Annotated in this window: 58 protein-coding genes and 2 tRNA genes (1 of these 60 running past the window's edge); 22 read left to right on the top strand and 38 right to left on the bottom strand. The window is 58.5% G+C overall.

Features of this window, described 5'->3' with window-relative positions:
- The 3 genes from HFD97_RS00295 to HFD97_RS00290 form a co-directional block, all read left to right on the top strand.
- Nucleotides 1-881, top strand: partial view of a chemotaxis protein gene (locus tag HFD97_RS00295; RefSeq protein ID WP_111208035.1) — the 3' portion only. It extends 82 nt beyond the left edge of the window; 881 of the gene's 963 nt are visible here — the last part of the coding sequence; its start codon lies beyond the left edge, outside the window; it ends in the stop codon at nt 879-881.
- 54 nt (nt 882-935) lie between these two features.
- Nucleotides 936-1,070, top strand: coding sequence for a hypothetical protein (locus HFD97_RS22220; RefSeq protein ID WP_255348909.1), 135 nt, complete (start codon nt 936-938; stop codon nt 1,068-1,070).
- A 299-nt stretch (nt 1,071-1,369) separates the two neighbouring features.
- Nucleotides 1,370-2,947, top strand: a complete 1,578-nt coding sequence (locus HFD97_RS00290; RefSeq protein ID WP_111208034.1) for a methyl-accepting chemotaxis protein — start codon at nt 1,370-1,372, stop codon at nt 2,945-2,947.
- A gap of 124 nt (nt 2,948-3,071) precedes the next feature.
- Here HFD97_RS00290 and HFD97_RS22215 read toward each other — a convergent pair whose 3' ends face one another.
- The 11 genes from HFD97_RS22215 to proB all read right to left on the bottom strand — a co-directional run bounded on the left by HFD97_RS22215 (nt 3,072) and on the right by proB (nt 11,779).
- The gene (locus tag HFD97_RS22215) at nt 3,072-3,242 is read right to left on the bottom strand and encodes a cold-shock protein (protein WP_140028666.1); all 171 of its coding nucleotides are present in this window, start codon (nt 3,240-3,242) and stop codon (nt 3,072-3,074) included.
- A gap of 3 nt (nt 3,243-3,245) precedes the next feature.
- Nucleotides 3,246-3,458 (bottom strand): RNA chaperone/antiterminator CspA, encoded by a 213-nt coding sequence (cspA, locus tag HFD97_RS00280; protein ID WP_009091867.1) that lies wholly within the window; start codon nt 3,456-3,458, stop codon nt 3,246-3,248.
- 316 nt (nt 3,459-3,774) lie between these two features.
- Nucleotides 3,775-4,197, bottom strand: a complete 423-nt coding sequence (locus HFD97_RS00275) for an Ivy family c-type lysozyme inhibitor (protein ID WP_167431193.1) — start codon at nt 4,195-4,197, stop codon at nt 3,775-3,777.
- Between the two features lie 154 nt (nt 4,198-4,351).
- On the bottom strand, nt 4,352-6,106 hold the full coding sequence (locus HFD97_RS00270; protein ID WP_046101314.1) for a glycosyl hydrolase family 28-related protein: 1,755 nt from the start codon (nt 6,104-6,106) through the stop codon (nt 4,352-4,354).
- Between the two features lie 204 nt (nt 6,107-6,310).
- Nucleotides 6,311-6,604, bottom strand: coding sequence for a hypothetical protein (locus HFD97_RS00265; RefSeq protein ID WP_009091873.1), 294 nt, complete (start codon nt 6,602-6,604; stop codon nt 6,311-6,313).
- On the bottom strand, nt 6,601-6,948 hold the full coding sequence (locus HFD97_RS00260; RefSeq protein ID WP_046101313.1) for a hypothetical protein: 348 nt from the start codon (nt 6,946-6,948) through the stop codon (nt 6,601-6,603). Before HFD97_RS00260 ends, HFD97_RS00265 begins: the two co-directional genes overlap by 4 nt.
- Nucleotides 6,945-7,412: a glycoside hydrolase family protein gene (locus HFD97_RS00255; protein WP_009091877.1), complete on the bottom strand. Its 468-nt coding sequence runs from the start codon at nt 7,410-7,412 to the stop codon at nt 6,945-6,947. Before HFD97_RS00255 ends, HFD97_RS00260 begins: the two co-directional genes overlap by 4 nt.
- Nucleotides 7,413-7,615: 203 nt before the next feature.
- On the bottom strand, nt 7,616-7,894 hold the full coding sequence (locus HFD97_RS00250) for a hypothetical protein (RefSeq protein ID WP_058956390.1): 279 nt from the start codon (nt 7,892-7,894) through the stop codon (nt 7,616-7,618).
- Nucleotides 7,895-8,317: 423 nt separating this feature from the next.
- Nucleotides 8,318-9,049: a S24 family peptidase gene (locus HFD97_RS00245; protein WP_009091882.1), complete on the bottom strand. Its 732-nt coding sequence runs from the start codon at nt 9,047-9,049 to the stop codon at nt 8,318-8,320.
- Nucleotides 9,050-9,411: 362 nt separating this feature from the next.
- Nucleotides 9,412-10,665, bottom strand: a complete 1,254-nt coding sequence (gene proA / locus HFD97_RS00240; RefSeq protein WP_058956391.1) for a glutamate-5-semialdehyde dehydrogenase — start codon at nt 10,663-10,665, stop codon at nt 9,412-9,414.
- Nucleotides 10,666-10,675: 10 nt separating this feature from the next.
- On the bottom strand, nt 10,676-11,779 hold the full coding sequence (gene proB, locus HFD97_RS00235) for a glutamate 5-kinase (protein WP_167431194.1): 1,104 nt from the start codon (nt 11,777-11,779) through the stop codon (nt 10,676-10,678).
- A gap of 249 nt (nt 11,780-12,028) precedes the next feature.
- Here proB and ompC point away from each other — a divergent pair, with 249 nt between their 5' ends.
- Nucleotides 12,029-13,141, top strand: coding sequence for a porin OmpC (gene ompC / locus HFD97_RS00230; protein ID WP_009091888.1), 1,113 nt, complete (start codon nt 12,029-12,031; stop codon nt 13,139-13,141).
- Nucleotides 13,142-13,439: 298 nt separating this feature from the next.
- Here ompC and crl read toward each other — a convergent pair whose 3' ends face one another.
- From crl to gpt, 3 genes are all read right to left on the bottom strand, one after another.
- Nucleotides 13,440-13,841 carry a sigma factor-binding protein Crl gene (gene crl / locus HFD97_RS00225; protein ID WP_009091890.1) on the bottom strand — a complete coding sequence of 134 codons (402 nt, stop codon included), beginning with the start codon at nt 13,839-13,841 and terminating at the stop codon, nt 13,440-13,442.
- A 100-nt stretch (nt 13,842-13,941) separates the two neighbouring features.
- Nucleotides 13,942-15,189, bottom strand: a complete 1,248-nt coding sequence (gene frsA / locus HFD97_RS00220; protein ID WP_009091892.1) for an esterase FrsA — start codon at nt 15,187-15,189, stop codon at nt 13,942-13,944.
- Between the two features lie 120 nt (nt 15,190-15,309).
- Nucleotides 15,310-15,768, bottom strand: coding sequence for a xanthine phosphoribosyltransferase (gene gpt / locus HFD97_RS00215; protein WP_009091894.1), 459 nt, complete (start codon nt 15,766-15,768; stop codon nt 15,310-15,312).
- 254 nt (nt 15,769-16,022) lie between these two features.
- Between gpt and pepD the strand changes: the two genes are divergently transcribed.
- The 4 genes from pepD (at nt 16,023) to HFD97_RS00195 (ending at nt 21,337) form a co-directional block, all read left to right on the top strand.
- Nucleotides 16,023-17,480 carry a beta-Ala-His dipeptidase gene (pepD, locus tag HFD97_RS00210; protein ID WP_167431195.1) on the top strand — a complete coding sequence of 486 codons (1,458 nt, stop codon included), beginning with the start codon at nt 16,023-16,025 and terminating at the stop codon, nt 17,478-17,480.
- Nucleotides 17,481-17,740: 260 nt separating this feature from the next.
- Entirely contained in the window at nt 17,741-19,246 is a 1,506-nt protein-coding gene (locus HFD97_RS00205; protein WP_167431196.1) for a sugar ABC transporter ATP-binding protein, read from the top strand.
- A complete protein-coding gene (locus tag HFD97_RS00200) occupies nt 19,243-20,244 on the top strand; it encodes an ABC transporter permease (protein ID WP_009091899.1) in 1,002 nt (333 codons plus the stop codon). Before HFD97_RS00205 ends, HFD97_RS00200 begins: the two co-directional genes overlap by 4 nt.
- Before the next feature lie 25 nt (nt 20,245-20,269).
- Nucleotides 20,270-21,337 (top strand): sugar ABC transporter substrate-binding protein, encoded by a 1,068-nt coding sequence (locus tag HFD97_RS00195; RefSeq protein ID WP_167431197.1) that lies wholly within the window; start codon nt 20,270-20,272, stop codon nt 21,335-21,337.
- A gap of 34 nt (nt 21,338-21,371) precedes the next feature.
- Here the strand turns inward: HFD97_RS00195 and dinB are convergent, their stop codons facing one another.
- Entirely contained in the window at nt 21,372-22,427 is a 1,056-nt protein-coding gene (dinB, locus tag HFD97_RS00190) for a DNA polymerase IV (protein WP_140923341.1), read from the bottom strand.
- A gap of 245 nt (nt 22,428-22,672) precedes the next feature.
- Here dinB and dpaA point away from each other — a divergent pair, with 245 nt between their 5' ends.
- Entirely contained in the window at nt 22,673-23,419 is a 747-nt protein-coding gene (gene dpaA, locus HFD97_RS00185) for a peptidoglycan meso-diaminopimelic acid protein amidase (RefSeq protein ID WP_046101303.1), read from the top strand.
- Here the strand turns inward: dpaA and HFD97_RS00180 are convergent.
- A complete protein-coding gene (locus HFD97_RS00180; RefSeq protein WP_167431198.1) occupies nt 23,390-24,157 on the bottom strand; it encodes a class II glutamine amidotransferase in 768 nt (255 codons plus the stop codon). The genes dpaA and HFD97_RS00180 overlap by 30 nt on opposite strands.
- A gap of 51 nt (nt 24,158-24,208) precedes the next feature.
- Entirely contained in the window at nt 24,209-24,787 is a 579-nt protein-coding gene (gene lpcA / locus HFD97_RS00175; protein ID WP_009091904.1) for a D-sedoheptulose 7-phosphate isomerase, read from the bottom strand.
- 255 nt (nt 24,788-25,042) lie between these two features.
- On the opposite strand from lpcA, the gene fadE reads away from it, so the two are divergent.
- The gene (gene fadE / locus HFD97_RS00170; RefSeq protein WP_167431199.1) at nt 25,043-27,493 is read left to right on the top strand and encodes an acyl-CoA dehydrogenase FadE; all 2,451 of its coding nucleotides are present in this window, start codon (nt 25,043-25,045) and stop codon (nt 27,491-27,493) included.
- Nucleotides 27,494-27,584: 91 nt separating this feature from the next.
- On the opposite strand, the gene mtnK is transcribed toward fadE, so the two are convergent.
- The gene (gene mtnK / locus HFD97_RS00165) at nt 27,585-28,784 is read right to left on the bottom strand and encodes an S-methyl-5-thioribose kinase (RefSeq protein WP_167431200.1); all 1,200 of its coding nucleotides are present in this window, start codon (nt 28,782-28,784) and stop codon (nt 27,585-27,587) included.
- Between the two features lie 122 nt (nt 28,785-28,906).
- On the opposite strand from mtnK, the gene mtnA reads away from it, so the two are divergent.
- Nucleotides 28,907-29,926, top strand: a complete 1,020-nt coding sequence (mtnA, locus tag HFD97_RS00160; protein ID WP_167431201.1) for an S-methyl-5-thioribose-1-phosphate isomerase — start codon at nt 28,907-28,909, stop codon at nt 29,924-29,926.
- A gap of 67 nt (nt 29,927-29,993) precedes the next feature.
- Here mtnA and HFD97_RS00155 read toward each other — a convergent pair whose 3' ends face one another.
- Genes HFD97_RS00155 through HFD97_RS00145 form a run of 3 tightly spaced genes read right to left on the bottom strand, consistent with a single transcriptional unit; the run spans nt 29,994 to nt 31,832 of the window.
- The gene (locus tag HFD97_RS00155; protein WP_167431202.1) at nt 29,994-30,536 is read right to left on the bottom strand and encodes an acireductone dioxygenase; all 543 of its coding nucleotides are present in this window, start codon (nt 30,534-30,536) and stop codon (nt 29,994-29,996) included.
- Nucleotide 30,537: 1 nt separating this feature from the next.
- On the bottom strand, nt 30,538-31,221 hold the full coding sequence (gene mtnC, locus HFD97_RS00150) for an acireductone synthase (protein ID WP_167431203.1): 684 nt from the start codon (nt 31,219-31,221) through the stop codon (nt 30,538-30,540).
- The gene (locus tag HFD97_RS00145; RefSeq protein WP_150029321.1) at nt 31,218-31,832 is read right to left on the bottom strand and encodes a methylthioribulose 1-phosphate dehydratase; all 615 of its coding nucleotides are present in this window, start codon (nt 31,830-31,832) and stop codon (nt 31,218-31,220) included. The genes mtnC and HFD97_RS00145 overlap by 4 nt, the downstream gene beginning before the upstream one ends.
- Nucleotides 31,833-32,095: 263 nt before the next feature.
- Between HFD97_RS00145 and HFD97_RS00140 the strand changes: the two genes are divergently transcribed.
- Together HFD97_RS00140 and HFD97_RS00135 are read left to right on the top strand one after the other, a co-directional pair.
- On the top strand, nt 32,096-33,241 hold the full coding sequence (locus tag HFD97_RS00140) for a pyridoxal phosphate-dependent aminotransferase (RefSeq protein ID WP_185155338.1): 1,146 nt from the start codon (nt 32,096-32,098) through the stop codon (nt 33,239-33,241).
- Nucleotides 33,229-33,996, top strand: a complete 768-nt coding sequence (locus tag HFD97_RS00135; RefSeq protein ID WP_167431205.1) for an amidohydrolase — start codon at nt 33,229-33,231, stop codon at nt 33,994-33,996. The genes HFD97_RS00140 and HFD97_RS00135 overlap by 13 nt, the downstream gene beginning before the upstream one ends.
- A 9-nt stretch (nt 33,997-34,005) precedes the next feature.
- On the opposite strand, the gene uraH is transcribed toward HFD97_RS00135, so the two are convergent.
- The 9 genes from uraH to hpxU form a co-directional block, all read right to left on the bottom strand.
- On the bottom strand, nt 34,006-34,341 hold the full coding sequence (uraH, locus tag HFD97_RS00130) for a hydroxyisourate hydrolase (RefSeq protein WP_167431206.1): 336 nt from the start codon (nt 34,339-34,341) through the stop codon (nt 34,006-34,008).
- Nucleotides 34,338-34,832, bottom strand: coding sequence for a 2-oxo-4-hydroxy-4-carboxy-5-ureidoimidazoline decarboxylase (gene uraD / locus HFD97_RS00125; RefSeq protein WP_167431207.1), 495 nt, complete (start codon nt 34,830-34,832; stop codon nt 34,338-34,340). Before uraD ends, uraH begins: the two co-directional genes overlap by 4 nt.
- Nucleotides 34,833-34,834: 2 nt before the next feature.
- Complete coding sequence (gene hpxK / locus HFD97_RS00120) at nt 34,835-36,088, bottom strand: allantoate amidohydrolase (RefSeq protein WP_167431208.1); 1,254 nt, start codon at nt 36,086-36,088, stop codon at nt 34,835-34,837.
- Entirely contained in the window at nt 36,085-37,320 is a 1,236-nt protein-coding gene (locus HFD97_RS00115) for an alanine--glyoxylate aminotransferase family protein (protein WP_009091916.1), read from the bottom strand. The genes hpxK and HFD97_RS00115 overlap by 4 nt, the downstream gene beginning before the upstream one ends.
- A 21-nt stretch (nt 37,321-37,341) precedes the next feature.
- Nucleotides 37,342-38,073 (bottom strand): amino acid ABC transporter ATP-binding protein, encoded by a 732-nt coding sequence (locus tag HFD97_RS00110; RefSeq protein WP_009091918.1) that lies wholly within the window; start codon nt 38,071-38,073, stop codon nt 37,342-37,344.
- Nucleotides 38,054-38,710, bottom strand: coding sequence for an amino acid ABC transporter permease (locus HFD97_RS00105; protein WP_009091919.1), 657 nt, complete (start codon nt 38,708-38,710; stop codon nt 38,054-38,056). The genes HFD97_RS00110 and HFD97_RS00105 overlap by 20 nt, the downstream gene beginning before the upstream one ends.
- Entirely contained in the window at nt 38,710-39,378 is a 669-nt protein-coding gene (locus HFD97_RS00100; RefSeq protein ID WP_167431209.1) for an amino acid ABC transporter permease, read from the bottom strand. Before HFD97_RS00100 ends, HFD97_RS00105 begins: the two co-directional genes overlap by 1 nt.
- A gap of 10 nt (nt 39,379-39,388) precedes the next feature.
- Nucleotides 39,389-40,174: a transporter substrate-binding domain-containing protein gene (locus HFD97_RS00095; protein WP_009091921.1), complete on the bottom strand. Its 786-nt coding sequence runs from the start codon at nt 40,172-40,174 to the stop codon at nt 39,389-39,391.
- A 192-nt stretch (nt 40,175-40,366) separates the two neighbouring features.
- Complete coding sequence (gene hpxU, locus HFD97_RS00090; RefSeq protein WP_009091922.1) at nt 40,367-41,206, bottom strand: MurR/RpiR family transcriptional regulator HpxU; 840 nt, start codon at nt 41,204-41,206, stop codon at nt 40,367-40,369.
- Between the two features lie 138 nt (nt 41,207-41,344).
- Between hpxU and HFD97_RS00085 the strand changes: the two genes are divergently transcribed.
- The 4 genes from HFD97_RS00085 to hpxZ are packed head-to-tail and all read left to right on the top strand — an operon-like array spanning nt 41,345 to nt 44,901.
- Entirely contained in the window at nt 41,345-42,931 is a 1,587-nt protein-coding gene (locus tag HFD97_RS00085; protein WP_167431210.1) for a gamma-glutamyltransferase family protein, read from the top strand.
- Between the two features lie 13 nt (nt 42,932-42,944).
- A complete protein-coding gene (hpxX, locus tag HFD97_RS00080; protein WP_009091925.1) occupies nt 42,945-43,127 on the top strand; it encodes an oxalurate catabolism protein HpxX in 183 nt (60 codons plus the stop codon).
- Complete coding sequence (locus tag HFD97_RS00075) at nt 43,124-44,521, top strand: AtzE family amidohydrolase (protein WP_167431211.1); 1,398 nt, start codon at nt 43,124-43,126, stop codon at nt 44,519-44,521. Before hpxX ends, HFD97_RS00075 begins: the two co-directional genes overlap by 4 nt.
- Nucleotides 44,521-44,901, top strand: coding sequence for an oxalurate catabolism protein HpxZ (gene hpxZ / locus HFD97_RS00070; RefSeq protein ID WP_167431212.1), 381 nt, complete (start codon nt 44,521-44,523; stop codon nt 44,899-44,901). Before HFD97_RS00075 ends, hpxZ begins: the two co-directional genes overlap by 1 nt.
- Before the next feature lie 51 nt (nt 44,902-44,952).
- On the opposite strand, the gene puuE is transcribed toward hpxZ, so the two are convergent.
- The 3 genes from puuE to HFD97_RS00055 are packed head-to-tail and all read right to left on the bottom strand — an operon-like array spanning nt 44,953 to nt 47,391.
- Entirely contained in the window at nt 44,953-45,906 is a 954-nt protein-coding gene (gene puuE / locus HFD97_RS00065; RefSeq protein WP_009091930.1) for an allantoinase PuuE, read from the bottom strand.
- Between the two features lie 34 nt (nt 45,907-45,940).
- Nucleotides 45,941-46,672 carry an allantoin racemase gene (hpxA, locus tag HFD97_RS00060; protein ID WP_009091932.1) on the bottom strand — a complete coding sequence of 244 codons (732 nt, stop codon included), beginning with the start codon at nt 46,670-46,672 and terminating at the stop codon, nt 45,941-45,943.
- A complete protein-coding gene (locus HFD97_RS00055; RefSeq protein ID WP_167431213.1) occupies nt 46,669-47,391 on the bottom strand; it encodes a GntR family transcriptional regulator in 723 nt (240 codons plus the stop codon). The genes hpxA and HFD97_RS00055 overlap by 4 nt, the downstream gene beginning before the upstream one ends.
- 144 nt (nt 47,392-47,535) lie before the next feature.
- Between HFD97_RS00055 and HFD97_RS00050 the strand changes: the two genes are divergently transcribed.
- Nucleotides 47,536-49,029 carry an NCS1 family nucleobase:cation symporter-1 gene (locus HFD97_RS00050; protein WP_167431214.1) on the top strand — a complete coding sequence of 498 codons (1,494 nt, stop codon included), beginning with the start codon at nt 47,536-47,538 and terminating at the stop codon, nt 49,027-49,029.
- Between the two features lie 64 nt (nt 49,030-49,093).
- On the opposite strand, the gene HFD97_RS00045 is transcribed toward HFD97_RS00050, so the two are convergent.
- Both HFD97_RS00045 and dnaQ read right to left on the bottom strand, forming a co-directional pair.
- Nucleotides 49,094-49,170: transfer RNA gene (locus tag HFD97_RS00045), tRNA-Asp, on the bottom strand.
- 134 nt (nt 49,171-49,304) lie between these two features.
- Complete coding sequence (gene dnaQ, locus HFD97_RS00040) at nt 49,305-50,036, bottom strand: DNA polymerase III subunit epsilon (protein WP_167431215.1); 732 nt, start codon at nt 50,034-50,036, stop codon at nt 49,305-49,307.
- Nucleotides 50,037-50,087: 51 nt separating this feature from the next.
- Between dnaQ and rnhA the strand changes: the two genes are divergently transcribed.
- Nucleotides 50,088-50,555, top strand: coding sequence for a ribonuclease HI (rnhA, locus tag HFD97_RS00035; protein WP_009091940.1), 468 nt, complete (start codon nt 50,088-50,090; stop codon nt 50,553-50,555).
- On the opposite strand, the gene HFD97_RS00030 is transcribed toward rnhA, so the two are convergent.
- Entirely contained in the window at nt 50,537-51,274 is a 738-nt protein-coding gene (locus HFD97_RS00030) for a class I SAM-dependent methyltransferase (protein ID WP_046101290.1), read from the bottom strand. The genes rnhA and HFD97_RS00030 overlap by 19 nt on opposite strands.
- A gap of 43 nt (nt 51,275-51,317) precedes the next feature.
- Here HFD97_RS00030 and gloB point away from each other — a divergent pair, with 43 nt between their 5' ends.
- On the top strand, nt 51,318-52,073 hold the full coding sequence (gloB, locus tag HFD97_RS00025) for a hydroxyacylglutathione hydrolase (protein WP_167431238.1): 756 nt from the start codon (nt 51,318-51,320) through the stop codon (nt 52,071-52,073).
- Between the two features lie 71 nt (nt 52,074-52,144).
- Nucleotides 52,145-53,521, top strand: coding sequence for a murein transglycosylase D (gene mltD, locus HFD97_RS00020; protein WP_033736400.1), 1,377 nt, complete (start codon nt 52,145-52,147; stop codon nt 53,519-53,521).
- Between the two features lie 73 nt (nt 53,522-53,594).
- Here the strand turns inward: mltD and HFD97_RS00015 are convergent, their stop codons facing one another.
- Nucleotides 53,595-54,410: an endonuclease/exonuclease/phosphatase family protein gene (locus tag HFD97_RS00015; RefSeq protein WP_167431216.1), complete on the bottom strand. Its 816-nt coding sequence runs from the start codon at nt 54,408-54,410 to the stop codon at nt 53,595-53,597.
- Nucleotides 54,411-54,666: 256 nt separating this feature from the next.
- Between HFD97_RS00015 and yafC the strand changes: the two genes are divergently transcribed.
- Nucleotides 54,667-55,569, top strand: coding sequence for a DNA-binding transcriptional regulator YafC (gene yafC / locus HFD97_RS00010; RefSeq protein ID WP_009091951.1), 903 nt, complete (start codon nt 54,667-54,669; stop codon nt 55,567-55,569).
- A gap of 108 nt (nt 55,570-55,677) precedes the next feature.
- Here the strand turns inward: yafC and HFD97_RS00005 are convergent.
- A tRNA-Asp gene (locus HFD97_RS00005) sits at nt 55,678-55,754 on the bottom strand.
- Between the last annotated feature and the right edge of the window lie 156 nt (nt 55,755-55,910).

Here is a 55,910-nt window from a genome sequence, read left to right as displayed (position 1 = left end):
GTTCCGATCAGCTGAAAGGCAAGTCCGAGCTGTTTGGCATTAACGTCTTCAAGCTGCGTGAAATTGTGCCGATGCCGGCCATCACCAAAGCCGCTGGCATGCGGTCGCCGCTGCTGGGGATGGCGAGTATTCGGGGTCAGTTCATTCCGGTCATCGACCTGCCTGCCGTGGCCGGTTGTGTACCGGAAACCGGCCTTAACCTGCTGCTGGTGACCGAGTATGCCCGCAACACTCAGGCGTTTGCCGTTGAGTCTGTTGAGAACATTGTGCGTCTCGACTGGAGCCAGGTTCACACCGCAGAAGCGGGTATCGGCGGTCGCAACATCACCAGTATCGCCTGTCTGGACAGTGACAAGCAGAGCAATGAGCTGGCGATGGTGCTGGACGTTGAGCAAATCCTGTATGACATCATTCCGTCGGTGCGCGGCGTTGAGCCGGAAGCGGCGCGACCACGCACGTTCAACTATCGCCCTGGCGCCGTTGCGATTGTGGCAGAGGATTCCAAAGTGGCGCGTCAGCTGCTGGAACAGGGCCTGAAGAGTATGGGCATCCCGGCGCTGATGTATAACACTGGCCTGGAAGCCTGGGAAAAAATTAAGCAGATGAGCCAGGAAGCGCAGGCAGCAGGCGAGTCGATCCATGACAAAATCGCTCTGGTGCTGACCGATCTGGAGATGCCGGAAATGGATGGCTTTACGCTGACCCGCAACATCAAGCGTGACCCGATTCTGAAATATCTGCCGGTGGTGATTCACTCCTCTCTCTCCGGCAGCGCCAACGAAGATCACGTGCGGAAAGTCGGTGCCGATGGCTACGTGGCGAAGTTTGAGCTGAACGAACTGTCAGACGTGATTTTCAACGTTCTCGACGCGGCCCGCTAAGCGAATGCGGGCACATTCGCCCGCGTTTACGGCTCACCTGACAAGGAACCGACTATGCACATTGAAACCTTACCCGTTACCCCTGCTCGCCAGAAGCTGCTGCGTGGCCGTTTACGCCAGCTGGCATGGATTACCGCCGTTACCCTGAGCCTCGCATTCTGGGCTGGCCTCTACTTTTTGATTTTCTGACTTTTAAGCCGTTGCTTAAACCGGGCTGTCAGCGTTTCTGCTGACAGCCCTTTTTTTTGTCTTAATTTCGCCGCTCAATCATTGTTCATTTTTTCTGATGCTTAGACCCGATTATTTATTCACGCAACGTTATTACTTAAAAAATATTAAAGGTACATCTGCGCACTCCGATAACTGTATGCGCGAGACCCCCTTTTTGTCTGCGGTCCTGGCCTCAGGCATCAGCAAGGCACTGCGCACAACGGCAAGGCACCTGATTGTTGATAACTCATTGATTAATATTAAGACGGGAAGAGATTATGTTCATTATCAGTAATATGAAGGTGGGAATACGGCTCGCTGCAGCCTTTGGTATTATTGTCACGCTGCTGATCGTCATCGGCGTGACCTCGATAACGAGGATTAACAGTATTAATACGGCGATCGCCTCGATCGTTGACGATCGTTATGTAAAGGTCCGGCTGGCCTTTGATGTGCGCGACGGCGTTAACGATCAGATTAAATATCTGCGCGGCATGGTGATCGACACGCTGCACCCGGAAAAGAATGCGAAACGCTTTGGTCAGCTGGAAGAGGCGACACAACGCACTAACAACGCCATGAAGAAGATCGAGGCCATTCAGGTCACGCCGGTGGGTAAGAAAAAGATCGCCGGTCTTCTCGCTTCATCGCTGGCCTTCGAAAAGGTGAAAGCCGAGCTGATGGCGCTGGTACAGGCGGGTAATTTTGATGCTGCCAGCACCTATGTGCTGCAATCCATGACCGCCACACAGAATAAATTCCTGCAGGACGCCATCAATTTTGCCAACTCCCAGGACTCGCAGCTGCGCAGTGAGGGTCAGGGCATTATGGATAATGGCCAGTCGGCTATTACGGTCACGCTGATTTTCTCCGCCCTGGCGATTCTGGCTTCGATTGTGCTGGGCTACTTCCTGACACGCTCTATCGTGCGTCCGCTGGTGGCGGCGGTTGACGTGGCTGAACGTGTTGCCGCAGGCGATCTGAGTTCGCAGATGCAGGTCACCTCGCGTGATGAGACCGGCATTCTGATGCAGGCGCTGCAGCGGATGAACGACAACCTGCTCTCTATTGTGACCGAAGTGCGCACCGGCTCCGACACGATCGCGGTGGCCTCGAATCAGATCTCCAGCGGCAACCTCGATCTCTCTACCCGTACCGAACAGCAGGCCAGCTCGCTGGAGGAGACCGCGTCGGCCATGGAGCAGATGACTTCGACGGTGAAGCACAACGCCGATAATGCGCGTGAAGCCAATCATCTGGTGTCGGCAACCTCCAGCGTGGCGCGTGAAGGCGGCGTAGTGATGGAGCAGGTGATCGAGAAAATGGAAGCGATCGCCCTCTCCTCACGGAAAATTGTCGATATCATCAGCGTTATCGACTCCATCGCTTTTCAGACTAACATTCTCTCTCTGAACGCGGCGGTTGAAGCGGCACGTGCGGGCGAGCAGGGTCGCGGTTTTGCGGTGGTTGCGACGGAAGTGCGCAATCTGGCGCAGCGTTCAGCGTCAGCGGCAAAAGAGATCAAAGTGCTGATTGAGGACTCTGTCGCGAAAGTCGATGAGGGCAGCAAGCTGGTTACGCATGCGGGCTCTACCATCGGGGAGGTGGTGAACAGCGTGCAGAGCGTGGCGAACATCATGAGCGAAATCACTATCGCCAGCAGCGAACAGAGCAGCGGCATCAGTGAAATCAACCAGGCGATTACCCAGATGGAAGCAGTGACCCAGCAGAACGCCGCGCTGGTACAGGAAGCCTCAGCCGCGTCACAGGCGCTGCAGGATCAGGCAGAGCGGATGGCACAGGCCATGAGCGTGTTTAACACCGGTAAACTCTCCCTGCAGCCGGTACTGCGTTAACGTCCGAAGCGGCCTGCTGCGGCGGGCCTGTTTCCGGGTCGGGCAACAGCAGAAACAAAAAAGGCTGCCAGAGGCAGCCTTTTATTACAGTAAATGCAACAACGCTATATGGCTCACTAGCCTGTCAGAGTGCGCGAGGCTGGCTCTGAATCGCAATCCTTGCCGTGTTCACCTGAACAACAACAGATTTGCAGAAAATGCATTTCGCTCCATGCGGGTTGGCTCTTGTGACATCAAAATGTGATGTACGAAACTGTGAGCCATGACAGTGTGGACATTTAAAAGTAATTTTCAGTCCTTAGAGACCAACAACGTTCGCAGCAGCTGGGCCTTTGGCGCCATTTTCTACTGTGAATTCAACTTGCTGACCTTCGTCTAATGAACGGAAATCGGTGCCCTGGATTGCAGAGAAGTGTACGAATACATCTTTGCTGCCGTCCTGAGGAGAGATGAAACCGAAGCCTTTCTCTGCGTTAAACCATTTAACGGTACCGCGAATTTTGTTAGACATGCTTAAATCCTTAATATATCGAGCCTTCCGGCATAATGGCCTGAGAACAGATTTTAATCAGAACGTAAGAGAAGACTCAAAAAGAAGGGATGTCTCGCGACAAACTTAGAGATGAGAACTGCTTTGGTTACTTACTTTGATAGTGTCTGTTAATCAAACCGACGATTCATTAAGCCACACTTAACCAGGTGGCGCAAGCCGCAATTGAAATTAATCTCAAATTGTGCGGCCGCCCGTTTCAGCGGGCCGGCATGCGGGGAAACGTCTCAGCGATGCGTCCCGCATGCCACTCTTCTGCTCTGTCTGCCAGCGTGACTCAGGGTGTCAGATCGCCATTCAGCTCGCTCAGCAGGCTGTTGCGCATCCCACCCTCATCAATGGGATCGAGGTTCAGCCAGGTCAGCGTCTGACGCCGGCTTTTCTCATCATAATCGGAGTAGACGCCATGAATATCGCCCTTCTCCGGCGAGTAGAGGATGGCAATCGTCTGCGCCGGGCAGTTGTGTGGCTTACATCCCGACAGCGCCTGATACTTCACCCCCTTAATGGTGACCTCGGTGGCCGGGCTACTGGTGCCGCCCTGCTCAACCCATGCCGGAAAAGCGTGCCCGGCGATCAGCTTGTGATACGCCTGGCCGGTCTGTTTGTTCTGGATAAAATCATACAGATAGGTTGGGGCCGCGGCACTCGCGAACAGCGGAACGGCAGCCAGCACCGCCGCGATAACACCTCTTTTCATCCTCTTTTTCTCCTCATATCTGGGTTTTATCTGCGCTGACCATGACCTTATCGGTTTTACTGCGCGCTGTCAGTATCGCCGGGGTGCCGTTACGGTTTCTGACGGCCGATCAAAAAAGGGCGAGGCCGGAGCCTCGCCCAAAACATGCCGATCATCAATCGTAGTAAGGGACCTTGCGGTCAACGCCGTTGATATTGATCAGCACAAACCCCGTTGGCGCGGTCTTGTTGGCGGGTGTTCCCGCTGCGGTAGCGAGTGTAACCACGCCTTTTTCGTTGGCCCCGATGCCCGCCAGTCCGTTGTGCATGCCGAAGCGTGCCGCGGGTTTCAGGGAGCCGACTTTGGTGACGTCTGTCACCACGGACATGTCGGACTGGAACAGCGAGCAGGAGCCGGTGTCGAAACGGGTCGGCCCGGTGGTCTTCAGGTTGAACATCGTCTCGCCGCTGTTGGCTTTCAGCTTGACCCAGATAACGGCATAGGTGGTCCCTACCCGGCCATAGCGGATGTCCAGCACCGACGGCTGCCCCATGTGGTACGCATCGGCCCAGACCGTCTCCAGACGCTGCAGGTTGATCAGCGTCTTACCCGTACCGACGACGTTAACCGGCGAACCGGCGGTGCCGGAGGGTGTGGTGGCATCCGCTTTCCCGATTAACTCCATCACCCACTGCTGGTTAGGCGCCGGGAAATAGAGCTGACCCAGCCGGTACCAGTTATCGGTGTCGGTGTTGTTCACCACTTTATAGCCGCTGTAATAGCCAGCACGCAGCGAACCGGTCAGGAAGGAGCCGTAGTTTTCATCCCGACGATAGCCATATTCAAAGGTCGACAGCCACTTATTGCCGGCCACGTCATTGGTGATTTTCGCCCCGGCCTGCAGGTTGATATGACGCATCAGGACGCGGGCATTGTTGAGATTGAGCGGCGTGCCGCAATCTTCAATGTTGAGCGTATCGATGGTCCAGCCGCCGTCCGACAGATCCCCCGGGTTGGTGGTGTGCTCAATCCAGACGTTGCGCATGATCCCCTGTGTCACGCGCGGCATATAGAGCGTGGCGTCGCCATAGCCTGACTGGAAGTTGGCGTTGCACAACTCAATCGCAGTTGAGTGGTCCCAGTTCCCCTTCGGTGTATTTGACCAGCCAACATCAAACACGCGTGAGAAGGTGCTTGAGCTGTAGACCTGATCAAACTTACTGTCGAGCGTATCCTGCAGCTTAAAGACGGTCCCGCCGGTGCTTTGCGCCTTGAAGCAGTAGATATTGACGATCTGGCCGCCCACAATCGTGTTTTCAAAGAACGGCTGAACGTTGCTGCACTGCTCTGGCGTGACGGTGACTTTGGCAGTGGTGTCGACGGTTCCGGCATTAGCCTGTCCATGCCAGCAGATGCCTTTGATGACGATCCGGCGCGCATTAACCTTAAACACCGTATTGGCGCTTTTGTCGGAAATGATGGTGGTACGCGGCGACGATCCGAGATCGCTGTCATCACCCTGGATACCAAAAAACGCCGTCTCCGTCGCGCTGAGATCGATGGGTGAAATCAGGAAGCGGCCACCCGGAAAACGCACCGGCAACGATTTCACGTAGGTGTTATAGCTCTGAGTCCATGCCAGCATCCGCATAAAGGCGTCGGTATCATCGGTGACACCATCCCCTTTCGCGCCGAAGTGCAGGATATTCACTTCAGTCGGATCGTTGATGGTGCGCTTCCAGTAGAAACCGTTCCCCACCGCCACCGTACCCCCATCATCCTTCAGCGGGGTGGTGCTGAGGAAGCCGACAAAATCAGCGCCGCCACGGAAGCTGGAATCTTTGTCGTAATAGCGTTTCAGGCTCGCCACTTCACCTGATTTTGGTGGGACTGTGGTACGCAGTTCAGCAAAAGAGTTAACTTCGATCATAGAATCCTCCTCAGGATTACTGGGATATCGCGCTGACCATCAGCGCACTACTTCGCCGCAGCCGGATGGCCGCAAAGGGTGTCCCACATGTCGTTGTGGGTGTTGATGGCGCGCACCGTACGAACGTCCATTTTTTGCGCGTCATCGCCGTAGGTATAAAGAGGGGAAAAAAGAACGCAGGCAGAGTCGGTGATCGCCACCGGCTCAGGGTTTGTGGTATTTCGACTGCTGCAGCTTGTCGCGAGCAGCAGCGTCATCAAGGCTGTGGTTATCAGTCGCCACACGGTTAGCCTCCTCGCGGTTATGTTGTTGCTGTTGCGCCACCGCAGTCACGCGGGCCGCCTCCTGTTGCGCGTTATCAACGTCGTTCCGTGCTTTTTGCTGCACTTTGCCCACTTTCCTGCCGCCAAAATAAGTGGCCCCCAGGGCCGCAATAACGGCGGCCAGCGCGGCAAGCCAGTGCCAGCCGCCGCCCAGTAATGTTGTAATCAGCGTCATGGCTGCGTTCCTCCGGCCTTCTGCTTCTCGTTCAGCAGGTTTTTCTGACGAACAAACTGGGCGATGACGCCCATCGCCACCATGAAGGCGCCGACCAGCCCCAGATAGTTGTGCGGCAGAATCGTTTTGACGTCCTCCGGCAGCACGCTCCAGGCATCAACGGCGGCAGAAGGAAAGGATTGCGCCCAGGCGCTGAGCATCGATCCCAGCGACGCCAGCCAGACTGACCAGGTTCTGAAGAGCAGGCGGGCGTGCGAGACAAACTGGAGGGTGGTGAAACGCTGCAACAGCAGCAGGATGATGATCGCCGTCAGCACGGCGACCAGAAACATGAGCCATCTCATAGCAACCCCCTGTAAACCGCATAGGTTCCGCTGCGCATCATCTCGGCGTGACGTCTGGCCCGGCCCGGTGTCTGACGGGCCCACAGGCTGTTCATCATCGCGTCCGCCGCCTCATCAAACTTCTCAGCCACAATGGCGCTGAGCATGTTTTTAAACTGCATGACCCCGTCGACGCCCAGCTGATACGCCATGCTCAGCAACACATCGGTGCGGGCGTCATTGCACTTTGCCAGCGCGTTACGCAGCAGTTCCCGGCTCTGCATCTCCTGAATTTTGTTTTCGAGAATGCACTGCTTCCAGACATCCCCGACGCGCCGTGGCACCCGGAACGCATAGTTGTTCAGCGAGGCGCCCTTGGGTCCGATGCGGATGCCACCGGCCACCGTGGGGAACCCCAGCGTGTCGAGGTAAGGCGCGTCGACATACCCTTCTTCAAAGTTCAGTACTGCGATTATCTGACTCATAACGACTCCTCAATGGCGGGTTAAACCCATTCAGCCCTGTGAACAGAAATACATAACGCCCACTGATCATTACCCTGTCCGGCGCAGCAGAATGCCTTGCTCACCCTGCAGCAAAACTGAACAGTAATTCAGCAGATTACGCCCAGCGAAAGCTGGAGAACGCAAAGCGTTATCCGGAACGAAAAGGTGTGTTTTTTTGCGCTTCAGCTCACGGCGTAGAGATGGACGTGAGGCAGACAGCAGTTGTCGAAAGCGGGAGTCTCTTTGCTGATGATGCGGGGTGCAGTAATCGCGCGATCCACGCGCGGGATAACCTGACGCTGGCAGATTTGTTCTGCGCGCCGCAGGGCAGGTGTTTCAGCTGGAGAGTTCAGGGCCTGGTCGATACTCTGTTTCAGGCTGCTGAGAGGTTGGCGCCGCCGATGGCGACGAGTACGTGCGTTGCCCACAAAAACGCTTTTGCCATAGTGAATTATCGCCATAACTCCTCCTGTGAATGAGTCTTTGGCGATGGGGTGGCAGGCGCGAGCTTTCGGCGAACCGAACGGGCCCGAATGTCGCGATTCACGATCGCACGCTCGCCCCCCGGCTGCGTGAGCAGCCAGGTGGAAAGTAAGCGAAGGGGAAATAAACGGCATCTGACGACGCTGCATTTTGCGCATCCACCCCATCCCAAAGTTCACTGACTTTTGGGTGGTATGATTCGCGCTTGTGCAGCGCCTCAATTGTTTAAGAGCGGCTCATCCCTGAAAGAACGGCGTTGTTCATCCATATCCAAATTATTAACAGGTTCTTATGCATTATCAAACACTGTTGGTTAATTTTTTATTTACCGCTGGTTAAATTTATGAATTTATGCCGATTATTTTTTTGCGGCCCGCCTGAGAAACGCCATAAAGGCGGGCTCAGCCGAGGATTTGATACTGTCGCGCCTGGCTCATGATCACTTTTGCCAGGACCTTCAGGCTGGTGACGTCATCATGATTGAGATACCAGGTCTCATAACGTTTATTGTCTGAAATCACAGCAATTTTCTTATGCTGAAGTTGCAGACGCTTGAGGTAGAGCTGCTCGTCAAGGGTAAAGATGTAGATGCCGTCGCCATCAAACATCCGCACGCTGATATCGACAAACAGCTGATCGCGCGGCGCAAAGGTGTCCGCCATCGAGTCGCTGTTAATCGCGATTAACCGGATGTTTTCCGCCGGGCGACCGTTGAACAGCACCCGCGCCTCATCCGGACCATATTCGATCGCCTGGATGGTTTCGACAAACTCGTCCCGCGCGGGCAGGCCCGCCGCACTGCGCTGACCAATGTCCAGACTGTCCACCCGGAACACATTTTTCCGGGCGGCAAACGTGTTCAGCGTCACCGGCTCTGCGGGTTGATCCATCCCATATTGCAGCCACTCCACCCGGACGCCCAGCAGCTCGCTGAGCGCCAGTAAGTTGCCATCATCAGGCACTGACTGCGCGTTAAACCACTTCCACACTCCCGGCGTTGAAATTTTACAGCCCTGCTTCTGCAGGGCGCTGGCAACCTGTTTGTTCCGTCCATGTCCGGCAATGCCGGCACTCTCACAGGCCGCTATCAGCCTGGCGGTGAAAGCTTGTTTTGTACTTTCTTTTTTAACCATTAGTTAATAATCAGCCATAGAAGAGATACTGGATGTTATTTTCGTTATTGCTACCAGTTCATTTTATATTACCGCTCGTTTACTACCTAACCGCTTTATCAAGCGTTCCTGATTATCATTATCCGCTTCAGCCTGCGACGGGACAAAAAATATTGCCTCAGGCCGCATAGCGCCTTGTGTTTCAGGAATGTTCCGTAAGAAATTGCGTGAAATTCAGCCAGCAATCTGGCCTGCGATAAGGTGACCGGAACGGAATTGAAACTGAAGCGCAGAAAATCCTATCTTTCACTGGCCCGAAAAAGAGACGCTAAAAAAAACGGGAGCCTGTGAAAGACTCCCGTTTTGTTAAAAAATTATCGCAATTATGAGCGGAGCGTATCGTCGCCCCAGGCTATCCATTTATAGGTGGTCAGCGCCTCTAATCCCATCGGACCGCGCGCATGCAGTTTCTGCGTACTCACCGCCACTTCAGCCCCCAGACCGAACTGCCCGCCATCGGTGAAGCGGGTGCTGGCGTTGACATAGACGGCTGACGAGTCAACCTGGCGTACAAAGCGCATTGCTTTGCGGGTGTCGCGGGTCAGAATGGCATCCGAGTGCTGCGTGCCGTGCGTGCGAATGTGATCAATCGCCTCATCCATATTCGCCACTAACCGGACGTTGAGATCCAGCGACAGCCACTCGTCGTCATACTGCTGCGGATTGACCAGCGAGACCGATGCCGGCCCCTGCTGCAGCTGCGTCAGCACGTTGCTGTCAGCATGCAGCGCGATCGCCTCCTGCGCCATACGCGCGCTGAAAGCAGGCAGGAAACGATCGGCCATAGCCTGATCCACCAGCAGGGTCTCCAGCGAGTTACAGGCGCTGGGACGCTGTTTCTTGGCGTTGACGATCAGATCAAGCGCCGGTTCGATCGCCATTGTCTCATCAATGTAGATATGGCAGACGCCGATGCCGCCGGTGATCACCGGAATGGTGGAGTTTTCCCGGCACAGCTTGTGCAGGCCAGCTCCGCCGCGCGGGATCAGCATATCGACGTAGCGATCCAGCTTCAGCAGCTGATTCACCAGTTCACGATCGGGGTTCTCAATGGCCTGGACAATTGCCGCCGGTAGTCCGTGCTGTTGCAGCGCCTTCTGGATCACCCGCACGGTGGCCGCATTGGTGCGCCAGGTCTCTTTTCCGCCGCGCAGAATCGCGGCGTTACCGGTTTTCAGGCAGAGGCTGGCAACATCCACGGTGACGTTTGGCCGCGCCTCATAAATCACGGCCACCACACCCAGCGGCACACGACGACGTTCGATGCGCAACCCGCTGTCGAGCTGCCCGCCATCAATGAGCTGGCCGACCGGATCGGCGAGCTGGCAGACTTTGCGCACATCGCTGGCCATGCTGCTCAGCCGCTCCGGATTGAGCGTCAGCCGATCCATCAGCGCGGCGCTCATGCCATTCTGACGCGCATCGGCTAAGTCCAGCGCGTTAGCCGCCAGAATCTCAGCGCTTTCCGCCTCCAGATAGTCGGCAATGGTCATCAGCACCTGGTTCTTTTCCGCCGTCGACAGATCGGCCACGGTATACGCTGCGGCACGCGCCGCTTTTCCCATCTCTTCAAGCATTGTCCGCTCCTTAACTGACGATCATGTCGTCGCGGTGAACCGCCACCGGGCCATATTCATAACCCAGAATGTCGCTGATCTGCTGGCTGTGATGCCCGGCGATCATCCGCATTGCGTCGCTGTTGTAGCGTGAAACCCCATGGGCGATGTCCCTGCCCTGCAGGCTGCGAATGCGGATCACTTCACCGCGCGAGAAATTTCCCTGAATGGCGCGGATCCCTTTCGGCAGCAGCGAGCTGCCGCGTTCGATAATGGCCGCCAGCGCACCATCATCGACGGTCAGCTCACCGGCCGGGGGTGCCCCGAAAATCCAGCGCTTGCGGTTTTCCAGCGGCGATTGCTGCGCATGGAAGCGCGTGCCCACCGGTTTCCCCTCAATCACATCGCTGATCACGCCGGTGCGGCTGCCTGACGCGATGATGACGTCGATGCCGGCGCGACAGGCCACATCCGCGGCCTGAAGCTTGGTTGACATTCCGCCGGTGCCCAGCCCGGAGACGCTGCCGCCCGCTAAGGAACGTAACGCGTCATCAATCACATGGACATCACTGATCAGCTCAGCGTCGGGATTATTGCGCGGATCGGCGGTGAACAGTCCCTGCTGATCGGTCAGCAGCAGCAGCTTGTCGGCCCCGCCAAGCATCGCCGCCAGCGCCGAGAGATTGTCGTTGTCGCCCACTTTGATTTCCGCGGTGGCGACGGCGTCGTTCTCGTTGATGACCGGCACAATATGGTTGTGCAGCAGCGCACGCAGCGTGTCGCGGGCATTGAGGAAGCGTTCGCGATCTTCCATGTCGGCGCGGGTCAGAAGCATCTGGCCGATATGGATACCGTAGATAGAGAAAAGCTGTTCCCACAGCTGAATCAGACGGCTCTGCCCCACCGCAGCCAGCAGCTGCTTTGAGGCGATGGTCGGCGGCAGTTCGGGGTAGCCCAGATGTTCGCGTCCGGCGGCCATTGCGCCAGAGGTGACGATCACAATGCGGTGGCCTGCGGCGTGCTGCTGCGCACATTGCCGAACCAGTTCCACCATGTGCGCCCGATTTAACCGGCGCGATCCGCCGGTAAGAACGCTGGTACCCAACTTGACCACTAAGGTCTGACTGCCACTCATATTTCCTGCCGTAGTGAAAAATTTTTACGAAAGGACGTTTTAACAGGAGTCGATAAGGAAGCCAACAGCCAGCGGGGGAAAAGCACGAAATTACGCGGACAGGGGCGTAGACCAAAAGTTCACCGTTAACAAGAAATCAGGAAAAACGTCATAAAAAGTTCATCTCGGACGGGTAAAAAGTCGGTGCTTTACAAAAACTTTCATTTTTTTACGGCGTTCACACGGCGCTCACATTGGGATTGATAGCAAATGAAGAAAAGCACACTGGCCATGCTCCTCTCTACGCTGATGCTGGCTTCTGCCGCGCAGGCTGCCGAAATCTATAACAAAGATGGCAACAAGCTGGACTTATACGGCAAAGTGAAAGCGGAACATTACTTCAGCGATAACGCCAGCGCAGATGGTGACAAGTCCTATACCCGTATCGGCTTTAAAGGTCAGACACAGATTAACGACCTGATGACCGGTTATGGTCAGTGGGAATATCAGTACAACGTCAATAACTCCGAAGGCAGCGACGCCAACAATGGCAACAAAACCCGCCTCGGTTTTGCCGGTCTGAAATTTTCGCAGTACGGTTCGGTGGACTATGGCCGCAACTACGGTGTGCTGTATGACGTTGAGGCCTGGACCGACGTGTTCCCGGAATTTGGCGGTGACGGCACGGCCCGTTCAGATAACTTCATGACTCAGCGCGCCACCGGCGTCGCCACTTACCGTAATAACAACTTCTTTGGTCTGGTGGATGGACTGAAATTTGCGCTGCAGTATCAGGGCAAAAACGACGCCACCAGCGCCAACAGCCGCACCGATATTAACCGTCAGAACGGCGACGGTTACGGCGCCTCACTGGGCTATGCGCTGGGTGATAGCGGCGTGAGCCTGATGAGTGCCATCACCTCCTCTGACCGTACCAACCAGCAGCAGGCGCGCGCCTATGGCGGCGGTGACCGTGCCGACTCCTGGGGCGCAGGCGTGAAGTATGATGCCAACAGCGTCTACCTGGCGGCGATCTACACCGACACCCGCAACATGACGCCCATCAGCGGCACCAACCGCAACACGGGTGCCTCCGTTGCGGGCGCAGCCAACAAAGCGCAGAACATCGAACTGGTGGCGCAGTATCAGTTCGATTTCGGCCTGCGTCCGTCTATTGGCTATGTGCAGACCAAAGGCAAAGATATCGAAAACGGTATCGGCGATGTGGATCTGGTGAAATATATCGACGTCGGTGCGACCTATTACTTCAACAAAAATATGTCGGCCTTCGTGGATTACAAAATCAACCAGCTGGATGATGACAACGCGCTGTCGCTCAACAACGATGACATCGTCGCGGTGGGGATGACTTACCAGTTCTGATGTGGCGGTTGCACGCCGGTCACAGCATAAAAAAGGGCGAGTTTTCACTCGCCCTTCTGTTGTTAATCAATCTGACTCAGGCTGCGGTGAGATCGAGCCCGCTCAGGGAACCGGGTCAGAACAGAAAGTCGCTTAAGCCAATCCCTGGCCGCTCGGCCCGCGCCGTCCCTGGCGCGGGACGCTTTCCTTTTCTGACCCGGTTCCCTGCGCATCAGGTTTCGTTATCGCGGCCAGTTTCACTCTGCTTCAGGCTTCTCAGCACGCTGACGACGAGGTCAGGCCGCCCTTTTCCGCTGACTCAGGCGCTCAGCTTCACCGGTTTCTCATCGAAGTCGCTGGCCGGAATAAGGTCCAGATCTAACTCCTTCAGCATCGCCTTCAGACGGGTATGGAAGTTACGTAAGGTCTCCTCCACGCGCGCCGTGTTCTCTTTGCCCTTGATGGTTGCCACCGACCAGTCACCCTCTTTATCGAACAGGCCGATGTGGTAGACATAGGTAAAGTGGTCAGCCTGCGCTTCCAGTTCCATCCACCAGCCCCAGAACTCACGCAGTTCCGGTGCGGGTTTCACATTAACGCAGGCAGCCAGGCAGTCGAAGAAGAAACGGGTTTCGCCACATTTCCCATCGCGAATATAAGGTCCAAGCTCGGTAAAACGCTTAAGCAGGCGACTGCGGGGATGACCACTTGGTAACGTCATGCTGATTCTCCATTGGTTTTGACCGCTATACAGCCCTGATTTCCGGGCAGCCCGGAAAAATTCCGCTACTAGTTGTAGCAAACAGTGAAAATTTTGCCAGTTACCTTTTTAAACGCTTCTCCAGCCAGTCGCAAATCTCATTCAGCGCTTTGTCGAAACTGGCCATCACCGGCTTCACCGGAATCAGCAGGGCTTTCCCGTCCGATGAGGAGCGGGCGATCAGCCTGCTCTCCTCCTCCGGGCTGAAGAGGTCGTTTTGCCAGTAGCCCGAAAGCATCGGCGTGGGGGTGCGACGTCCCAGCAGTCCCTGAGTTTTCAGCGAATAGCGATTGAGTTCGGTGCGCAGTGCGCTGTCAGAGGCAGTGGCCATGCCGAGACGGCTCGCCAGCATGTCCATGTACATATCCGGGATCTTATCCTGCAGCGCCGTCTGCGTCAGCAGCGCGTGTACAATCGGCCCCAGACAGGCAACGCCCCGCAGCCGCTGCGATTCAAGATAGGCCAGCCGAACGGCCACGTTGGCACCAAAGCGGTAACCAAACGCCGCCACACGCGTATGATCGACCCAGGGCACATTGGTCAGGTCACGCAGCACCTGCTGATGCAGGAAGCTGGTGTCCTGATTCAGCGTCCATTTCACCGAGTTACCCACGGATGGCACATCAATGGTCAGCATCGCGATGCCGCGAGGCGCCAGATAATCATGGAAAAGACGGTAGTGATCGCTCTGTAACGAGTCGAGCGCGCCGCAGAACAGCACGGTGGGATAAGGGGCTTCGACGCCCGGCGGCATGTGCAGAAAGCCGGTGACCGGGCTGCCGCCCGCGATGGCGAAGGTCAGGGTCTTCAGTTCACCGGGCAGGCGCTGCGTCGCCTCTTCATAGGCGCGATTGGCCAGCGTCTGTGCCTGATCGGCCAGCTCATCCCCTTTTATGTAGGGATAGGCGGCGACGCTGTAAAGGTGCGCCGCATGCAGCCAGAAGTCGCCTGCCTCACTGTCGTCGCCAGATTCCAGCGCCTTCTGCTGCCAGATCCCCGCCTGTCTGCACCACTCGAAATGCCAGTTGCCGCTGCGAAAACCGATCACCGTATCGAGCAGCGTCTCATCGGTATGCTCGACCTTGCTGATGGCGATACGGGCCAGCACTTCGCTGATCTCCTGCGGCGTCAGGCCGCGCCAGGTCCACATCAGCTTATTCAGCATCCGATACCAGCCCCGCTGGCTCTCTCCGTCCAGCGTGGAGTGCACATCCGGGGTGGCATGATGCTGACGACGCACCAGGGAAGAGGTTTCAGGATGTTTGAAGCGGGGTTTGAACAGCTCCTCGCTAAGGTTTTTGCTCGTCATTCTCACTTCTCCTGCAACAGAAACGGCGATGGCTAAGTGTACTGTACGGCAATTCGGGGTGCGAGGCTCAGAAAGCACAACGCCCGGAAAACCGGGCGTTGTGACGTGAGGATGGCGTAATCAGCTTTTTACAATCGGCGGGATGTAGACCACGCCCATATCCCACGGCTGCTCGATCCAGGTATCCTGCGGGATATCGACGATGTAATCGTCAACCAGTGAACGACCGGCCGGTTTCGCGAAAATGGTGCAGAAACGCGCTTTCGGGTACATCTCACGAATCGCCTGCGCCGTTCCGCCGGTGTCCACCAGGTCATCGATCACGATGAAGCCTTCACCGTCGCCTTCTGCGCGCTTCAGCACTTTCATTTCACGCTGATGATCGTGGTCATAGCTGGAGATGCAGACGGTATCGACATAGCGGATACCCAGTTCACGTGCCAGCAGCGAAGCCGGTACCAGACCGCCACGGCTCACCGCGATGATGCCTTTCCACTGTTCAACAGGCAGCAGACGCTGGGCGAGTTTACGGGCATGAATCTGAAGCATGTCCCAGGTGACGACGTATTTTTCGCTCATAGAATAGAAATCCCAGCCAACCGAAGTGGCTTAAAAATGTGCAACGGGGAAAAGGTTGCGCGAGATTATAAGGAGTTGACGCGCTAAAAACCAGCACCCGCGCGCTGGTTGCGGCTTTTTAGCGCGTCCGGGAGCGCACCCGGTGAAAAACAGTGATATTCTCGGGCCTGGCTCGTCAGATTCTCTGACGGCGATTTTTCACTGGAAACTCGCGATGTCCGGCCTCGCCGGTACACTGACACAGGAGACCTGTCGTGTCTGAATTGTCTCAACTCTCTCCACAGCCGCTGTGGGATATTTTCGCTAAGATCTGCTCTATTCCTCACCCCTCTTTTCATGAAGAAGCGCTGGCGAGCTACATCACCGGCTGGGCTAAAGAGCAGGGCTTCTGGTGTGAGCGCGATCAGGTCGGCAACATCCTGATTCGCAAGCCCGCCACCGCTGGCATGGAAAACCGGACCCCGGTCGCGCTGCAGGCGCACCTCGATATGGTGCCGCAGAAGAATAACGACACCGTGCATGACTTTACCAAAGACCCGATTCAGCCGTGGATTGATGGCGAGTGGGTCAAAGCGCGCGGCACGACGCTGGGTGCTGATAACGGCATCGGAATGGCCTCAGCGCTGGCGGTACTGGCTGACAACAGCCTGACCCACGGCCCGCTGGAAGTGCTGCTAACCATGACCGAAGAGACCGGCATGGATGGCGCATTCGGTCTTCAGCCCAACTGGCTGCAGGCCGAAATCCTGATCAACACCGACTCTGAAGAGGAAGGTGAGATCTACATGGGCTGCGCGGGCGGGATCGACTTCGTCTCCTCCCTGCCGCTGACCCGTGAGGCCGTGCCTGCTGAGTTCCAGACCCTGAAGCTGACGCTGAAAGGGCTGCGTGGCGGTCACTCCGGCGCCGATATTCACATGGGCCTCGGCAACGCCAACAAGCTGCTGGCGCGCTTCCTGGCGGCCCACGCGGCTGAACTGGATCTGCGTCTGCTGACCTTCACCGGCGGCACACTGCGCAACGCCATTCCGCGTGAAGCCTTTGCGACCGTTGCGGTTGAAAGCCACAAAGCGGATGCGCTGAAATCAGCAGCAGCGCAGTTCCTGAGCGCCATCCAGAACGAGCACGGTATCAAAGAGCCGAACATCGCCCTGGTCACCGAGCCGCTGGCGCATCAGGGTACCGCCCTGAGCGCTGACAGCCGCGATCGCTTCCTGAACCTGCTGAACAGCACGCCAAACGGCGTCATCCGCAATTCAGACGTGGCGAAAGGCGTGGTTGAAACGTCACTGAATATCGGTGTGGTGACGATGGAAGAGGATCACGCCGAGATCAACTGCCTGATCCGCTCGCTGATCGACACCGGCCGCGATTATGTGGTGCAGATGCTGACCTCGCTGGGCCAGCTGGCCGGTGCGCAGACCAAAGCGAAAGGCGGCTACCCTGGCTGGCAGCCGGATGCGGACTCCGCCATCATGGCGCTGACCCGTCAGACTTACATCGCCCTGTTCGACAAGACGCCGAACATTCAGGTGATCCACGCCGGTCTGGAGTGTGGTCTGTTCAAGAAGCCTTACCCGAACATGGATATGGTGTCGATTGGGCCGACCATCACCGGGCCGCACTCGCCTGATGAGCAGGTGCATATTGAAAGCGTTGGCCTTTACTGGAAACTGCTGACCACCCTGCTGAATGTGGTGCCAGAAAAGTAATCCGGTCGTCAGAAAAATGAACCAGGCTCCGGCCTGGTTTTTTTATGGCTGCCACTTTCCCCCAGCATAATTCGCTGCCTTCTTTTCGTTTTCCCCCGCTATTCCGCCACGTTCCCGCGCTTCGCTGGTTATAGCCGCCATTATGTCCGGATGTCTGGATGGCTAATAAGATTTCGTGCTAGCTTATGCGCTTTCGGCTGTTGCCGCGCCTGAAGGTTCAGGAAAAAATGCGGCCACTCATTCTTCAGGAGAGTCATCACATGCCAGGGTTAAATTGCCTTGAGATGCGTAACATCTCCATCGCTTTTGGCGGGTTTGCCGCGCTATCGTCGGTGGATTTCCGCAGTGAAGGCCATTCGGTTCATGCGCTCACCGGTGCGAACGGAGCGGGCAAATCCACGCTGATGGCGATCCTGTCCGGCGCGCACAGCCACTACAGCGGCGAGATCCTGCTTGATGGCCAGCCGGTCTCCATTCGCACACCGCGCGAGGCTAAGCAGCTGGGCATTCATCTGGTTCAGCAGGAAGTGGATGTGGCGCTGGTGCCGCAGCTCAGCGTGGCGGAAAACATCCTGCTGGACCGACTGGCCGAGCCGGGTCACCGCTATCGCTGGGGAGAGATCCGCCGTCAGGCGCGGGCGCTGCTGGCTCAGCTCGATGTGGCGCTGGATGTTAACCGGCTGGTGGAGCGCTGCACGCTGGCGGAAAAGCAGCAGATTCTGTTAGCGCGGGCGCTGTCGCACCACTGCCGCTTCCTGATACTGGACGAACCCACCGCCCCGCTGGACCAGCATGAAAGTGAGCGACTGTTTGCCGTGGTGCGTCGCCTGCAGGCCAGCGGCATCGGCGTGGTCTTTATCTCTCACCGCATCCATGAACTGAAAGCCATCTGTGACCGTCTGACGGTGCTGCGCGACGGCCGCCTGATTGAAACCGGCCCGATGGCCGCGCTGAGCGGAGAGCAGATTGTTGAGAAGATGCTGGGTCATCAGCTGACCGACATCTTCCCGCCGCGTCGTCCACAGCAGGCGCAGCCGCTGCTGATGGCGGTGGAGGGACTTCACGATGCGCAGCGGCTGCAGGCTATCTCGCTGTGCCTGCACAAAGGGGAGATTCTGGGGATTGCCGGCCTGGCCGGCGCGGGGAAAACCGAACTCTGCAAAGCTCTGTTCGGCGCCACACAAAGTCGCGTCAGCCGGGGTGAACTGCACGGTCAGCCTTGGCAGCCCCGCTCGCCGCACGATTCGGTCAGCCGTCGCATGGCGCTGGTGCCGGAGGAGCGGCGCAAAGAGGGGATCTTTATTGATGAGTCGGTCGCGATGAACCTCAGCGTCAGCGCGGATGACAGCTTTTCGCGCTGGAGCCTGTTTGGTCATCGCCAGGCGTGGCGCTGGGCCGAGCAGATTATCCGGCAACTGCAGGTGCGCACCACCGGTCCGGCTCAGACGCTGCGCCGCCTGTCGGGGGGCAATCAGCAGAAAGTGGCGATCGGCAAATGGCTGCGTAATAACGCCGACGTGCTGATTTTCGATGAGCCGACCAAGGGCGTCGATATCAAAGCCAAAACCGAACTGTTTACCCTCATCGACAGCCTGGCGCGGGAAGGGAAAGGGATTATCTACGCGTCGGGTGAATTTTCTGAACTGGTCGGCTTATGCGACCGGATTTGCGTGCTCTGGGATGGACGCATTGTGGCTGAACTGGCTGCAGGTGACGTCACCGAAGAGACGCTTTTGCTCTATTCCACCGGAGGAACCCCTGCGTGAGCAGCAAAGAGACCCACCTGAAACTGACCGCCACCCCGTGGCATCACCAGCTATTCGACTTTCTCTATAAATGGGGCATGCTGCTCACGGTGGTGATCCTGATCGCCGCTTTTGGGCTGGCTTCCGACAGCTTCCTTGAACCCAATAACATCATCAACATTCTGCGTTCGATCGCGATTGTGACAGTTATTGCCGTTGGCGTCTCTATCTCCCTGACCGTCGGCGGCTTTGATCTGTCGGTCGGCTCGACCGCCTCGCTCGCCAATGCGTTAGTGATTTCGCTGTTTGTCTGGTACGGCTTTGGCACCACCACCGCAATCCTGATCACCCTGGCGCTCTGCACGCTGGTCGGGCTGTTCAACGCCTTCCTGATTGTGATCCTGCGCATCCCCGACATGCTGGCGACGCTGGCGACCCTCTTCGTGATTCAGGGGGTGGCGATGACCTACAGCTTTGGCGGGTCGATCACCGAGAACATGGTGCTGCCGAGCGGTGATATGGCGGAAGGCACCATTCCGGCGGCGTTTGGCCTGCTCGGTCAGGTGCCAACCATTGTCATCATCATGCTGGTGGTGACCGTCGCGGCGCAGCTGGCGCTCTCCCTGACCAAACATGGTCGCCGGATGTATGCGCTGGGCGGCAATCCGGAAGCGGCGCGCCTCTCCGGCATCCGCACCACCCGCTACCGGGTACTGGCTTACGTCATCGCCTCCCTGCTGGCGGGCCTGGGCGGCATTCTGCTCGCCTCGCGCATCGGTTCATCCCAGGTCAATGCCGGCAGCGGCTACCTGATGGACGCGGTCGCAGCGGCGTGGATAGGCTTCTCACTGGCGGGCTCCGGCAAGCCGAATGCGCTCGGCACGCTGGTCGGCGCGGTGATCCTGGGCGTGCTGCAGAACGGCCTGGTCATGCTCTCTGTGCCCTACTACGCCATGGACATCATCAAAGGGCTGGTGCTGGCTTTAGCACTGGCGATCACCTATATCCAGCGCCGCTGAGGCGCGTCTACCGGAGTTGATAACAATGCAAAAAATAACGCTCTCGCTGCTGGCCCTGAGCCTGCTGAACGCCAGCGCCGCCTTCGCGGAGACCGTCACCCCGGTGCCTGCGGCCATCGCGGGTCATGACGGCCCCATCCGCATTGCGGTGATCCGCAATCTCGGCTCCGATGACAACACCACCCAGTTTGTTGCCGGTGCCATTCAGCAGTGTCGCCAGCTTGGCTTTAAGGTCAGCACCTTCCTCAGCAACGGCGACGACGCGCGCTTCCAGGACTTCGTTAATCAGGCGATCAGCCAGAAGTATGACGGCATCGTGCTGTCGCACGGTAAGGCGCCCTATGCCAGCGGGCTGGTGAAGCGCATTGCCGATGCGGGTATCAAACTGTCGGTGTTTGATACCCCGGTGGAGAGCCCGATTCCCGGCGTCACCGTTACCGCTCAGGATGATGCCTCGCTGGCGCAGCTGTCGCTGGGCCAGCTGATTAACGATTTCCACGGCAAGGCGAATATCGTCAAGCTGTGGGTCGCCGGTTTCCCGCCGATGGAGCGCCGTCAGGTGGTGTATGAAAAACTGCTGAAAGAGAATCCGGGCATTCATCAGCTGGAGTCGATTGGGGCCGTTTCAACTGACGTGCAGGGCGACACCGCCAACAAGATTGGTGCGATTCTGGCGAAATACCCGAAAGGGAAAATCGACGCGATCTGGGGAGCCTGGGATGCGTTCAGCCAGGGGGCTTACAAGGCGCTGCAGGAGAATGGCCGGACCGAGATCAAGCTCTATAGCATCGATGTCTCGAACCAGGATTTGCAGCTGATGCGTGAGAAAAACAGCCCGTGGGTGCAGACGGTGGCGGTCGATCCTAAAACCATTGGCGCGGTCAATATGCGGCTGGTGGCGAAGAAGATTGCCGGTGAAGAGACACCAGCAACGTATCAGTTTAAAGCGGCGTCAATCTCTCAGCAGCAGCTGAACAGCCAGCCTGGCGCGGTGAACGTCGCCTCGCTGAACAAAATCATTCCGGGCTGGGGCAGCAATGAGGATTTTGTCGCGCCGTGGTTCGCCACCCTGGCCGCGAAATATCAGAAGTAATCTGGCGTCAGCCCTGCCGGCGGGTGAGGCTGACTTATAAACCCAGCAGGAGCTGACGTTCCAGCTGGGGATCCACCATCGTCACGTGCAGTCCCACCAGCCGCACACCGCGCCCGGCGCGGCGCTCATCCCAGGTCTTGCGGGCGATGGCGATCATGTCCTCTTTATTCAGCACCGGCCAGATATGCTCCTGGGTGGTCTGCTGAAAATCACTGAACTTCAGTTTGACGCCCTGACGCGCCACCTGTCTGTCGGGTCGGATCTGCGTCAGCCGGCGGTCGAGTTCGGCATAGAGAAAATCGATGATCTCCAGGCAGGCCTCCCAGTCGCTGATATCTTCCGCCAGCGTACGCTCGACCCCCAGCGATTTACGCTCGCGCTCAACGATCACGCCGCGCTCATCAATGCCGTGGCTGCGCTCCCACAGCACCCGGCCAAACTTGCCAAAGCGCTTCAGCAGCTGCGCTAAATCGGCCTTCTGCACGTCGCCACAGGTCACCAGCCCCATCTCTTCGAGCTTCTTTGCAGAGACTTTGCCTACGCCGGGGATCTTCGCCAGCGGCAGCGTCAGTAAAAAGTCAGGCATCTCTGCCGGGGTGATAACACACTGCCCGTCCGGCTTATTCAGGTCGGAGGCGATCTTGGCCAGAAACTTGATCGGGGCGATGCCGGCCGAGGCGGTCAGCCCGGTTTCACGGTAAATCGTGGCGCGGATCGCCTGCGCCATCAGCGTGGCCGAGCCGTGGCAGTGCGGGCTGTCGGTCACATCCAGATAGGCTTCATCCAGCGAGAGCGGTTCAATCAGCGGGGTATAGCGGGAAAAGATTTCACGGATCTGCGCGGAGGCTTCCTTATAGGCGTCGAAACGCCCTGGCAGAAGGCGCAGATGCGGGCATAGCTTCAGGGCCATGCCGGTCGGCATTGCGCTGCGCACGCCAAATTTGCGGGCCGGATAGTTGGCAGTGCTGATGACCCCGCGACGTTCGCGGCTGCCACCGATGGCGATCGGGATGTCGCGCAGCTGGGGATTGTCACGCATCTCCACTGCGGCATAGAAGCAGTCCATATCGACATGAATGATTTTACGCATACCCCCCTCCGGCACTGGATAAGTATACAGCTGACAGGGGTAACTGCAATATTTGTTGCCCGGGCGAATAAAGTTTACAAATTTCTGGCCGAATAACCTTCAGTAAATCGCGAATTTGGCCGACGCCGTCTTGCTAAAAAAACAGACAATGTTTAATGTTGCGCTGCGGTAGCGGATAGTTCCGATAATGCCAACAAAGACGCAAAATTTGTGTCATGTTCTCTTCACCTCAAGGTATACACAGCATGGGCAAAATCGCACTCCTGTTTGCGATGATTTTACTGCCAGCCCTCAGCATGGCAATGACACCCGAACCCGTTCAGTCAGCGGCACCGGTCAGCAAAGAATTAAAGAAGCAGTTACTCGGCACGCCGGTCTACATCCAGATCTTCAAGGAAGAACGCACGCTCGAACTCTACGGCAAAATCGGTAACGAATATCGCCTGCTGGATACCTACCGCATCTGCAACTTTTCTGGCGGCCTCGGCCCGAAACGCCGTGAAGGCGATTTCAAAAGCCCGGAAGGTTTTTACAACGTGAAGCTGAATCAGCTGAAGCCCGACAGCCGCTTTTATCGCGCCATCAACATCGGCTTCCCGAATCAGTACGATCGCAATCAGGGATACAGCGGTAACTACCTGATGATCCATGGCGACTGTAAGTCGATTGGCTGCTATGCCATGACCAACGCCTATATGGATGAGATTTTTACCTATGTGAATGCCGCGCTGCGAAACGGCCAGCAGGATGTCAGCATCAGCATCTATCCGTTCCGCATGACCGACAGCAACATGCAGCGTCACCGCTACTCCACCTATGCCAGCTTCTGGCAGCAGCTGCAGCCGGGATACGCTTACTTTGCGAAGTATCACCAGCCGCCGATGGTCAATGTCGCCAGCGGGAAATATGTGATGAACAGCAGCCCGGCACCGGTTTTAGCCAGTCCCGAAGCCGCTTCCCGTTCATTCCTGGCGCTCTCCAAGGCAGAATAACGCCCATTCACCTGGCGCAATCCGCTGCCAGGTTTCATTGGCCGTCAGAGGCTGCGTTGCAATCACCGTCACCACGTCATGCGGCGTGGTGTGCTGCTGAAAATCGACTTCCACATCCTGATCGAGCAGCTGCGCCCGGCCAAACGGGGCGCGACGGGTGATCCAGAAAAGGTTGGTCGAGCAGAAGGCCATCAGATAACGTCCGTCTGACAGCAGCATGTTAAATACCCCCTTCTGCCGCAGCGCGGTGGCCAGCTCGCCAATGAAGCGGAACACCGCCGGCCAGTTGCCCGGCGTGCGCGGATAGCGTGTCGCCAGCTGATGCAGGATCCAGCAGAACGCCTTCTCACTGTCCGTTTCCCCCACCGGCCGGAATGTGCCGGTATCCAGCTGCTTATAGCCCTTCAGCTGCCCGTTGTGCGCGTAGGTCCAGTTGCGGCCCCACAGCTCGCGGGTGAACGGATGGGTATTCTCCAGCGACACCTGCCCGCGATTCGCCTGACGGATGTGCGCCACCACCGAGTGCGACTTGATCGGGTACTCCTGCACCAGACGCGCAATCGGAGAGTTAAAGCTCGGCAGCGGATCTTTAAACGTACGGCAGCCTTTATCTTCGTAAAAGGTAATGCCCCAGCCATCTTTGTGAGGCCCGGTTCCCCCGCCCCGCTGAACCAGTCCGGTAAAGCTGAAACAGATATCCGTGGGAACATTGGCGCTCATCCCGAGCAATTCGCACATAGCCACCGCCTCTGATTAAGCGGCCCCCCGTCAGACAGGAGGCCAGCGCAGTTACTTCACCATCTCTTTTTCGACCAGCAGCATCAGGATGTGGATCACCTTGATGTGGATCTCCTGAATGCGATCGGCATAACCAAAGTGTGGCACCCGGATCTCAATATCGGCACTGCCGGCCATCTTACCGCCATCTTTGCCGGTCAGGGTGATCACTTTCATCCCCTGCGCACGGGCGGCTTCAACCGCTTTAATGATATTGGCAGAGTTGCCCGACGTTGAGAGGCCCAGCAGCACGTCGCCCGGACGCCCCACCGCTTCCACATAGCGTGAGAAGACGTAGTCATAGCCAAAGTCATTACTGACGCAGGAGAGATGGCTGACGTCAGAGATGGCAATCGCCGGATAGCCAGGACGATTTTCACGATAGCGGCCGGTCAGCTCTTCGGCGAAATGCATCGCATCACAATGGGAGCCGCCGTTACCGCAGGAAAGCACCTTGCCACCCGCCTTGAAGCTGTCAGCCAGCAGCACCGCAGCACGTTGGATCGCATGAATATTGGCGTCATCGCTGAGGAATTTATTCAGCGTATCAGCAGCTTCATTAAGCTCAGAGCGGATGATGTCCTGGTACATAGGGATGTCCTTTATAAGAAGAGGTTAATCGCAGCAAGTTTAACGGAATGGCCGGTCAGCGCAAAGCTTCATGCCACGCCTGACCCGGCGGTAGCGATGTGGTTTCCGACACCGGTTGTCGAATAAAACGGCAAAAATCCGTTTTTGTGAGGCAGGTTGTAATTGCGATGTAAACAAATTGATAAATCCGCCCGGCTGCTCTAAACCTCTCTACATAACAGGTCAGACCTCTTACTACTTGCGGAGTGGTTCACTATGATGGTTGTTTCGATACTTGCCACGGTGGCGCTGATTGGCGCCCTCTTCTATCACCGCCTGTCGCTGCGGACCGCCAGCGCGATCCTGCTGCTGTGGACCGCCGCGATGGCGGTCGCGCATCTCTGGACGCCGTGGCTCCTGCTGCCGCTGGCGATCCTGCTGCTGCCGTTCAACCTGCCGTCGCTGCGGCGCAGACTCTTTTCACAGCCGATGTTACAGCGCTTCCAGCAGGTGATGCCGCCGATGTCCCGCACCGAGAAAGAAGCGATTGATGCGGGCACCACCTGGTGGGAAGGCGATCTGTTTCAGGGCAAGCCGGACTGGCAGAAGCTGCATAACTACCCGCAGCCACGCCTGACGCCGGAAGAGCAGGCTTTCCTTGACGGCCCGGTTGAAGAGGCGTGCCGCCTGGCGAACGATTTCCGGATTACCCATGAGATGGCTGACCTGCCACCGGAACTCTGGGCCTACCTGAAAGAGCATCGTTTCTTCGCGATGATCATTAAAAAAGAGTATGGCGGACTGGCCTTCTCCGCCTATGCGCAGGCCTGCGTTCTGCAGAAACTGGCGGGCGTCTCCGGGATTCTGGCGATCACGGTAGGTGTACCCAATTCACTGGGTCCGGGCGAACTGCTGCAGCATTACGGTACCGAAGCGCAGAAAAATCACTATCTGCCGCGACTGGCGCGCGGTGAAGAGATCCCCTGCTTTGCGCTGACCAGTCCGGAAGCGGGGTCAGATGCGGGTGCGATCCCGGATACCGGTGTGGTCTGCATGGGTGAGTGGCAGGGTGAGCAGGTGCTGGGCATGCGGCTGACCTGGAACAAGCGTTACATCACTCTGGCCCCGATCGCGACCGTGCTCGGCCTGGCCTTTAAACTGACCGACCCGGATCATCTGCTGGGCGATAACGCCAGCCCGGGCATCACCTGCGCCCTGATCCCGACCAGCACGCCGGGCGTGGAGATTGGTCATCGCCACTTTCCGCTCAACGTGCCGTTCCAGAACGGGCCGACGCGCGGCAAGGATATCTTTGTGCCGATTGACTTCATCATCGGTGGCCCGGAAATGGCAGGACAGGGCTGGCGGATGCTGGTGGAGTGTCTGTCGGTGGGCCGTGGCATTACGCTGCCCTCCAACTCAACCGGCAGCCTGAAGAGTGTGGCGCTGGCAACCGGCGCTTACGCGCACATCCGTCGTCAGTTCCGGCTCTCTATCGGTAAGATGGAAGGGATTGAAGAGCCGCTGGCACGCATTGCCGGTAACGCCTATGTAATGGACGCCGCGGCCACGCTGATTACCGCCGGGATTATGCAGGGTGAAAAACCGGCGGTGCTGTCGGCGATTGTGAAATATCACTGCACCCACCGTGGCCAGCGCGCCATCATTGACGCCATGGACATTGCCGGCGGCAAAGGCATCATGCTGGGTAACAGTAACTTCCTGGCTCGCGCCTATCAGGGTGCCCCCATCGCCATCACGGTGGAAGGCGCGAATATCCTGACCCGCAGCATGATTATCTTTGGTCAGGGGGCGATCCGCTGCCATCCGTATGTTCTGCAGGAGATGGCCGCCGCCGCCAGCAACGATGTTAATGCCTTCGATGATGCCCTGTTCAGCCACATCGGTCACGTCGGCAGCAGCACCGTGCGCAGCCTGTGGCTGGGATTCACCGCCGGACGCACCAGCGCCAGCCCGACCCGCGATGCCACCCGTCGCTACTATCAGCATCTGAACCGCATCAGTGCCAACCTGGCGTTGCTCTCAGATGTGTCGATGGCGGTACTGGGCGGCAGTCTGAAACGCCGCGAGCGCATCTCGGCGCGCCTGGGCGATGTGCTGAGCCAGCTCTATCTTGCCTCAGCCACCCTGAAACGCTATGACGATGAAGGCCGTAATGAAACCGATCTGCCGCTGGTTCACTGGGGCGTGCAGGATGCCCTGCATCAGGCGGAGGTCGCGATGGACGATCTGCTGCGCAACTTCCCGAACCGGCTGGTTGCGGGTGCCCTGCGCATGGCTATCTTTGCGGGCGGACATCACTGCCCTGCCCCGTCTGATCGTCTGGATCACCAGCTGGCAAAACTGCTGCAACAGCCGTCAGCGACCCGCAGCCGTCTGGGCCGGGGCATCTATCTGACGCCGGGCGAGAATAACCCCGCCGGTCAGATGGAACAGGCGCTGCAGGAGGTGATGGCAGCCGAAGTGATTTATGACCGCCTGTGCAAACAGACAAAGCAGCATCTCTCCTTCACCCGTCTGGATGCGCTGGCGAAGCGTGCGCTGGAGCAGGGCTGGATCGATGCAAAGGAAGCAGAGGTGTTGCAGCGTGCTGAAGCCAGCCGTCTGCGCTCCATCAACGTGGATGAGTTTGAGGCAGATGCACTGGCGGTGCCGGTGGCGGAGAAAGCGCCTCAGCCTGCGTCGCGCACCAGCGAGGCGGCGTAGCGTTCAGGCCGGTGTGATGGCCGCACCGGGTGCTGAACTTATGCTTCCTGAGCCAGCTCTGTTTCAGAGGCCGACATCATGTCGGCCTTTTTTATCCCGCCTGGCGGATGCGGGCAATCAGCGCATCCACATCTTCCACGTGATCGGCAGCCAGAATCAGCGTACGTCCTAAATTAATCGCGTTACCAATGCAGTCTGTGCGCATCGCCGGATCGGCAATCAGCTTCATATCCGCCACGTGGGACATCCCCACCGTGCGCCGAATCAGTTCGGTGCCGCAGTAACCGATGGTGTCAGCCCAGACCTTGCGCAGAAACGCCGCCGCATAGCCGGGCCAGGACAACGCCTCATCGCGGGTTTTCTCTGCCGCCAGCGCCAGAAAATGCGAAGCAAACGTCGACCAGAGACGATGGACATCACTCAGCCGCTGCTCGCGCGCATCGGCTGCCTCACGCGGAGCCAGCAGCCCCGGCAGCGCGCAGTAGTTAATCAGCAGGTTGCCAATCGCCGTTCCGACATCAAACCCAATCGGGCCAAAGTAACCGAACTCCGCATCAATTGCCTTCAGGCTGCCGTCAGCCACGAAAATCGAGCCGCTATGAATATCGCCATGCAGCAGCGCTTCGGCATGCGCAAAAAAGCGATGCTTCAGCCCGCCGACGGCAATGCGCAGCGCATCGTCGTTGCGCAGGCTGGCCACCAGCGGCTCAAGCGCATCAGGGTAGCTGTTACGCTCATGATCGGTGTAGGGATCGTTAAAGAAGAGATCTTCGGTGATTTCACACATTTCCGGATTAATGAAACGCGCCACTTCCGCCTTTTTCTGATGCGGATGCAGAACGAAATCGGAGGTATGAAACAGGGTCTGTGCCAGATAAACGCCTAACTGCGCTGCGGCTTCCGGGTAGTAAGCGCCCTTCACCAGCTCGCCGCGCCAGATACGGTGGCTGGAGAGATCTTCCATCACCATCACCGCCAGCTCCGCATCATAATGCGTCACCTGCACCGTATGCTGCGGACAATATTTATAGTGCTCGACCAGGGTCTGCGCTTCCAGCCTCGCCCGATCCAGCGTCAGCGGCCAGGACTCCCCGACGCAACGCACATAGGGCAACGCCTGCTTGACCACCACCCGGCTCCGGCCCTGATCGTCATAAACTTTAAACACCAGATTAAGGTTGCCATCACCAATCTCTTCAGCGCTGCAGAGCGCGGCAGGATCGTTCACGCCGCCAAATTGCCGGGCATACTCAACAGCATCAGCAGCAGTAAAGGTACGGTATTGCGACATTGCCTGTTCCTCATCAATCGAAGGCGGATAACCCAGGTGTAATAAGCCGTTCAGACGTCTATACATCCGTTCAGCATGTTGGCACAATACGCATCATTAACGCAACATGGATTTCACCCACAATGCAGACACTCAAAACCACCAGCTTAGAGGTTCGTGACAATCGGCTCTGGATTCTGGATCAGCAGGCGCTGCCGCAGCAAAAGAACTGGCTGCCCGCACACAGCGTCACGCAGCTGATTGACCATATTCATGCGCTGCGGGTGCGCGGTGCGCCGCTGATTGGCCTCTCTGCCTCACTGCTGCTGGCGCTGCTGGCTGAACAGGGGCAGACCCGCGCTGAACTGGCACAGGCGCTGGAACATCTGCGTGCCGCCCGGCCAACCGCCGTTAATCTGATGAACAATCTTGACCGGATGAAAGTGGCGCTGGCCCAGCCGGCGTTTGTCACTGCGCTGACGGACGAAGCCTGGCGGCTGGTGCAGGAGGATAAACAGCTCTGTGATGCGATTGCTGAAGCCGGTTGCACGCGAATCAAACCGGGCAGCCAGCTGCTCACCCACTGCAATACCGGCGGGCTGGCCACCGCGGGCGTGGGCACCGCGCTGGGCGTGATTGCCCGCGCGCATCAGCAGGGGTGGATCAAAAATGTCTGGGTGGATGAAACCCGACCGCTGTTGCAGGGCGGCCGTTTAACCGCGTGGGAGCTGGGCGAACTGGCGATTCCCTGTACCCTGATTACCGATTCCATGGCCGCCAGCCTGATGGCACGTGGCGAGGTGGATGCGGTCTGGGTCGGTGCCGACCGCATTGCCGCCAACGGTGACGTGGCAAACAAAATCGGCACCTACAGCCTGGCGGTGCTGGCCCACTATCACCAGATTCCGTTCTACGTCGCGGCTCCCCATACTACGCTGGATCGTCACTGCCCGGATGGCGCCGCCATCCCGATAGAGCAGCGCGCCGCCAGCGAAGTCACGGGCGTGGCGGGCAGTTTTGGCAGCGTGCAGTGGGCACCGGAAACGGCCAGGGTCTTCAATCCGGCCTTTGATGTGACGCCAGCCGCCCTGATCAGCGGCTGGATACTCGACACGGGGGTGGTCACGCCTGACCAGGTGCAGAGCGGCTTCTTCCAGCCGTAGTAAGCGATATCAGGGGTTTGCGGCAGCGCGGAGGCTCACCGCAAACCCCTTTCCGGCCGTGGGCCGATCAGGCCAGACGCGGATAGGCATCGGCGATCTTATCGCCGGTGAAGTGCGCCACCCAGCCTTCCTGGTTGTCGAAAATCCGGATCGCCGTGAAGTGCGGTGACGATCCCATATCAAACCAGTGGGGCGTGCCCGCAGGCACCGAGATCAGATCGTTCTTTTCGCAGAGGATCTGCAGGATCTCACCGTCAAGATGCAGACAGAACAGTCCGGCCCCCTCGACAAAGAAACGCACCTCATCTTCGCCGTGCGTATGCTCGGAAAGAAATTTCTCACGCAGCACCGTTTTCTGCGGATTATCGGCGCGCATACTGATCACGTCCCAGCTCTGATAGCCCTTCTCAGCCACCAGCCGATCAATCGCATGCTGATAGGCCTTAATGACCGTTTCCGCATCCGGGTTATCACCCAGATCGCGATCGGCTTCCCAGCGTTCAAAACGCACCCCTTTCGCGTTCAGGCGTTCCCGAATCGCCTCTGCTTCGGTACTGTGCCAGACCGGCTGGCTCGCTTCGCGGTCAGAAAAAATCGTCAGTGCGCTCATGCTAAATCGACTCCGGGTTAATCTGGGAAAAATCCGTCACCTGACGATGACGGCTCTCGCTGTCCGCCTCGCCACGCAGTAACTGTATCGTCTGCCAGCCCGCCTCCGCGGCGGCATCCAGCTCCTGACGAATATCAGAGAGGAACAGCAGCTGCTCCGCTGGCTGCCCGATCTCAGCGGCGATCGTGCGATAGGCTGTCACCTCGCGTTTGGCGCCGACGTGCGTATCAAAGTAGCCGCTGAAGATGTCAGTAATATCACCTTCGTCGCTGTAGCCAAATAACAATTTCTGCGCCGCAACCGAACCGGAGGAATATACATAGAGTTCAATGCCCTGCGCCTGCCAGCGGCGTAATGCAGGCAGCACATCGGGATAGAGATGGCCGGTAAAACTGCCGTTAAGATAGCCATCACGCCAGATCATGCCCTGCAGCGCTTTCAGCCCGGTCGATTTGCGGTCCTGATCCATAAAATCGGACAGGATCGCGATGAGCGCCGCCAGATCGGCCTGCGGCTGCCCCGCTTCTTCCCGCACCGACTGCAGCGCCGCCGCAACCTCTTGCTGAAGCTGATGCTCTCGCAGAAAGTCCGCCAGATGCTGACGGGCATAGGGGAACAGGATGTTGTGCACAAAGCGAATATCGCTGGTGGTGCCTTCAATATCAGTAACAATGGCGCGGATCATGCTTTCTCCAGCAGGCGACGTTGACGTTCACATTCAAATAAAAATTCCAGCCCTTCCAGATGGCGGCGCGCTTCGCTGACATCCTCGCCCCAGCAGGTCAGGCCGTGGCCGCGCAGCAGGAAGCCGTAACGCAGCGGAAAGCGGGCGGCGTAATCTTCAATCTCTGACGCCAGCGCCACGATATCCTGACTGTTGTCGAACACGGGGATCGCCACCGTCTCCAGATGGGTATGCTGACCGCTTAGCGATTTTTGCATCTCATAGCCGTGCAGCAGCAGCGCCGCGCCCTGCTCCACCCGCGACAGCACCGTGGCATTGACCGTATGGGTGTGCAGCACCGCGCCCGCTTCAGGAAAGAGGCGATAGATCAGCGTGTGCAGACCGGTTTCGGCCGAGGGCTTACGGCCCGACAGCGACTGGCTGGTGGCGATGTCGACCTCAATAAAGTCATCACGCGTCAGCGTGCCCTTATCTTTGCCCGATTCGCTCAGCAGGCAGACATGCCCGTCGCGGCGTACCGACATATTCCCGCCGGTGGCCGGAGCCCAGCCTTTCATGCCTATCCAGTGACAGGCAGCAACCAGCTGATCTAATGGATGACTCTGTGACATAAAGGTTCCTTGCGGTGAAAGGTGATACCACGTAAGCAGGGGCTGCCAACGCCGCTGTTGCGCGAAGCATAAAGCAGTTAAAGGCGAAATGATCCGTGTGTCAGCAAGCGCTGCCAACGCCGGTGACGCGCGGAGCATAAAGCATTTAGACGTCTAAGCGTCTTGATTGCCAAATACTACCATCCTGTTTATAGTGGCACAAACCCCGGGTGACCCCGCTTCTCTCTTCGCGCTTAAGGCCTGACATCATGACGCAGCACAACCTGATCCCCGAGAGCAAACTTCCGGCGCTCGGCACCACAATTTTCAGCCAGATGAGTGCGCTGGCGCAGCAGCATAACGCCATCAACCTCTCTCAGGGCTTCCCCGATTTCAGCGGCCCGGACTATCTGCAGCAGCGGCTCGCCTATCACGTCAGCCAGGGCGCGAACCAGTACGCGCCGATGACCGGGGCGCTGCCGCTGCGTCAGGCGATCGCGGAGAAAACCGCGCGGCTTTATGACTATCAGCCTGATGTGGAAACGGAGATTACGGTGACGGCGGGCGCAACCGAAGCGCTCTATGCGGCGATTACCGCGCTGGTGCGTCCGGGCGATGAGGTGATCTGCTTTGATCCCAGCTACGACAGCTATGCCCCGGCAGTCACGCTCTCGGGCGGCGTCATGAAACGCATGGCGCTGCAGCCGCCCGCCTTCCGGCCAGACTGGCAGGCGTTTGCCGCGCTGCTGAGTGATAAAACCCGACTGGTGATCCTGAACACCCCGCACAACCCGTCAGCCACCGTCTGGCAGCAGCAGGATTTTGCCGCGCTGTGGCAGGCGATTGCTGCGCGACCGGTCTACGTGCTGAGCGATGAAGTTTACGAGCATATCTGTTTTGATGAAGCGGGCCACGCCAGCGTGCTGGCCCATCCTGACCTGCGTCAGCGCGCCATCGCGGTGTCGTCGTTTGGCAAAACCTTTCACATGACCGGCTGGAAGGTGGGCTACTGCATTGCCCCGGCGGCGATCAGCGCTGAACTGCGTAAGGTGCATCAGTATCTGACCTTCTCGGTCAATACCCCGGCGCAGCTGGCGATTGCCGATATGCTGCGTGAGCATCCGGAGCACTATCAGGCCCTGCCCGCTTTCTATCGCGACCGCCGCGATCGGCTGGCGAATGCACTGCGTCACAGCCGCTTCAGGGTTTTACCGTGCCAGGGCACCTACTTTTTGCTGGCAGATTACAGCGCGATCTCCGATCTGGATGATGTCAGTTTCTGCCAGTGGCTGACCCGCGAAGTGGGCGTCGCCGCGATTCCTCTGTCGGTGTTCTGCGCCGATCCTTTTCCTCATAAACTGATCCGCCTCTGTTTTGCTAAACAGCCGGCGACGTTAGATGCTGCCGCGGAGCGCTTATGTCAGCTTTAAAAATCACGCTTTTGCAGGAGACGCTGAGCTGGATGGATGGCGAAGCCAACCTGCGCCATTTTGACGAACAGCTGGCCGGACTCACCGGACGCGATCTGATTATCCTGCCCGAGATGTTTACCACCGGCTTTGCGATGGAGGCTGCGAAAAGCTCGCTGCCGCAGGCGCGGGTGGTGGAGTGGCTGCATCAGCATGCCCGCCGCAGCGATGCGCTGGTGGGCGGCAGCGCGGCGATCCAGACCGAAAACGGCGCGGTGAACCGTTTCCTGCTGGTGGAGCCGGATGGCACGCTGCACCAGTATGACAAGCGGCATCTGTTTCGCATGGCGGATGAACATCACCACTATCAGCCCGGCGAAGCGCGACAGGTGGTGGCATGGCGCGGCTGGCGCATCCTGCCACAGATCTGTTACGACCTGCGGTTCCCGGTCTTCTCCCGCAACCGCAACGACTACGATCTGGCGCTCTATGTCGCCAACTGGCCAGCGCCTCGCGCCTTACACTGGCAGGCGCTGCTGTTAGCGCGGGCGATTGAGAATCAGGCATATGTCGCAGGCTGCAACCGCGTCGGCAGTGATGGCAATCAGCATCACTACAGCGGCGACAGCCAGATTATTTCGCCGCAGGGCGAGATCCTGAGTGCGGCGGAGCCACATCAGCGCGCCCGGCTGGATGCGACGCTGTCGCTGGAGGCGCTGCACGCTTACCGCGAACGCTTCCCCGCCTGGCAGGATGCGGATCGCTTTTCGCTGTAAACGGCCGGCTCAGCTGCCGCGGTAGGTTGACCAGGACCAGGGGGAAATCAGAAACGGCAGATGGAAATGGCTGCCCGCCTCGGCAATCATGAAATCGATCTGCGCGCTGACGTAGAGCGCATCCCGACCGGCGGTAGCAAAATAGTCGCCGATTTCAGCGGTCAGGCGATAGTGCCCCGGCGTCAGCGGCTCCGGGGTCAGATCTTTCAGTCGTCCGTCGCTGTCCGTTTCACCCTGAGAGACAGGAAACCACCCCTCCGGACTGTTCTGCTCCAGCGAGATGGCCACCCCACTGGCCGGTTTTCCCAGCGCCGTGTCGAGAATATGCGTGGTAACGGTACTCATTGAATCGTCTCCCTGAGGCGTAACAGTGTGATTTCACGCAGCTGATCCAGCGCCTCCTGCTGTTCAGCCTGATCGTCATTCTGCAGCCGGCGCTGCAACGCTGCCAGCATCTCCTCGCCGCTGCGCCCTTTCGCGCGAATCAGAAAGACCCGGCCAAAGCGCGCCTCATAGGCCTCATTACCCTGCTGCATCGCCTGTTGCAGGGCGTGATCGGCCTGCTGCATGGCGGACTGCTCGCCGCGCGACAGCGTCGCCTCTTTGTCTGCGCCCCGGGCGCGTTCGCCGATGCGCGGATGCGCCGACAGCGCCACCGCCAGATCGGGCTGCTGCCACTGGCGGGCCAGCGTGTCGGCGCGGGTCAGCAGCGCGTCTGTGGTGGCAAACGGACGAGCGGCCACCAGCGACAGCTGCCAGTGCGGGATCGCCACACAATGCCGGATAGCCGCCAGCGCCTCGTCGGCCGGCAGCTGATTAAACGTGGTTAATTCCATTTTCAGCTCCGTCCGGCGATCAGCGTGACCGCCTGCAGATAGGCCTGCAGCGCCGGTGCCACATCCTGCACCGCGACAGACTCGGCCGGATGATGGCTGATGCCGCGATGGTTTCGCACAAACAGCATACCGACCGGCCAGCGTTCAGCAATGGCGATGGCGTCATGTCCGGCTCCGCTTGGCAGCGACAGGCTGCGCCCCTGCACCGTTTCAACCGCATGGCTCAGCGCCTGCTGTAGCGCCGAGTCACAGGCGGTGGCCCCGATGCGATAAAATTCGTTCGACGTAAACTGCACTCCACGCCGCAGCGCAATCGCTTCGGCCTGAGTTAACAGCGTGGAGAGCAGGGTCTCCAGCGGATGATCGAGCGGGCCGCGCACATCCAGCGACAGCGACACCTCGCCAGGGATGACATTCACCGCCCCCGGGGCGCAGCTGAGGGTGCCGACGGTGGCGACCAGCTGCGGATCCTGCTCACGGGTGGTCTGCTCAATAAACACCATCCACTCGGCGGCTGCGGCCAGCGCATCTTTGCGGTGGGTCATCGGCACCGTGCCGGCATGGCCCGCTTCACCGCTAAAACGGCAGTGAAGACGACGCGCCCCGTTGATGGCCGTGACCACGCCCAGCGCCAGATCCTCCTGCTCCAGGCAGGGGCCCTGCTCAATGTGCAGTTCAAGATAGCCGACGATATCCTCTATTCGTCGGGCCGCCGCGCCGATTTGCGCACTGTCGAGCCCGACATCCGCCATCGCCTGCGCCACGGTAATGCCGTTGCCATCGGGATGGGTCACCCAGCTTTGCGGCCAGCTGCCGGTAATACCGCGACTGCCAAGCAGCGTGATGCCAAAGCGGGTCCCCTCTTCATCACCGAAACCGATCACCTCTATCGCCAGCGGCAGACGGCACTGGTGCTCATGAAGCCACTGTACGGTTTCGATGGCGCTGAGCACGCCCAGCATTCCGTCGTAGCGACCGGCGTTACGTACCGTGTCGAGATGCGAACCGAGCAGCAGCGCGGGCGCCCCTGCTTCAGCTGCCTCGTAGCGGCCACAGATATTGCCGACTTCATCCTGCCAGACCGTCATCCCCGCCGCCTGCATCCACTCCCCAACGCAGGCGTTGGCGCGCAGGTGTTCCGGCGACAGGTAGACGCGGGTCAGGCCCTCCGTCGTTTCGCTAATCGCTGCCAGCGCATCACAGCGCGCCATGACGCGCTGTGCAGCAGCGAGGGCTTCGCTGGCGCTCATCATCATGCCTGGCTCCCGTAGTGATCCCAGGCGGCCTGAGCTCCCGCGCCCTGCGGCGTGCGATACCCCAGGTGAGTCAGCACCGTTTCCAGCGCGGCCAGCGTCTGCAGCACGCAATCTTTACGCGCGTTGTAGCCCATGGTGCCGATGCGCCAGACCTTGCCATGCAGCGGACCAAACGAGGTGCCGATCTCAATGCCGAAATCCTCCAGCATCAGTTTGCGCACCTGGTCGCCGTTTACGCCTGACGGGATCATCACGCCCAGCACGTTGTTCATTTTGTTTTTCAGGTCGCCGAAGGTTTCCAGCCCCATCCCCTGAATCCCCTTCAGCATGGCTTCACCATGCAGTTTGTGACGGGCGATGCCGTTGTCCAGCCCCTCCTGCAGGATCAGGCGGGCACATTCGCGCGCGCCAAACAGCGCGCTGGTCGCTTCGGTATGGTGATTGAGTCGTTCCGGCCCCCAGTAATCCATGATCATGCCGAGATCGAAATAGTTGGAGTAGATCATCTCCTCCTCGCCATCCTGATGCGCCTCGGTGCGGATCCCCTGCTCCACGCATTTACGTTTGCGGATCACCGCGGCCATCTCTGCGCTCAGGGTGATCGGCGAGGTGCCGGAAGGCCCGCCCAGACATTTCTGCATCCCCGCCGAGACGGCATCCAGTCCCCAGGCATCCGTTTCCAGCGCGTTACCCGCCAGCGACGCGGTAGCATCGGTGTAGAACAGCACGCCATACTGCTTACAGATGGCACCCAGTTGCGCCAGCGGCTGCAGCATGGTGGTGGAGGTGTCGCCCTGCACCGTGAGCAGCAGGCGTGGCCGCACTTTTTTAATCGCCTCTTCAATCTGATCGGGGGTAAAGACCTCGCCCCACGGCACTTCGATGGTGTGGACGTCTGCCCGGCAGCGGCGGGCAATCTCGCACAGCAGATGGCCGAAGCGGCCAAACACCGGCACCAGCACCTTATCACCAGGCCGGATAGCGGAGAGCAGAATCGCTTCGATACCGGCGCGGGAGGTGCCATCAACCAGCAGCGTCCAGCGGTTTTCGGTGCGAAATACGCCGCGATAGAGCGCCATCACTTCGTTCATGTAGTGGGTCATCGCGGGGTCGTACTGCCCCAGCAGCTGACTCGACATGGCGCGCAGCACGCGCGGATCGGCGTTGATCGGGCCGGGTCCCATCAGCAGACGCTGTGGCGGATTAATTTGCGGGTAATGATTGATATCCATGCGGGTTTCCTTTTTTAAGACTCAGAGACGCACTGAAGAGATAAACTGCTTCAGCTCCGGCGACTGCGGCTGCGCAAACAGCGTTTTGCTGTCGCCCTGCTCCCAGACGCGCCCCTGATGCATAAAGACCACTCGATCGCCCACGTCGCGGGCGAAATTCATTTCATGCGTGACGAGGATCAGCGTCATGCCTTCCGCTGCCAGCTGCTCCAGCACTTTCAGGACTTCGCCCACCAGTTCGGGATCCAGCGCAGAGGTGATCTCATCACAGAGTAAAACTTTGGGCGTCATCGCCAGCGCACGGGCGATCGCCACGCGCTGCTGCTGGCCGCCCGAGAGGCTGGCAGGGTAATAGTTAAGGCGCTCGCCCAGCCCCACCTTCTCCAGCATCTGCGTCGCCAGCGCCCGGCATTCAGCGTCGCTTTTCTTCAGCACGCGGCGCGGTGCCAGCATGACGTTTTCCAGCGCCGTCATGTGCGGGAAGAGGTTGAAGTTCTGAAACACCATGCCAATCGAGCGGCTGATTTCACGCGCCTGCGAGTCACGACTGGTGATGGTCATGCCGCCGAGCTTGATGCTGCCCTCCTGATAGCCTTCCAGCCCGTTCATACAGCGCAGCAGCGTGCTTTTGCCCGATCCGCTGCGACCGATGATCGAGATCACCTCTCCCATGTCGATATCCAGATCCACGCCTTTCAACACATGGTTGTCGCCGTAATATTTTTGCACCTGATTAATGGTGATGAGCGGCATTGAATTTTTTCTCCAGATACTGGCTGTAGCGAGACAGCGGATAACACATCAGGAAGTAGCCCAGCGCCACCAGCCCGAAAACTTTAAACGGCTGGTAGGTCACGTTGTTCAGAATCGTGCCCGCCTTGGTCAGCTCGATAAACCCGATAATCGACGCCAGCGCGGTGCCCTTGATAACCTGCACGGCAAAACCTACCGTCGGGGCGATGCCGATACGGATCGCCTGCGGTGCAACCACCCGCCACAGCGTCTGACCAAAGGTCAGGCCGAGACAGCGTGACGCTTCCCACTGCCCTTTCGGCAGGGCGCGGATGCTGCCGTACCAGATATCCACCAGAAAGGCGCTGGTGTAGAAGGTCAGCGCCAGCGAGGCGGCCGTCCAGGGCGCCACATCAATGCCAAATAAGCCGACGCCAAAAAAGGCCAGAAACAGCTGCATCAGCAGCGGGGTTCCCTGAAACAGCGCGGTGTAACCCCGTATCGCACGCGTCAGCCATTTGCGCTGCAGCAGACGCAGCAGCAGCAGAGGCAGCGTCACCAAGGTTCCGCCGACAAAGGCCACCAGCGACAGTAACAGGGTCCAGCGCGCCGCCAGCAGCAGGTTGCGCACGATGTCCCAGTCGGTAAAGGTCGTCATCATGAGGGCTGCACTCCAAACCATTTACGGCCTATCGCCAGCAGCAGATGGCGCATCGCAATCGACAACGCCAGGTAGATCAGCGTGGTCACCAGATAAACCTCAAAGCTCAGAAAAGTGCGCGACTGAATAAGGTTGGCGGCGAAGGTCAGCTCCTCGTAGGAGACCTGCGACACCACCGACGACCCCAGCATCACGATAATGCACTGGCTCACCAGCGCCGGATAAATCCGCTGCAGCGCAGGGGGTAACACCACCCGCAGAAAGGTCTGGCTGCGGGTCAATCCCAGCACCCGCCCCGCTTCCCACTGCCCTTTCGGGGTCACCTGGATGCCGGCACGGATGATCTCGGTGCTGTAAGCGCCCAGGTTGATCAGCATCGCCAGCAGCGCCGCCTCACCGGCGGTGAGTTTCAGACCCAGATTCGGCAGACCAAAAACGATAAAGAAGAGCTGCACCACAAACGGCGTATTACGGATCAGCTCGACATAGAGGCCCCAGAGGCGGCTCAGCCAGCCCGGTTTACCGCTGCGCAGCGCCGCGCCTGCGATGCCAATCGCCACCCCACCGGTGGTCGCCAGCAGCGTCAGCTGAATGGTGACCCAGAGGCCGGAAAGCAGCTCCGGCCAGTAGGGCCACAACGCGGTAAAGTTAAGTTGCCCGGTCATGAATCTGTCCTCATGCGCCCAGGCTGGCGGGCAGTGGCGCTTTCAGCCACTCTTCGGACAGCTTGTTCAGGGTGCCATCTTTAATCCCCTGCTCAATCAGCGCATTCACCTTCGCCTTCAGCGCAGGCTCATCTTTCTTCAGACCGATAAAGCAGGGCGAATCTTTCAGCATAAACTGAGCGACCGGCGCTTTTTCCGGATTCTGGCGGGCAATGGCGGCGACCACCAGGTTGCCGGTGGCGACATACTGCACCTGGCCGGAGAGATACGCCGATAGGGTGGTGTTGTTATCTTCGTAACGTTTCACCTGCGCATCTTTCGGTGCCACTTCGCTCAGCACCATATCCTCTACCGCGCCGCGGGTAACGCCAATCGACTTGCCGCTCAGCGCGCTGGCCGCTTTGATCTCATCACCTTTCGGTCCGAAGACGCCCAGGAAGAACGGCGCATAGGCGCGGGTAAAGTCGATCACTTTTTCACGCTCCGCATTTTTACCCATGCTGGAGATCACCAGATCGACCTTGTCGGTTTGCAGATAAGGCACCCGGTTGGCGCTGCTGACCGGCACCAGCTGCAACTTAAGTTTCATCTGCTTCGCCAGGTACTTCGCCATGTCGATGTCATACCCCTGCGGCTGCAGATCGGTACCGACCGAGCCAAACGGCGGGAAATCCTGCGGAACGGCCACGCGGATCACACCGCGCTTCTGAATGTCCTGCAGTTGATCGGCCAGTGCGCTTCCCGCCTGTGCCATCAGTAATGCCGCTGTTGCAACCGCCATTAAAACTTTTTTCATTATGCACCCCGGTGAAATGTGATGAAACAAAAGATTCTTTAACAGGCAATCTGCAACTAATGTGCCAACAAGGGCCGCGGCGGAAAAAGGGTTAAGCGGCAAAGAGTTCACTGAAAAAGGGGCGTAACCGGGGAGGATTACGCCGCGGGCGGGCGTGTACTGAAATGGGGCAAAGCACCAAAATGGTGCCTGTTAACGGTGCTCCAGCTCGTCGAACTGCTGGTAGAGATCGGCGATCTGATGAATACGCTGCCGCCCCTGCGCCAGCATTTCATGCAGCAGCGCATTGGCAATCAGGTTAATCAGACTCATGGCCGAGCCGTAGCTGTCGAAGGCGGAAACGCTGTCGAGCGGCGTGCAGAGCTGCCAGCGTGCCAGCGCAGTGACCGTCTGCGCCTGCGGCTCACACAGCGCCAGCAGCGGTATTCCGGCCGCCTGAAGCTGCTGCATCAGCGGACGGATGATGCGGGTACGGCGGCGAAACGCCATCACCACCACCATATCCTCCGGGGTGATATCCACCAGCTCCTCTGCCAGCGTCTGGCCTGGCTGCGGCAGGATAAAGACCTGCGAGCGCGCCTGCACCAGCTGCTGTCGCAGATGCAGCGCCACCGGATAGGCGTTGCGCATGCCGATGATAAAGACGCGCTTCGCCTGCGCCAGCTGCTGGATCACATCGTTAAACTGGCGGGCATCCAGGCTGTTGACCCACTGTGTCAGGTTCGCCATCTCCTGCTTGTAGTGGCGCGCCAGCAGCGTGTTGCCCTGCACCGCATCCCGGTTATCGGTCAGCGGCATGCCGCTCTGACGCAGGATGCGCAGCTCATCGCGCATATCCTTGTACTTCTCATATCCCAGACGCTTAAACAGCCTGCTGACCGTGGCTTTCGACACGCCGCTGAGCCGCGCCAGCTCGGCGCTGTTGTAGCTGATCAGATCATCGAAGTGGTCAAACACGAAGTCGGCAATGCGCTGCTCCTGCGGCGAGAGCTGGGGATAGTGACTCCGGAGTCGTTCATCAAGCTGTTTCATATCGCACCCTGTAACTTTTGTTTCAGCAGAAGCTAGCACAATTTACGCCAGGTTAACCGGCGCAATGTCAGCTCAGGCTAAAAACTGGAACAGCTCTTGCTTTGCTATCGGTTCTGTTACCCGAAGAACGAGAAAAAGATGATTCAGAGTAATATGGCGCCGATGGGCATGGCGGTGACGCCGCACCATCTGGCGAGTGAGAGCGCGCTGGCGGTGCTGCGTGACGGCGGCAACGCCATCGAAGCGATGGTGGCGGCAGCCGCGACTATCGCCGTGGTCTACCCGCACATGAATGGGCTGGGCGGGGATGGGTTCTGGCTGATCCTGCCACCCGGCGGCGATCCCGTCGCTATCGACGCCAGCGGTGCCGCCGGTTCACTGGCGCATCCGGATCTCTATGCCGGTCACCCCAGAATTCCTCATCGCGGGCCGAAAGCGGCGCTGACCGTCGCCGGTACGGTCAGCGGCTGGCAGGAGGCGCTGACCCTCGCCGCAGAATCCGGCAGCCCGCTGCTGCCGCTGGCGCGTCTGCTGCGCGATGCGATTCGCTACGCCGCGGACGGTATTCCGGTCACCGCCTCTCAGACCGCCGCCACGACGAACTTCCGCAGTGAGTTACAGCATCAGCCCGGCTTCAGCGCCACTTTTATGCCTGATGGCGAGGTGCCGCAGCCTGGCAGCCGTTTTACCCAGCCTGCGCTGGCACAGACCCTGAGCCAGCTTACCGAACAGGGGCTGGACAGCTTCTATCGCGGCCCGCTGGCGCACCATATGGCTGATGAAATGGCCACGCTTGGCATGCCGGTCACCCTGGCCGATCTGCAGCAGCATCGCGCCCGTCGTACCACGCCCCTGCACCTCGCTCACAGCGAAGGCGACATCTGGAATATCGCCCCGCCGACCCAGGGCCTCGTCTCGCTGGCGATCCTTGGCATTACCGATCGCCTGGAGATGGCCGGGGCTGACGAGGCGCAGACGGTGCACCGCATCGTGGAAGCCACCAAAAAAGCCTTTGCGCTGCGCGACCGGCACATTACCGATCCGCGTCACGTCACCGAAGATGTGCAGGCGCTGCTGGCTGACGACGCCCTCACCACCCTCGCCAGCCAGATCAAAGATGGCGAGGCGGCAAACTGGGGCAGCGGCCGCGGGCCGGGCGATACGGTCTGGATGGGTGTGATGGACAGCAGCGGGCTTGCCGTCTCCTTTATTCAGAGCATCTATCACGAGTTTGGCAGCGGGGTCGTCCTGCCCGGCACCGGCATCACCTGGCAGAACCGGGGAGCCGCGTTCAGCCTCGATCCTGACCATCTGCTGGCGCTGGCACCCGGCAAACAGCCCTTCCATACCCTGAACCCCGCCGCCGCACGGCTGAAAGATGGCCGGACGCTGGTTTATGGCGCGATGGGCGGAGATGGTCAGCCGCAGACCCAGGCAGCGATCTTTACCCGCCATGTGATTCAGGGGTTGCCGCTGCAACAGGCGGTCAGTGCACCGCGCTGGCTGCTGGGGCGTACCTGGGGCCAGTCATCAGACTCGCTGAAGCTGGAAGGCCGCATTGCCGACGAAACCGTCGCACAGCTGCGCCAGTGGGGGCACGAGGTAGAACGCCTGCCGGACTTCAGCGAATCCGTGGGTCATGCGGGTGCCATTGTGCGTCACTGCAACGGCATGTTTGAAGGCGCGAGCGATCCGCGCAGTAACGGCAGCGCCGCCGGTTTTTAAACAGGAGTGAATCATGAATGAACATGAGTGGGCCAGCTACATCGGCCATATGGAGCAGATCCTGCAACTGACGCTGGACGATCCCCGCCGCGCCGAGCTGCTAATCCAGCTGTCGCGTATCGCGGAGATGGCCGCACCACTGATGGCGTTTCCGCTTGATGACCGGCTGGAAGTGGCGGGAGTGTATCAGGCATGAAAACAGGTGACGTTTCGATTCAGACGCTGCAGCAGGCGATCCGCCAGGGTGAGATCAGCGCTCGCGAGGTGGCCGAACAGACGCTGCAGGCGATTGAGCAGCACAACCCGGCGCTGAATGCCTGGACGGAAATCACCGGGCCTCGCATGTTGAAAGAAGCCAGCGCGGTTGATGCGCAGCGGCAGCGCGGTGAGCCCCTGCCCCCGCTGGCGGGCATTCCCTATGCAGTGAAGAACCTGTTTGATGTGGCGGGTCACAGCACGCTGGCAGGCGCCAGGCTGTTCAGCGACCGCCCCGCGGCGCAGGCGGATGCCTTCGCCATCGGCAAACTGCGCCACGCTGGCGCGCTGCTGTCGGGCATGCTGAATATGGATGCCTACGCCTATGGTTTCACCACCGAGAACAGCCATTACGGCCCGACCCGTAACCCACGCGATTTAAGCCGCGTCGCGGGCGGCTCGTCCGGGGGGGCGGCTGCCGCCGTGGCCGCCGGGCTGGTTCACTTTTCGCTGGGCACCGATACCAACGGCTCAATCCGGGTGCCCGCGTCGCTGTGCGGTATTTTTGGCCTGAAACCCACTTTTGGCCGGCTGTCACGCAGCGGCAGCCACCCCTTTGTTGCCAGCCTCGATCATATCGGCCCGCTGGCCCGGCGGGTGGAAGACCTGGCGCTGGTTTATGACCTGCTGCAGGGCGCAGACCCCGCAGATGCGTTTCAGGCCGTCCGGCCGCCAGAGGCCACGCTGCCCGGCCTGTCGCAGGGCAGTGAAGGGCTGCGCTGTGGCGTGCTGGGCGGTTTTTTTGCCCGCTGGTGCGATGAGGACGCCCGCGCGGCGGTGGCCACCGTCGCAGCCGCGCTGGAGGCGCAGGAGGAGGTGGTGATGCCGGAGGCGGAGCTGGCCCGTTCGGCAGCCTTTATCATGACCGCCGCCGAGGGGGGAAATCACTATCTGCCTGCCCTGCGTCAGAAGCCTGAGGTGTTTGAACCCAACTCACGCGAGCGTCTGCTGGCCGGCGCGATGATGCCCGGCGCCTGGTATGTGCAGGCCCAGCGCTTTCGTCGTCATTTCCAGCAGCAGGTGCTGCCGCTGTTTGATCGCTTCGATGTGCTGATCGCCCCGGCAACCCCCTGCAGCGCGATCACCATCGGTCAGCAGACGCTGTCAATTCAGGGTGAATCGCTGCCCGCCAAAGCGAGCATGGGCATGCTGACGCAGCCCATCTCCTTCCTGGGACTGCCGGTCTGTACCGTTCCGCTGGCGACCCGAAGCGGCCTGCCGATTGGGTTACAGCTTATCGCCCGCCCGTTTAATGAAGCGGCGGCATTACGTGCCGCCTGGACACTGGAACAACGCGGCATCACCCTGCCGCAAATCACGATGGCAGGAGCCTGATGAACAGAGTGATTAATTTACCGCAGGTGGTCAGCGAGGTGACGGCGCAGTTCTGGCGTTACGAAAAGGCGCTGGTGAGCAATGACGTGGCTGAACTGGATGCGCTTTTCTGGCACGACCCGCGCACCGTACGCCTCGGGGCCGGTGAAAATTTGTATGGCATCGATGAGATTCGCGCCTTCCGGGCTGCACGTCCCGCTGCGGGCCTCGACCGGACGCTGCGGAATACGGTGATCACCACCTTTGGCGAGGATTATGCGGTCTGCAGCACTGAATTTACCCGTGCCGGCAGTGATAAAATCGGCCGTCAGCAGCAGACCTGGGTTCGCATGCCGCACGGCTGGTGCATTGTGGCCGCCCAGGTCAGTCTGATGAGCTGATTATCGCCGGTGCGTCGCCTGGCCCGAGGGAGGCGACGCACCGGAACCGGCTTAGGGTGCCGGGTGTGTCGCGATCCAGTGATCGGCGATCTGCTGGCGGGTGCAGATCCAGACGTCGTCATGCTGCTGAATGTGGTCGAGGAAATTCTGCAGCGCACGGAATTTGCCCGGACGCCCCAGCAGACGACAGTGCATCCCGATCGACATCATCTTCGGCGCGGTCTCCCCCTCTTCATACAGCACATCGAAGCTGTCACGCAGGTAGGTGAAGAACTGCTCGGCGGTGTTAAATCCCTGCGGCGAGGCAAAGCGCATGTCATTGCACTCCAGGGTGTAGGGAATAATCAGGTGCGGCTTAACCGTGCCATCCTGACATGTCACCTGCGTCCAGAACGGCAGGTCGTCGCCGTAGTAGTCGCTGTCGTAGCTGAAGCCGCCCTGCTCCACCACCAGCCGGCGCGTGTTCGGGCTGTCACGTCCGGTATACCAGCCGGTTGGGGCTTTCCCAAACAGATCGGTCAGCACATCCACCGCCTGCTGCATATGCTGACGTTCGGTTTTCGCATCCACGCCCTGATAGTGGAGCCAGCGCCAGCCGTGACTGACCACATCGTAGTCCGCCTGTTTAATCGCTTCGACAACCTCCGGATGACGCGCCAGCGCCATCGCCACGCCAAACACGGTCAGCGGCAGACCGCGCTTCTGAAATTCATTGTGGATGCGCCAGAAACCGGCGCGCGAGCCGTACTCATAGAGTGACTCCATCGACATATGACGGTCGGCATAGCTGGCGGCACCGATGATGTCGGAGAGGAACTGCTCGGAGCCGGCGTCACCGTGCAGCACACTGTTCTCCGCCCCCTCTTCGTAATTCAGGACAAACTGCACCGCCACCCGGGCATTGTTGGGCCAGGCGGCGTGCGGCGGATGAGCACCATAACCGATCAAATCGCGCGGATAGTTTTTGTTAAAGCTGTACTCTTTCTTCTCTGCAGCGTCAGTCATTACTCGCTTCCTGTCTTCTGTCTGGAAAGTTCCGTTAGTTTAGATGCTGAAACGCACCTGAGAGAGGTTTCTGCAAAGGCCAGGCCAGATCGCCATGTTTGCTGGTGCCAAAGCCAAGCGCCACCAGCGACTCCACCATTTTTACGGCCGCGCCGACGCCATCAATCACCGGCAGCCCCAGCTCCTGCGTCAGGGAGGCGGCCAGCGTCGCCATGCCGCCACAGCCGAGCACAATCGCGCCGCTGCCATCTTCCCGTTTGGCCTGGAGGCAACGCTCACGCACTTTTTCCTGCGCCAGTCCGCTGCCATCCTCCAGCGCCAGTACCGGCAGATCGATGGCATGCAGCGCGGCACAGTGATGGGTAAAGCCATACTGCTGCAGAAGATGACGGGCAATCACCAGCGTGCGCGGCAGCGTGGTGACAATCGAAAAGCGCGTCGCCAGCAGCGTGGCGGTGTGCATCGCCGCTTCTGCGATACCGATGACCGGCCCGCTGGCCAGCTCGCGCGCCGCCAGTAATCCCGGGTCGCCAAAACAGGCAATCACATGTCCGCTGACGCCCTGCTCCCGCCCCAGCCTGACCTGCTCCAGCACCCCGATGGCCGCGATCGCCTCATCAAAATGCCCTTCAATGGAAGGCACACCCTGCGAGGGTGAAACGGCCAGAATGTCGGTGCCGGGTGCGGCAACCGCACGGGCAGCCTGAGCGATGGTTTCGGTCATCGCCAGGCTGGTGTTGGGGTTAATGACCTGAATCAGGCTCATGAGGCCGCTCCTTTGCCCGTGGCAAACAGTCGTGAAAAGTCGGGCAGCGTTTCACCGCTGCGCTCAAAGTGCAGGCTGGAAACAATATGCTCAAAATGGTGCTGCAGCGCCTCAGTCAGTGGCTGCAGCGCACGTGCCCGTAACAGGGTCAGCAGATGTGTGTGGTCGTCACAGCGGCAGCCGCGCTGCCACGGCGCGCCATAGGCGGCAATCACCAGCGACGAGCGCTGCGTGAGGCTGGTCACCATGCCGGTGAGCACCTGATTGCCGGAAATCGCCTGCAGCTGAATATGAAAGGCTGCCGAAAGCCGGATGGCTGCCGGGCCATCATGCGCGGCGTGGGCCTGATTCTCCTGTGCGATAAGCTGTTCCAGCGCCACCAGATGCGGGGGCTGCAGATGGGCCAGCACGGCGTGCAGATTGGCGCACTCCATTAAACTGCGGGTGGCGAAGATCTCCCGCGCCTCTTCAACGCCAGGGGTGGCGACCTGCGCACCACGTTTGGGCGTCAGGGTGACCATTTGCACCGCCGCAAGGCGCTGCAGTACTTTGCGAATGCCAGTGCGGCTTACTCCAAACACGCCGGAGAGCGCCTCTTCCGGCAGTTTACTGCCCGGCGGCAGCTGATGCTCCACAATGGCGGTCATCAGCGCCTGGTAGATCCCTTCATCTTTATCCTGCGTTCTGGCGGCGTCTCGCTGGCCTGTTTTACTTGACATTACCTGCTCCGGAAGCTCTCTGTACGCCACATATCGTATACGTGAACAGCAAATATTGTATACAGGAAAAGAAATCTGGCCTGAATCCTGCAATACGCCTTTACCAGATTATTCATTTCACTCTCGGGTATAGGAGCAGGTTTCATGCCAAATCATTCCACGGTGGCCAGCACGGCCTCTGACGCTAACGCCAGTTACAGCCCACGTCTCTGTAACGACGATCTGGCGCCCACCCGCGACCAGAACTGGTCGTGGTACAACATTTTTTCGTTCTGGATGTCAGATGTCCACAGCATGGGCGGCTATGTGGTGGCGGCCAGCTTCTTCACGCTGGGATTAGCCAGCTGGCAGGTGCTGCTCTGCCTGCTGGCCGGGATCTGCATCGTGCAGATCTGTGCCAATCTGGTGGCAAAACCGAGCCAGATGGCAGGCGTTCCCTATGCGGTGATCTGCCGTCAGGCGTTTGGCGTGTTTGGCGCGAATATTCCGGCGGTCATCCGCGGGCTGATCGCTTTTGCCTGGTATGGCATCCAGACCTATCTGGCGGCGAACGCGCTGATGCTGGTTCTGCTGAAGTTCGCCCCGTCACTGAACTCAATGACCGAGCCACACTGGCTTGGCCTGTCGCTGCTGGGCTGGTGCTGCTTTGGCGTGATGTGGCTGCTGCAGGCGATGGTCTTCTGGCATGGCATGAGCGCCATCAAACGGTTTATCGATGTGGCGGGTCCGGCTGTCTATGTGGTGATGGTGGCGCTGGCGGGCTGGATTGTATACAAGACCGGCTTTGATGGGATCTCTTTTACCCTCGCCAGTAAATCACTCACCCCGGGCGAGCAGACGTGGCAGATGATTACCGCAACCGCGCTGGTCGTCTCCTACTTCTCCGGGCCGCTGCTGAATTTCGGTGACTTCTCCCGCTACGGCAAAAGCATGTCAGAGATCCGTCGTGGCAACCGCTGGGGCCTGCCGTTTAACTTCCTGCTCTTCTCCGTGGTGACGGTGGTCATCGTGTCGGGCACCCAGTCGCTGTTTGGTAAAATGATCACCGATCCGATCGAGACCGTGAGCATGGTCGGCAACGACCTGGCGGTAGCGATTGGGCTGCTGACGATGATTACCGCCACTATCGGCATCAACATTGTGGCGAACTTTGTCTCACCCGCCTTCGACTTCTCTAACTGTTCACCGCAGAAGATCAGCTTCCGCACCGGCGGGATGATCGCCGCGGTGGGCTCGGTGCTGTTAACGCCGTGGAACCTGTTCCAGTCGCCTGAACTGATTCACTACACCCTGGATGTCCTGGGCTCCTTTATCGGGCCGCTGTTCGGGATTCTGCTGACTGATTTCTACCTGATCAAACGCGGACGCATCTCGGTCGACGACCTGTTTAACGCCACGCCAGCGGGCCGGTACTGGTATCGCGGCGGGTTTAACCCTAAAGCGATTGCCGCGCTGCTGCCGTCTGTAGCCATCTGCCTGGTGATCAGCTTCATCCCTTCCCTGCATCAGGTGGCGAACTTCAGCTGGTTTATCGGAGCCGGTCTGGCGGCAGGCTGCTACCGCTTTATCGCCCGTGAAGAGCGTGAAGCGGCAGACAGTATGCGCTGGCAGGGTGAGGTCGTGGCGCAGAAAGAGTAACCCGCCACGGAATCGCAGACAGCAAAAAGCCGATTCATTTCTGAATCGGCTTTTTTAAAGAGATTGGCGGAACGGACGGGGCTCGAACCCGCGACCCCCTGCGTGACAGGCAGGTATTCTAACCAACTGAACTACCGCTCCGCGCTTTGTTCCCCGTCGAGAACGAGGCGCATAGTAATGGCAGGCCGTTGCGGCGTCAACGCTTTTTCCTGACGACGCGATCGTTTGCCGTTTTTTTCAGCTCGCCGTTGATTTTATCCACAAATTTCCGTCATTCAGCCGCGCCACAGGCAGCTGCCGCCCTTTTTCATGACCAGATCCAGACGTGACTCATGGGCAACGATCTCCTCGTCGCTGGCCGTCACCACACGCAGTGCCGAGACGGGACGTACGATGCGCTGAATGCTCTCGCCCTGCGCCTGACGGGCGCTTTCACTTTCGGATAAAAACGACAGTGAAGTCTGCCCGCCGGTCATGGTCAGGAACACGTCCGCCAGGATCTCGGCATCGAGCAGTGCGCCGTGCAGCGTTCGCTTGCTGTTGTCTATCTCATAACGCGAACAGAGCGCATCCAGGCTGTTACGCTTGCCGGGAAACATGCGCCGCGCCAGCGCCAGGCTGTCGGTCACTTTGCAGAAGGTTTCGGTTTTCTCAATGCCGCGATTCAGCTTTGAGAACTCGTAATCCATAAAGCCGATATCGAACGGCGCGTTATGGATCACCAGCTCGGCGCCGCGGATATAGTCGAGAAACTCATCCGCAATCTCGCTGAACATCGGTTTGTCGGCAAGGAACTCATCTGCAATCCCGTGAACGCCGAAGGCTTCCGGATCGACCAGCCGATCGGGCTTCAGGTACATATGGAAATTGTTGCCGGTCAGGCGACGGTTAATCACCTCGACCGCACCAATCTCAATGATGCGGTGCCCCTCATAATGGACCCCGATCATGTTCATGCCGGTGGTTTCAGTATCGAGTACGATCTGGCGGTTATTTGCAGTGCTCATAAGACCCGTTTTATGTCAGACTTGACGCTTTTGAGAGGAAGTCTACCAGAGATGCGCAAACAGGTAGAAATATTCACCGATGGATCCTGTCTTGGAAATCCCGGTCCCGGCGGTTACGGGGCGATTTTACGTTATGGCCAGCATGAGAAAACCTTCAGCGCGGGCTATCGCCTCACCACCAATAACCGGATGGAACTGATGGCGGCCATTATTTCGCTTGAAGCGCTGACGCAGCCCTGCGATGTGGTGCTCAGTACCGACAGCCAGTATGTGCGTCAGGGAATTACCAGCTGGATCCATAACTGGAAAAAACGCGGCTGGAAAACCGCGGATAAAAAACCGGTGAAGAATGTCGACCTCTGGCAGCGTCTCGACCAGGCCCTCAGCACCCACAAGATTCAGTGGGAGTGGGTCAAAGGCCACGCGGGACATCCCGAGAATGAGCGCTGCGACGTGCTGGCGCGCAGCGCGGCGGAAAATCCCGCCTTTGAAGATATCGGTTACAAGAGCGAGTCCTGATCGTCTGCCTGCCGGAACTGGCGGGTAGCATTGACGGTCTGGCGGATCTGGCTGGGGCTCATGCTCTTCTTCGCCCGTGTCGGCAGCAGCGGGAAGGTGCGTTTACGTGCCACGACAATATTCAGGCATCCCAGCGCCGGTAAGTGGGCGCTGATCAGTTTTCCCCCCTGCCGATGCCACGGCACCACCTGAAACCGGGTGCGGTAAACCACCTCATAGTTCAGCAGGCTCAGCCAGTCGAGCAGACGCATCTGGCTGAACATCCGTCCGCTCCAGGGCGCCTTACGGCCTAACCCCGGAATCATTTTCGTGACCCCGAGCAGGCTGAAGGGATTGAAGCCGCTGATGATCATCCAGCCGTCGTCAATGAGTACCCTGTCCACTTCACGCAACACCCGATGCGGATCCTGGCTCCAGGCCAGCGTATGCGCCAGCAGACAGGCATCAATCGACTTAGACTCAAAGGGAAGCTGCAGGGGGTCAGCCAGCACCTGTAACAGCTCGCCCTCGCTGCCCACGTTGACCTGATGTGAAATAGCACAGTGTTCGGTGTTGATTTCTGCGCTGAGGTTGCCAAGCTTAAGCATATGAAAGCCATAAAGCTTTCCGAGGTAAGGCTGAAGCTGCTGGGTCAGCGCGTCGCGGAAATAGTCTCCCCACGGCATATCGCGCCACGATAGCGGAGCGTTCAGAATCTGGCGTGTTTTCGCGGGCTTCATGCTTTACGCTCTTCCTTATTCCTACGACCTGCTAGAGGTGATGATGAATCTTACCAGTATTCCTGCGTTGCAGGACAACTACATCTGGACGCTGAATAATGATGAAGGTCAGTGTCTGATTGTCGATCCCGGTGAAGCTCAGCCGGTATTAGAAAAAATGGCCTCTAACGGCTGGCAGCCGGTGGCGATTCTGTTAACTCACCACCACAACGACCATACGAGTGGGGTGAAAACACTGTGTGAGCATTTCCCGGCGCTCGAAGTTTACGGCCCGCAGGAAACGGTTGCCAAAGGGGCCAGAACGGTGGTCAGCGAGGGCGATCAGGTGACGGTGCTCGGCCTGACGTTCGGGGTGATTCATACCCCTGGTCACACTTTAGGACATATCTCATATTACAGCTCACCTTATCTTTTCTGTGGCGACACACTCTTTTCGGGTGGCTGCGGACGTCTTTTCGAAGGCACAGCAGAGCAGATGTATGAATCCTTTCAAAAGCTTAATCAGCTTCCGGATGAAACGCTGGTCTGCTGCGCGCATGAATATACTTTATCTAACCTGAAGTTTGCTGCGGCTATTCTGCCCCATGACCCGCAAATAATGGCCGAATATCAGAAAATTAAGGACTTACGCGCCGAAAATGGCATTAGTCTGCCCACAAAACTGGGGCACGAACGGTCAATAAATTTATTTCTCCGCACGCAAGATATTGATTTGCAAAGGGCGTTAAACGTTAACGTGAATGATGAACCCGTATGGCACACATTTGCCGTTCTACGCGAGAAGAAAGACGCTTTTTGATTTTTCGGGTTGTGTTGTGAAAAGTCGTCACGTATAGTTGCTCGTCTTTTAAGCGAACTATTGACACACACATGAAGGCTAAAGCGATCTTACTCGCCTCAGTCTTGCTGGTAGGATGTCAGGCGTCGAGGAACGATGCCAATATCCCCGAACAGCATGCACAGAGCCTGTCTTCAGCTGGTCAAGGTGAAAATGGAAAGTACGGAGACGAGTTTTTGTCGCCGCGATGGCAGGAAGATGGAACTGGCCTCGCAGCAGACGCAGATCTCTGGAGTTTCATTAGTGACGAGTTGAAGATGGGGATTCCGGAAAACCCGGCAATCCGCGAACAAAAAAGTAAATTTTTAAAAAATAAGAGCTATCTCCACGATGTAACATTACGGGCAGAGCCGTACATGTACTGGATAGTCGAGCAGATACAGAAACGTAAAATGCCGATGGAACTGGTACTGCTACCCATAGTGGAGAGCGCTTTTGACCCTCGCGCAACCTCATCCGCCAATGCCGCTGGTATCTGGCAGATAGTTGCCTCAACGGGTCGAAATTATGGTCTGAAACAGAACCAGTATTACGATGGGCGACGGGATGTTGTCGCATCCACACGGGTTGCGCTGGATATGATGCAGCGTCTTAACACCATGTTTGACGGTGACTGGTTATTAACCATTGCCGCTTACAACAGTGGTGAAGGACGTGTACTCAAAGCGATAAAACAGAATAAGGCGCGCGGTAAGCCGACTGACTTCTGGCACTTATCGTTGCCACGCGAAACCACGGTGTATGTGCCGAAAATGTTAGCTCTGAGTGAACTGCTCAAACATAACAAGCGTTACGGTATCAAACTGCCGACACCCAACGAAAGTCGTGCACTGGCACGGGTGGAAGTGGGTCAGCAGATACAGCTGACGCAGGCTGCCGAAATGGCAGGTATGTCGCTCACGAAACTGAAGAGCTTCAATACCGGCTACAAAGGCGGTGCAACCGCGCCAAACGGCCCGCACTATATTATGGTGCCGAAGTCGAACGTCGCCAGACTGCGTAACTCACTGGCGTCCGGTGACATCGCAGCCGTACAGCCAACTCAGCTTGCGAAAGCGAGCGCGAGCGGCGGGTACAAGGTGCGACGGGGTGATACGCTCTCGGGTATTGCCGCGAAGCTTGGCGTTAGCGTCTCCACACTGAAGCAGGATAATAACCTGCGCGGTGCCGATATCCGACCGGGTCAGACGCTGACTATCGGTTCGAATGGCACCCGACTGGCTGATAACGGCAACAGCATCACCTATCGTGTTCGTAAGGGTGATTCTCTTGACAGTATTGCACGGCATCACGGCGTCAATATCAAAGACGTGATGCGCTGGAACAGTGTGCTGGACAGCGCGAAAGATATTCAGCCCGGCGATAATTTAACGCTGTTTGTGAATAATAACGCGACACCTGATACCTGATACGTTGAAAAGGCTGACAATTGTCAGCCTTTTTCTTTTATTCATCCGCAGCCGTCTGCGCTGTACCCTCGCTTTACTCTTTCCTGTCTACCCCGGACTCCCGTCCTGAACTGAACTCCACCAGTAAAGGATTATGGTCGGAAGCCCGCGTCACCAGTACTGAGGCCTCACTCACCCTGAGATCGCGATAAAAGACAAAATCCAGCGGGCGACCAAACGCTTTACGGCGGTGGTCGGCAGTGAACATCACCTCTTCCAGCTTCATGCGCTGGGCAAAGCGGTAGAGCGCGTTAATGCGCTGACGGCTCCAGGCATTAAAGTCTCCGGCCATGATCACCGGACCGCGATGATGCATAATCTGCTCCCCTATCGGGCCCAGCTGTTTGCTGTAGACGTCGACGCCCAGGCTGAAGTTAACGGCGTGGATATTCACGACCATCAGCATTTCACCGGTGGGCAGAGGATAGGCCGTGACTAGCGCCGATTTAGCCAGCCTCAGCAGCGGCTCACGCTCACGCAGCGGGCAACAGTAGACCGGATGGGCAGAAGCGAGCGTCATCACGCCAGAGGGGTGCTGAGGCAGCACAAAGGCGGGAACCTGATCGGCAGCCAGATAATTACTCGTCGCAAACCGTACCAGCTCCGGCGTCGTCTGCGCCTCCTGAAGTAAAACCAGGTGCGCGTCCTTACCAAACCCCTCCAGCACCGACATCCAGTCTGCACGCTGCTGCTTGAAGATGTTCCACACCAGAACCTTAAGATTCGGATGCGCGGGCAAGGGAGCGCCGGGTGGCAGTGCCTGACCGAGATGGAGCATCGCACCCGGTGGAAAGATCTGTTCCACAGGTTGTCCCGCCACATATCGCATTGCATAAGTTTTTTTGCGCACTTTCCCGCCTGGCTGATGATTCAAAAACAGATAACACCTGTCTGTTATAGGGATTTTAGACCGGGGTTTCAATGGATGCAGGTCAATGTCAGAATTCAGCCCCCTTTTCCAGAATAAAACAGCGCCTTTGCAGACGTTGAACAAAACGCGGGGAGGCATGATTCGTGCGGTCATTGCTGACCAGACCTCTATACTGGAACCACAGCACTATCGGCCATCGCGTCGCGTCATCGCCACGTCCGTGCAGGGAGGTTAAATGAAGGCATCTTCTGACGAACTAAAAGTGTTTGTCAGCGTAGTAGAAAGCGGAAGTTTCAGTCGCGCTGCTGAACAGCTGCAGATGGCGAACTCAGCCGTCAGCAGAACGATTAAAAAGCTGGAGAACAAGCTGGGCATCGCCCTGCTCACCCGCACCACCCGGCAGCTGGCACTGACGCAGGAGGGAGAGCGTTATTTTCGTCATGTTCAGCGCTTTTTGCAGGAGATGACGACGGCGGAGAGCGACCTGATTGAGAGCCTGCAGGAGCCAAAAGGCCTTTTGCGCGTTGATGCCGCGACGCCGGTAATTCTGCATTTGCTGATGCCGATGATAAAGCCTTTCCGTGCCCGCTATCCAGGGGTGAGGCTTTCGTTAATCTCCTCGGAAAGTTTTATCAATCTCATCGAGCGAAAAGTGGATATCGCTATCCGCGCCGGTAATCTGACTGACTCTACCCTGCGCGCCCGTCTGCTGTTTAACAGCTTTCGTAAACTGGTTGCGTCGCCCGCCTATCTTCGGGAGCATGGCGTGCCGCACACCGTGGCTGAGCTTGATCGTCATCACTGCCTGGGCTTTGAGGACTCGCCCCGGCTTAATCGCTGGCCCGTCGCCCGTGACAGCGGTGAGCTCTATGATATCGACTGGGCTTTATCCTCCAACAGCGGAGAGACGATTAAACAGCTCTGTCTCACGGGTAATGGTATCGCCTGTCTGTCGGAATATATGATCGATCGTGAAATTGCGGAGGGAACGCTGGTTGAAGTGCTGGCAGACCAGCGCCTGCCGGTCGAGATGCCGTTCAATGCGGTTTATTACAGTGATACTGGCGTCAGCCAGCGTGTGCGCGCCTTTATTGACTTCCTCAGCGAGTGGAGTGCTGAACAACCCTGGCGCATCTGATATGCGCCCTGGTCCGGTGAGGATGCCTGCGTTCAGGGAGGGCTTTCCGGGCAGTATTTGCTGCAATGGAAAAAGCCCTGACCGTTAAGTCAGGGCTTTCCAATTAAGTGGCGGAACGGACGGGGCTCGAACCCGCGACCCCCTGCGTGACAGGCAGGTATTCTAACCAACTGAACTACCGCTCCACCGGTTCTTTCACAGCTGTCAACAGATGGCTGATAGCTGTTTGTTCCTATTGTTTTCCTTGTCAGGGGAAAAGGAACTAATTTGATGCCTGGCAGTTCCCTACTCTCGCATGGGGAGGCCCCACACTACCATCGGCGCTACGGCGTTTCACTTCT

The sequence above is a fragment of the Pantoea sp. EKM103V genome (genome assembly GCF_011800365.1).
GTDB lineage: Bacteria > Pseudomonadota > Gammaproteobacteria > Enterobacterales > Enterobacteriaceae > Pantoea > Pantoea anthophila.
Note: the sequence above shows the minus strand (reverse complement) of the source record. Positions and strands in the feature narration are given on the sequence as shown.

Coding starts and splice junctions, on each gene's coding strand:
- yafC (WP_009091951.1), top strand. CDS start 54,667: ATGAAGGCATCTTCTGACGAACTAAAAGTGTTTGTCAGCGTAGTAGAA.
- HFD97_RS00205 (WP_167431196.1), top strand. CDS start 17,741: ATGCCAGGGTTAAATTGCCTTGAGATGCGTAACATCTCCATCGCTTTT.
- frsA (WP_009091892.1), bottom strand. CDS start 15,189: ATGACGAGCAAAAACCTTAGCGAGGAGCTGTTCAAACCCCGCTTCAAA.
- HFD97_RS00095 (WP_009091921.1), bottom strand. CDS start 40,174: ATGAAAAAAGTTTTAATGGCGGTTGCAACAGCGGCATTACTGATGGCA.
- dinB (WP_140923341.1), bottom strand. CDS start 22,427: ATGCGTAAAATCATTCATGTCGATATGGACTGCTTCTATGCCGCAGTG.
- cspA (WP_009091867.1), bottom strand. CDS start 3,458: ATGTCTAACAAAATTCGCGGTACCGTTAAATGGTTTAACGCAGAGAAA.
- mtnA (WP_167431201.1), top strand. CDS start 28,907: ATGCAGACACTCAAAACCACCAGCTTAGAGGTTCGTGACAATCGGCTC.
- mtnK (WP_167431200.1), bottom strand. CDS start 28,784: ATGTCGCAATACCGTACCTTTACTGCTGCTGATGCTGTTGAGTATGCC.
- HFD97_RS00110 (WP_009091918.1), bottom strand. CDS start 38,073: ATGCCGCTCATCACCATTAATCAGGTGCAAAAATATTACGGCGACAAC.
- mtnC (WP_167431203.1), bottom strand. CDS start 31,221: ATGATCCGCGCCATTGTTACTGATATTGAAGGCACCACCAGCGATATT.
- crl (WP_009091890.1), bottom strand. CDS start 13,841: ATGACGTTACCAAGTGGTCATCCCCGCAGTCGCCTGCTTAAGCGTTTT.
- HFD97_RS00250 (WP_058956390.1), bottom strand. CDS start 7,894: ATGGCGATAATTCACTATGGCAAAAGCGTTTTTGTGGGCAACGCACGT.
- mltD (WP_033736400.1), top strand. CDS start 52,145: ATGAAGGCTAAAGCGATCTTACTCGCCTCAGTCTTGCTGGTAGGATGT.
- HFD97_RS00260 (WP_046101313.1), bottom strand. CDS start 6,948: ATGAGATGGCTCATGTTTCTGGTCGCCGTGCTGACGGCGATCATCATC.
- HFD97_RS00115 (WP_009091916.1), bottom strand. CDS start 37,320: ATGGATATCAATCATTACCCGCAAATTAATCCGCCACAGCGTCTGCTG.
- HFD97_RS00055 (WP_167431213.1), bottom strand. CDS start 47,391: ATGTCAAGTAAAACAGGCCAGCGAGACGCCGCCAGAACGCAGGATAAA.
- HFD97_RS00100 (WP_167431209.1), bottom strand. CDS start 39,378: ATGACCGGGCAACTTAACTTTACCGCGTTGTGGCCCTACTGGCCGGAG.
- HFD97_RS00145 (WP_150029321.1), bottom strand. CDS start 31,832: ATGTCACAGAGTCATCCATTAGATCAGCTGGTTGCTGCCTGTCACTGG.
- rnhA (WP_009091940.1), top strand. CDS start 50,088: ATGCGCAAACAGGTAGAAATATTCACCGATGGATCCTGTCTTGGAAAT.
- hpxK (WP_167431208.1), bottom strand. CDS start 36,088: ATGATGATGAGCGCCAGCGAAGCCCTCGCTGCTGCACAGCGCGTCATG.
- HFD97_RS00105 (WP_009091919.1), bottom strand. CDS start 38,710: ATGACGACCTTTACCGACTGGGACATCGTGCGCAACCTGCTGCTGGCG.
- hpxZ (WP_167431212.1), top strand. CDS start 44,521: ATGAACAGAGTGATTAATTTACCGCAGGTGGTCAGCGAGGTGACGGCG.
- HFD97_RS00085 (WP_167431210.1), top strand. CDS start 41,345: ATGATTCAGAGTAATATGGCGCCGATGGGCATGGCGGTGACGCCGCAC.
- fadE (WP_167431199.1), top strand. CDS start 25,043: ATGATGGTTGTTTCGATACTTGCCACGGTGGCGCTGATTGGCGCCCTC.
- HFD97_RS00195 (WP_167431197.1), top strand. CDS start 20,270: ATGCAAAAAATAACGCTCTCGCTGCTGGCCCTGAGCCTGCTGAACGCC.
- hpxX (WP_009091925.1), top strand. CDS start 42,945: ATGAATGAACATGAGTGGGCCAGCTACATCGGCCATATGGAGCAGATC.
- proA (WP_058956391.1), bottom strand. CDS start 10,665: ATGCTTGAAGAGATGGGAAAAGCGGCGCGTGCCGCAGCGTATACCGTG.
- gpt (WP_009091894.1), bottom strand. CDS start 15,768: ATGAGCGAAAAATACGTCGTCACCTGGGACATGCTTCAGATTCATGCC.
- HFD97_RS00290 (WP_111208034.1), top strand. CDS start 1,370: ATGTTCATTATCAGTAATATGAAGGTGGGAATACGGCTCGCTGCAGCC.
- hpxA (WP_009091932.1), bottom strand. CDS start 46,672: ATGAGCCTGATTCAGGTCATTAACCCCAACACCAGCCTGGCGATGACC.
- puuE (WP_009091930.1), bottom strand. CDS start 45,906: ATGACTGACGCTGCAGAGAAGAAAGAGTACAGCTTTAACAAAAACTAT.
- HFD97_RS00075 (WP_167431211.1), top strand. CDS start 43,124: ATGAAAACAGGTGACGTTTCGATTCAGACGCTGCAGCAGGCGATCCGC.
- HFD97_RS00245 (WP_009091882.1), bottom strand. CDS start 9,049: ATGGTTAAAAAAGAAAGTACAAAACAAGCTTTCACCGCCAGGCTGATA.
- HFD97_RS00275 (WP_167431193.1), bottom strand. CDS start 4,197: ATGAAAAGAGGTGTTATCGCGGCGGTGCTGGCTGCCGTTCCGCTGTTC.
- HFD97_RS00050 (WP_167431214.1), top strand. CDS start 47,536: ATGCCAAATCATTCCACGGTGGCCAGCACGGCCTCTGACGCTAACGCC.
- proB (WP_167431194.1), bottom strand. CDS start 11,779: ATGAGTGGCAGTCAGACCTTAGTGGTCAAGTTGGGTACCAGCGTTCTT.
- HFD97_RS00135 (WP_167431205.1), top strand. CDS start 33,229: ATGTCAGCTTTAAAAATCACGCTTTTGCAGGAGACGCTGAGCTGGATG.
- dpaA (WP_046101303.1), top strand. CDS start 22,673: ATGGGCAAAATCGCACTCCTGTTTGCGATGATTTTACTGCCAGCCCTC.
- dnaQ (WP_167431215.1), bottom strand. CDS start 50,036: ATGAGCACTGCAAATAACCGCCAGATCGTACTCGATACTGAAACCACC.
- gloB (WP_167431238.1), top strand. CDS start 51,318: ATGAATCTTACCAGTATTCCTGCGTTGCAGGACAACTACATCTGGACG.
- lpcA (WP_009091904.1), bottom strand. CDS start 24,787: ATGTACCAGGACATCATCCGCTCTGAGCTTAATGAAGCTGCTGATACG.
- hpxU (WP_009091922.1), bottom strand. CDS start 41,206: ATGAAACAGCTTGATGAACGACTCCGGAGTCACTATCCCCAGCTCTCG.
- HFD97_RS00265 (WP_009091873.1), bottom strand. CDS start 6,604: ATGACGCTGATTACAACATTACTGGGCGGCGGCTGGCACTGGCTTGCC.
- HFD97_RS00030 (WP_046101290.1), bottom strand. CDS start 51,274: ATGAAGCCCGCGAAAACACGCCAGATTCTGAACGCTCCGCTATCGTGG.
- HFD97_RS00270 (WP_046101314.1), bottom strand. CDS start 6,106: ATGATCGAAGTTAACTCTTTTGCTGAACTGCGTACCACAGTCCCACCA.
- HFD97_RS00255 (WP_009091877.1), bottom strand. CDS start 7,412: ATGAGTCAGATAATCGCAGTACTGAACTTTGAAGAAGGGTATGTCGAC.
- HFD97_RS00155 (WP_167431202.1), bottom strand. CDS start 30,536: ATGAGCGCACTGACGATTTTTTCTGACCGCGAAGCGAGCCAGCCGGTC.
- HFD97_RS00180 (WP_167431198.1), bottom strand. CDS start 24,157: ATGTGCGAATTGCTCGGGATGAGCGCCAATGTTCCCACGGATATCTGT.
- uraH (WP_167431206.1), bottom strand. CDS start 34,341: ATGAGTACCGTTACCACGCATATTCTCGACACGGCGCTGGGAAAACCG.
- HFD97_RS22220 (WP_255348909.1), top strand. CDS start 936: ATGCACATTGAAACCTTACCCGTTACCCCTGCTCGCCAGAAGCTGCTG.
- ompC (WP_009091888.1), top strand. CDS start 12,029: ATGAAGAAAAGCACACTGGCCATGCTCCTCTCTACGCTGATGCTGGCT.
- uraD (WP_167431207.1), bottom strand. CDS start 34,832: ATGGAATTAACCACGTTTAATCAGCTGCCGGCCGACGAGGCGCTGGCG.